Below are 55,573 nucleotides of genomic sequence, written 5' to 3'. Positions count from 1 at the left end.
TGTGGTTGTCGGAAGACTCGGGATTCGGGATTCGGGATTCGGAATGCGGAATGCGGAACTCGTGATGTGGGCGACGGGGCTCAGGGCTTGCGCCCGCTGGCCGGGGCCGCGACGTCCAGCGGCTCGGGCAGCGGGGCCTGCGGCGGGCCGGGCTCGGCCAGCCACAGCAGCCACAGCAGGTCGCTGACCTGGAAGGGCCAGGCGAAGGGCGTGTCCGGACGCAGCCAGGCTGCGCGCGCCCGCGCCACCCACTCGGCGGCGGCGCGGCCGTCACCGCTGCAGTGCGCGGCGACCGCGGCGGCCGGCCACCAGAAGCCGGCCGGATCGACATTGCGGCGCGGCCACTCCGGCCAGCGCGCCGAGACGCGCTGCCAGGCCTGGCGGCCGCGCTCGCGGGTGAGCCGGTCCTCGGGCAGGCTCCACAGCAGCGGCCAGGCCTGGGCCATCACGTCCGGATACCAGCGTCCGCTCTGCACCGGCGCGGCGCCGGCACTGGTCAGCCAGAGCCCGGCCTGCGGCTGCCACAGCACCTGCTCGATGCCGCGCCAGGTGCGCCGCTCGCGCTCGCGGCTGAGTTCGGCCACCGCCGGCTGCTTCCAGACCTCCTGCTGCAGCGCGGCCAGCGCCCGCCAGCCCGCGGCCACCTCGACCGCATCCATCAGGTAGCTGACCGGGTGATCGAGCTTGGCGTGGCTCAGCCCGTCGGGCTGCTGCAGCTGCGCCAGCGTGGTGGCGGCGCGGCGAAAGGCCCGCTCGATCACCGGATCGCGCAGCAGCGCCGGGTCGCCGCCGTGGCGCAGATAGGCCTGTGCCAGCAGGAACATCGACGCGATGGTGCTGTCGGTGGCGTCGATCTGGCGGCAGTGGCGCGGCTCGATGTCGGGCGGGCAGACCGTCATCTCGCGGCCGTCGGCGCTGATCCAGCGGTCGAACAGCACGCCGCGGTCCTGGCCGTCGACCGGCAGATGGCGGATCTGCCAGCGCAGCCAGCGCGCAGCCTCCTCGCGCAGCGTCGGGTCGATGCGCAGCGCGCCGATCAGACCGAGATTGGCCTCGTAGGCGGCGATGTGGTGCCAGGCCCGGCCCGAGGCGTCGACATGCGCCGGCGACAGCGTGCGCCGGATCGCGCCGTCGCTGATCTGGCCGGGCGCACGCACCACCAGCCGGCGCATCATCAGCACCGCCGCGTCGCGGAAGGCCGGATCGACCAGCGCGGCGGCGGCGCAGCCGCTCTCCAGCGGCGGTGCGGTCGGCGCCGCGCTGCTGCGCCCCGGCAGCGTCAGACCCAGACCCAGGCTGAAGCCCAGCGCGGCCAGGATCGGTCTCAGGCGCGCCCGCGCTGCGGATCTCCGTGCGTTTCTCATCGCGGCTCCAGCCGCCGCAGCGTGCGGGCGTTGGCCAGGCTGATCGCCCAACCGTAGATCGCGACGAAGCCGATGATCGCCACCATCACCCCGAACAGCAGATGCAGCAGCGGCATCGCCAGCAGGCCGGCGTGATGCAGCACCAGCGCGTGCAGGGCGTAGAGCAACGGCGCCAGCAGCAGCAGCCAGGCCCAGGTCAGCAGCGTGACGCCGAGCCGTGCCCACCAGCTCACCTGGAAGAACCAGAAGGTCGGCAGATGGATCCAGGGCGTCAGCAGCATCAGCACCCAGATCTGCTGCAGGCCGTTGCCGACATGCTCGCGGGCGGTGTGCGGAAAGCTCGCCGGCCACACCACGAAGAACAGCACCGCCGCGCCGTGGATGAGGGCCGCCAGCCGCAGCAGGTACATCGCCGGGCGGCCGGCGTCGGGCAGCAGCCCGGCCGCCCACCACAGCGCCACCACCCCGATCGCGTTGAAGGCCAGCGTGCGGGGCGAGGGCAGATCGACGAAGAGCTCGAGGGCCGGCGTGGCGATCAGGAAGGGCAGATCGGCCGGATGCAGCGCGGCCGGGAAGCGGCCCGACAGCTCCAGCCGCTCCAGCCACCACAGCAGCTGGCGCCCCCAGAGCTGGCCGGCCGCGTCGATCTGGCTCGCCAGCACGGCGGTCAGCAGCGTGGCCAGCAGCAGGCCCTTGAACAGACGCTGGCGCGGCAGCTGCAGGCCCCAGATCGAGCGGTGCATCGCGATGCGGCCGCCACGATGGCCATGGTGCTGCAGCTCGCCCAGCACCGAATGCTGCAGGCTGTGGCGGAAGTCGGGCCGGGCCGTGCGGCCCAGGAGCCGGCGCAGGAGCTTGCTCATCGCGGCACCGGGCCTCACATCTGCACGAACACGCCGCCGCCCAGCGTGGTGCGGCGGTAGCTCGGGTTCAGATAGCGCTCGGTGCGCAGCACCACGCCCCAGTCGGGCGCGATCCACCAGCGCCAGTCGGCGCCGATCGTGGTGCTGGAGAAGTCGACCGGCTGCACCGTGTCGCCCAGCGCCAGCCAGGCCTCGCGGCCGTGCGAGACGCGCAGCGCCAGGGTCTGCTCGCCCGGCACGCCCAGCGTCACCGCCAGCCAGGGCATGGTCGAGCTGACATTGCCCGGGCGGCTGCGGTTGAGCGTCGCGCCCAGCTCCAGCACGCCGAAGGACTGGGCGTAGTAGGTGGCCGAGATCTTCAGGCCGCTGTCGCTGCGGCCGGCGTCGAAGCGGGCGTGGTAGCCGCCCAGCGTGGTGACCCAGCGCCGCTCGGTGCCCCACTTGCGCGAGACCGAGGCATCGACGCGCGAGCGGTTCCAGTTCGGCCCGCCCCAGCCGCCGGCCAGTGCCGCGCCGGCGAACCAGTCGGCGTCGATCGTCTGCGTCACGCCGGCGGCGACGATGCCGCCATCGGCGTCGAACTTGCGCTCGCCCAGCAGCTCGGCGTTGAGCACCGTGCCGCTGCCGAGCGCCCAGCTGCCGCGCAGATGGGCGCTGCGGCCGTCGGGCAGTCCGGCGCTGTAGCGGCTGGTGCCGGCACCGATCTCCAGGGTGTCGCGGGCGGCGGCCGGCGGGGCCAGCACGGCCAGCGCGGCCGCGCCGGCCAGGGCGATCCGCGCCAGGCGCGGCACGGGGGTGTTCGGTGTCTTCATCGGGAATTCCGGGGCTGGGCTCACAGGCCGAGGTCGCGCTGCAGCACGTCGGCGATCTGCCGCGAGGTCGTGCCGTCGCCGAAGGGGTTGGTGGCGTCGCGCATGCGCTGCAGGCCGGCGCCGTCGGGCTCGGCGAGCAGGCCCGAGACGGTCGAGACGATGCGCTCGCGGTCGGTGCCGACGATCAGGCCGGCGCCGGCGTCGATCAGCTCGGGGCGCTCTGTGGTGTTGCGCAGCACCAGCACCGGGCAGGACAGCGCCGCGCCTTCCTCCTGGATGCCGCCGGAGTCGGTCAGCGCCAGCACGCTGCGGTGCAGGCACCACAGCAGCGCGGGATAGTCGAGCGGCTCGCACAGGGTGAGGCGGCCTTCCAGCGCCGGCACCTTCGCGGCCAGCTCGGCGTGGACCGCGTCGCGCACCGCCGGATTGCCGTGCACCGGCCAGACCACGGCGACGTCCGGATGCGCCTCCAGCAGCTGCGCCACCGCCTGCGCGATCGAGGCGATGCCCTCGCCCCAGTTCTCGCGCCGGTGCGCGGTCACGGTGATCAGGCGCCACTTCGCCAGCTCCAGGCCCTGGCGCAGCGGATCGAGCGCGGCCGGCAGCACCGGCGTGCCCTCGGCCAGCAGCGCGTCCACCCGCGCGGTGCCCTGCAGCGCCGCGTCCACCGCGGTGTTGCCCACGACATGCACGCCGGCGCGGATGCCCTCGCGCTCCAGGTTGCCGGCCGCGCGCGAGGTCGGCGAGAAATGCCAGCGCGACAGCCGCGCGGTCAGCTCGCGGTTCATCTCCTCGGGAAAGGGCTCGCGGTGGTTGAAGGTGCGCAGGCCCGCCTCGACATGCCCGACCGGCACGCCCTGGTAGAAGGCCGCCTGCGCCGAGGCCAGCGTGCTGGTGGTGTCGCCATGCACCAGCACCGCGGCCGGGCGGGTGCGCTCGAACACCGCGGCCAGCCCCTCGAGCAGCAGCGCGTTCAGGTGCGAGAGCTCGCCGCTGCGGCGCTCCAGCGTGACCTCGTGCTCCGGCTCGATGCCGAAGAACTCGTACAGCGGCTGCGCCATCTCGCGGTGCTGGCCGGTGTGCACCCAGGCCACCGGCAGGCCGCGGCGGCGCAGCTCGGCATGCAGCGGCGCCATCTTGATGATCTCGGGACGGGTGCCGACGGAGATGAGGATCGGGGCAGGGGAGGGGCTCGGGTTCATCGGGGACGCTCTCTCTGGGTTTTCGTGATGGATTCGGGGGGGCGGATTCAGGCGGGAACCGGGTCGACGCGCACCTTCAGCGCGCGGCCGTCGGCGGCGCGCACCCGCCACTGGGTGCCGCTGCGATCGACCTGCGCGCTGCCGCTGAGCACCACCGGCCGGTCGTAGCGCGTGGCCGGCAGCAGCCAGGTCATGCCTTCGAGCGACTCGGGGTGGCGTGCCTGCAGCTGGAGCTGGCGGCCCTCGGGGGCCAGCGACCAGACGGTGCGCAGACGCCGGTTGGCGAACTGGCTGTACTGCGTCATCGTCATCCAGCGCAGCCGGCCCGCCGTGGTCAGCTCGCCGCTGTGGCGCAGCCATTCCTGGAAGGCCTGCGGATACATCACCAGGCCGAAGGGATGGAAATAGACCAGCCGCAGCGTGCTCTGCTCGGCGCAGAAGTCGGAGACCTCGTCGAGCCAGTCGGCGATGACCTGCTCCGGCGTGCCGGCCGCACGCGCCTCCTCGAAGGAGGCATGGCGGCCGAAGCCCAGCACCGGAAAGCTCCAGATGTCCGGGCGCGGGCGCCGGCCGTCCTGGAAGCTGCGGGTCGGCGCCATGCCGGTGTCGCCGGTGAAATAGAAGGCGCGGATCTCGCGCTGGCGCAGCCAGCCGGTCACCCAGGCCGGGTGATGGCCCACCGGCGCGGAGTACTCGCGCACCGGCCGGCCGGAGAACTGCGTCAGCAGCAGCGAGTTGCGGTCGATCATCGCCTCGGCGGCCTCGCGCGCCATCGTGTCGAGATTGGCCGCGAACCAGTTGTGGATCCAGCCGCCATGGCTGCCGATCTCGTGGCCCTCGGCGGCCAGGCGGCGCACCCAGGCCTGCGCCTGCGGGTTGGCCGCCAGATCCATGCCGCGGCCGTCGCCGGGCTGGTCGACATCCGGGCCGACCGTCAGATGGATCGAATACGGCCCGAGCCCCTTGGCGAAGGCGCCCAGCTCGTCGGCGCGCTCCAGCGCCGGCAGCGCCTTGCGGTCGTCGATGTGCCAGTTCATCACCACCGCGCCGACGCCGTCCGGCACCGCGGAGAGCTGCGCCTGGCCGGCCAGATCGCGGGCGAAATGCTGCAGGAAGCCGTGCAGCAGCAGGCCGTCGGTGGCCAGCTTCAGCGGGGTCAGCGGCAGGTTGACGAACAGCACCTGGCCGCGGCCGGCCGCGCGCTCGCCGGCGATCAGGCTGCCGTCGGGCGCGCGCATCAGCACCGTGCCGTCGAAGTCGCCGCGGGTGACGAAGCTGGCATGGCGCATCCGGCCGTAGCGGTAGCCGGCCAGCACCGGCAGCGCCTCGCCGTCCGGGCCCGGGTCGGGGCGGTAGCGGCTGTAGGGCAGGTCGTCCGTGCCGCGCACCAGCTTGCCCGGCGGCAGGCCCAGGGCGGCGATCTGGCTCGGCTGCACCTGCACCTCGGTCTCGCGCAGCATGCCGGTGCCCAGCTCGCCGTAGAGCCCGTAGTCGACGCCGGCCAGATCGGACAGGCGCGAGCGCTCGGCGCGGTAGCGGCCGTCGATGTCCTGCAGGCCCGCGTCATGCACCAGCATCAGCCGGTCGCCGGCGCGCACCCGCTCGCGCAGCGTCATCGCCAGCGCGTCGCTCATGCGGCGGTGCAGGGCGTCGGGCAGGATCAGCGCATCGCCGCGGCCGTCGCCGCGCTGGCGCACCAGCTCGGAGGCGCTCATCGGCTCGAGCTTCAGGCCGAGCTCGTCGGCGGCGTTCTGCCAGGCGGCCTGCGGCGCCGGATCGGCCGCCTCGGTGTCCGGCAGCACCAGGATCAGCCGGGCGCTGCTCGCCGGGGCATCACCGTCCTGATGGAAATGCCAGTGGGTGGCCGCAGCCGCCCCGACCAGCAGCAGCACGACGCCGACACGCTGCCAGCCCGCACGGGACAGGGCAAGCAGGGACAGGCCAGCGGAGCGGGCGGTGCGGGGGGAGGGGCGTGGGTCGGTCATGGATGCGATGTGGCCGTCATGCGTGTCAGGCGGCGGCCTGGCCGGGCAGCGGCGCCAGCGGCGTGCGTTCGTCGAGCGTCTCGTCGTCGCGGCCGCCGGTGTCCAGCAGCGGCGAGGGCGCGTCGCCGCTGCTGCCGGCCCAGACGGTGCCGTGCACCACCACGCCGAGCGCGACCTCGATGCGCGGCGCGCAGACGGTGGCCGGATGCTGCGGCGAGCCGACGACGCAGCCCGGACCGAGCACCACCGCCTCCTCCGACATCACCGAGCCGGCGATATGGCTGCCCGCGCCCAGAACGATCTCGCCGGGCGAGGCCAGGGTGCCGTCGATGCGGGCACCGGCGCCGACGGCCAGATCGCCATGGGCCTTCAGGCTGCCCTGGATGCGGCTGCGTGCGCCGATCTCCAGATCACCCTGGCAGACCAGATCGCCCTGGTGATGCGAGCGCGGCGCCAGCGCGAGCGAGGCGGTGGCCAGGCCGCGCCGGGCGATGCTGTCCCAGCGCACCGGCGCGTCGTAGCCGATCGCCGCGGCTCCGGGCGGCGCGGTGTCGATGTCGATGCGGCGCTGGCCGGCCCAGACGGTGCCGTGCACCACCACGCCCTTGCCGATCTCGACCCGGGGCGCACGCACCGTCGCATGCGTGCCGGGCAGGCCGATGACGCAGCCCGCGCCCAGCACGATCGTGCTCTCGGAAATCACCGATCCCTGCACCTCGGCCCCGGCGGCGATGTAGATCTCGCCGGCCGCAGCCAGGCTGCCCGCCAGCACCGCGCCGGCGCCGACCTGGACCGCACCGGTGGCGCGCAGCCGGCCCTGGCCGTGGCAGCCCTCGCCGATCGTCACATGGCCGTCGACATCGAGGTCGCTGTCCCAGTGGCGCAGCGCGGCCACGATCAGCGCGCCCTCGACCCGCGCCGGCTGGCCCGGTGCGCCCGGGCGCAGCCCGTCGGCCCGGCCCAGCGCGGCGGGCAGGCCTTCGGGATGCGGGCGATGCGCGGCATCGACCGCACCGGCGAAGCGGATCACCGGCGCATGCAGCAGCGAGAAGCTCACCTCGCGCCCGATCAGCAGCGAGTGCTCGGCGCTGATGCGCCCGGCCAGCACGCCGCGGTCGCCGACCACCACCTGGCGGCCATGCGCCCAGCGCAGCACCCGCACCCGCTCGGGCAGCAGCAGCGCCTGGCGGGCGCGCAGCGCGCGGTAGGTGTGGCCGGCAGCAGCCTGCATCGTGCCGGCGCAGGACATCTCGGCCAGACCGTGCAGGCGCTCGGGCAGACGGCAGTCGCCGTCGCTGTGCCAGATGCGGCGGCTGCGGCCGCTGCGCACCTCGCGCTCGTCGAGCGGCCAGGGCGCGCGCACCGCCTCGGCGGGCAGATGCACCAGCGGCACGCCGCCGATCTCGATCAGGCCGCGGTCGATCGCATCGTCCAGGCGCTGGCCGAAGCGCTGCGCCATGTAGTCGGGCTCGAGCGCATCGGCCTCGTCGATCGGCAGCGGGGTGACATCGCTGGGGCGGCGCCACTCCTGCAGCGCCGGCAGCAGCGGCAGCACGATCACCAGCAGCGTCAGGCCGATCAGCAGCAGCGTGATCTTCATGGCTGCGCTCCCGGCGGGGTGCCCGGCTGGGCGGCTGCGCCCGGCGTGCGGGCCGGCGCGCTGCGGTAGCGCGCGGTCTTGTCCCACTTGAGCTGCGGCGTGCCCAGGCGGTCGAGCACCACCTGCTCGAGCACCCCGCGCGAGATCGCCATCGCGCTGACGATGAAGCCCAGCCAGTTGAAGGCCAGCAGCCGCACCCGGTTGCTCGATCGGTCCATGTGGGTGGCCGCGGCGATCTCGTAGAAGGCGGCGAAGTTGCCCAGCGCGCCGTGCGTCATGAAGGCCAGCACCACCAGGGCCGGCGCGCTCCAGGCCACCGAGACGGTGAAATACATCAGCAGGCTCACCAGCCAGCCCAGCAGCAGCACCGGCGCCATCAGGTAGACGCCCAGCAGCAGCGCGCCGTCGATGCGCTCGCGCCAGCTCAGGTCGGGCTGCGTCAGGCAGCCCACCGTGTGGCGCCACATCGCCTGGTTGTGGCCCTTGGCCCAGCGCTTGATCTGGCGGGTGCGCACCGCCCAGCTCTGCGGCACCTCCTCGTAGCATTCGGCGCGGTTCTGGTAGATGGTCTTCCAGCCGCCCAGCAGCAGCCGGTAGGTCAGGTCGGTGTCCTCGGCCAGCACGTCGTCATGCCAGCCGCCGACCGAGTGCAGCGCCGCGATCCGGATGCCGCCCACCGTGCCGCCGTACTGCGGCACCAGTCCCAGGTTCATGCGCGCCTGCTGGTCGACCTGGTAGCCGCCGGAGCGCTCCAGGTCGAGCAGCCGCGTCAGCAGGTTGGCGCCGCAGTTCTGCGGCACCACGCGGCCCATCACCGCGCCGACCTCCGGGTCGAAGAAGGGGGCCATCAGCCGCCGGATCAGGCCTTTGGAGGGCAGGTAGTCGGCATCGAAGACGATGATGAAGTCGGTGTCCACCGTCTCGGTGGCGTCCTTCAGCGCCGCGGCCTTGCCGGGCTTGCCGTCGGTGCGGTGGAAGGGGCGGATGCGGCCGGGATAGCGCTCGACCACCGCGTCGATGATCTCGCGGGTGCGGTCCTTCGAGCGGTCGTTGACCGGCACGACGATCATGCGGTCCTGCGGATAGTCGACGCCCATCAGGTTGACCAGGCAGTCCTCGATGACCGCCTCCTCGTTGTGCGCGGCCACGAAGATCGTCACCCGCGGCCAGTCGGCGCTGACCAGGCTGGCGTAGGGATGGCGCTGGCGGCCGAACATGCGGTTCAGCGTGAAGCCGTAGTGGCGCACGGTGTAGACCGCCATCAGCGCGACGATCGTGGCCATCAGCGCCAGCAGCGACCAGGCCCAGACCGGGCCGAGCAGGCTGTCGACCTCGAGCTGCCAGCCGGGCGCGGCGCTGGCGACCGCCGGGGTCGGTGCGAGCGCGAGCAGGCACAGCCGCGGGTGCCGTCGCGGGGCAGCCGGCAGGGGCTGAAACGGGGAATTCAGGGGGCGGGACATCGTCTGGGGGCGTGTCGGCATGGGAAGGATTACCTTTGCCGACTTGTTTCTCTTTGTAAGAATAACCTCAACAAGGTATCTTTTTGTGATCGATGCATGAGTCATCCCCTGCTGTTAAGGGAGTGCAAGCCGGCGTCTGACCGGATCTGCGCGGTGATTGCCTGCCATATCGCCCGATCAGCGGGCCAACTTGAACGGCTCCTGATCTGGGCGTGCCGGCTCGGTTGACACTGAAATTTCAGTAGCTGCATGCCCGCGCCGACAATCGCGGCGTGTCGATCATTTCCTCCCCTTCCTCTGCCGATTCACCGGATCCACTGGATTCGCCCGCGGGCGAGCTGTCCTTCCGTCATCCGGTGGTGGCGGGCGTGCTGGTGCTGGGTCTGCTGCTGTCGCTGGTCGCCTGGTGGGCCCTGGCCCGGCATCAGGCGCAGGAGGCCGATCACCGCTTCGAGATCCAGGTGCAGGTGCGCCAGCAGCATCTGGTGCGCCATGTCGACCATCTGCAGCGCCTGGCGCGCAGCTTCCAGGGGCTGTTCCTCGCCAGCCGGGAGGTGTCGGCCCGGGAGTTCGCGGCGCATTTCGATGTGTTGCAGGTCGCCCGCGGTCTGCCCGAAGTGCTGTCGGTGCGCTACGAGAACTGCTCCGCTGCGGCGGTCTGTGCCGGGCCGGTCTTCCTGAGCACGAACGGCCTGGGCACGGCGGGTCGCGATCTGCCGGCCAGGCCTGGCGATGCGGCGGATGCCGCAGCGGTCGACGAGGACAGCCGCGACCGCAACCTGACGGTCATGCATGCGCCGCTGCATCTGGCCGACGGCCGGGTGGCGCTGCAGATCAGCGCGCCGGTCTATCTGGGCGGCGAGGGTGACCCCGGCTCCGTCGAGAGCCGGCGCGAGAACCAGGCCGGCCACCTGCGGGTGCTGGTCGATGCGGCGCGGCTGATGCAGGTCAGCCGGGTGGGCGAGGCCGAGTTCGACGGGCTGCGGCTCCAGCTCAGCGATGTGGGCAGCGTGGCCGATGGCCGCTCGCCCCAGCCGGTCCGCACGGTCCATGCCGATCCCGGCGGGCTCGCGCCGGTGTCATCGCGCGACCGGCGCGATCTGACCTTCGAGGTCGGCGAGCGGCTCTGGCGCCTGAGTCTGGTCCGCCCGCCCTCCGAGCCGCTGCTGGGCGCGATGCCGCTGCTGGCGCTGATGTCCGGGCTGGCGCTGACGGCCGCCGCCGTTGCGCTGGTGATGCGGCTGCTGCGGCGCGCCAGCCGCAGCGAAGCCGAATGCCGCCGGCTCGACAGCATCGTTGCCGACGATGACGCTCGGCTGCGCAGCATCGCCCGCCAGGACGGGCTGACCGGTCTGCTCAACCGCGAGGCCTTTCAGGAACTGCTGGCCGAGCGGCTGCACCTGTGGGCGCTGCAGCCGGCCGCGGCCGGGCGGCTGGTGCTGGTGCAGCTCGACCTGGACCGCTTCCAGAAGATCAACGAGATGCTCGGCCACGGGGCGGGCGACCAGGTGCTGCTGGCGATCGGCGAGCGGCTGCGCGGGCTTGGCGGCCTGAACGGGGCGCCGAGCGGTCTGCCGGCCGAGCCGGTCCTGCTGGCGCGACTGGGCGGTGACGAGTTCATGCTGCTGTTCCAGGGGCCGGTGCTGGGCGACGTGGCGGTGATCGAGGCGCTGGCGCGCCAGCTCATCGATCGCCTCGGCCAGCCGCTGCAGGTCGGCAGCCACACCCTGCGTCCGGGCTGCAGCCTGGGGCTGGCCTGGATCGACGCCGGCGCGGTGGCGGACCTGAGCATCGGCGCCGACGACATCGGCCTGATGGTGCGCACCGATCGGGCGCTGCACCAGGCCAAGCGCGCCGGCCGTGCCCAGTTCCGCATCGATGCCGGGCAGGAGGTGCCGGTGCCGGTCGATCAGCTCCGCCTCGAGGCGGATCTGCATCATGCGATCGAGCGGCGTGAACTCGAGCTGTTCTTCCAGCCGCAGTTCGATGGCCGCACGCTGCAGGTGGTGGGCGCCGAGGCCCTGCTGCGCTGGCGCCATCCGCAGCTGGGCATGGTGCCGCCGGACCGTTTCATCCCGCTGGCCGAGGAGTCCGGCCTGATCGTCCCGATCGGACGCTGGGTGATCGACGAGGCCTGTCGCCAGGCGGCGCAATGGTCGGCGCTGGCGTGCCGGCCGATCGGGGTGGCGGTGAATGTGTCGGTGCGGCAGATGCTGGGCGACGACATCGCGTCGGTGGTGGCGCAGGCACTGCGGCGCCACGCGCTGCCGGCACAGCGCCTCGAGCTGGAGATCACCGAGAGCCTGGCGGTGGGCGATGTCGCCCAGGCGCGGCTGCTGCTGGCGCGGCTGGCGGATCTGGGTGTCGGCGTGGCGATCGACGACTTCGGCGTCGGCTACTCCAGCCTGGCCTATCTGCGCGACCTGCCGGTGCAGCGGGTCAAGGTCGACCGCTCCTTTCTGCGCCAGGTGCCGCAGGATGCCGGCAGCTCCCGGCTGGTCGGCGCGATGGTGTCGATGGCGCGCGCGCTGGAGATCGGCCTGGTCGCCGAAGGCGTCGAGACGGTCGAGCAGCTCGATTTCCTGTGCGAGCAGGGCTGCGACGCGATCCAGGGCTATCTGCTCGGCCGCCCCATCGCCGGCGACGACTTCCTGCATCGCCTGATGGCCGACGACTTCGGGCATCGCGGCAGAAATCCGGAAGCAAAGTCGTGATCTTTGGTCAACCCTGAAACAGGGGGTTTTTGCTGTGCAATATTCCTCTTTTGAATTGAATCATTGACCAATTCTTAAGAGTCAACCCCGTGGATGCGGGTGTTGTGGCGGTGATTTTCGAGATTTTTCTAGGTACGGTGCAGATCAGGGGAATGCGACACCCGGCCCACGCAGAAAGCAAGAAGCTCGTCCGACGAGCCTCCGCGTGTCGTCAATGCACCACCAAGAAGGTCCGACATGATCCGCACGAAGATCGCCTCCACTTCTGCCGCCACTTCTGCTGCCGCTTCCACCGCCGCCCTGCTGGCGGCGCTCCTGATCGGCGCTGCCGCACCGGCACCGGTCGCCGCCGAGACCCGCCATGCGGCGGTCATCACGCTCGATGGCAACTGGTACCTGCAGTCCGGCCAGGTCCGCAACGACTCCTCGGACGGCATCACGCTGACCGGGTTCTGGTACTCGATGGGGGCCCAGGAGGCCGGCATCGGGGTCTGGGAGCGCTACGAGGGCAGTCACCAGACGCTCGATCCGCTGACCGGCACCAGCGATCACTATTCGACCGCCTACTGGGGCGGCCTGAGCCTTGACAGCGGCCAGTCGATGCGCTTCGGCGGTCTGGACCTGGACCGCATCGCCTCGACCTCGCCGGTGCGCATCGACAGCGAGACCATCGACAGCACCGGCAGCTCGCTGCGCAATGCCTATGTCGAGGTGCTGTTCAGCGATGGTCTGCGCGGTCGGGTGGCGCTGGCGGCGCAGTCCTGGAACACCACCCAGGTGCTGACGATCCAGGTGGCGTCGCCGGTGCCCGAGCCGGCGGCCGCGGCGATGTTCGGCGCCGGTCTGCTGGGCCTGGCCGTTTTCGGCCGCCGGCGTCAGCAGGCGACCCGTTCAGGCCGCTGGGGCTGAGGCCGGCGCCGGCGCGAACTGCGTCCAGGCCTGCAGCGCCTCGGCGCAGTACATCAGCGCCGGCCCGCCGCCCATGTAGACCGCCACGCCGAGCATCTCCTCGAATTCGGCCCGCGTGGTGCCCAGGCGGACCAGGGCCTTGACATGGAAGCCGATGCAGCCGGCGCAGCGCTGGCTGACCGCGATCGCGGTGGCGATCAGCTCCTTGTGCTTTTCCGACAGCGCGCCGTCGGCCATCGAGGCCGCGGCCATCGCGCCGAAGCCCTGCATCGTGCCCTTCTGGGTCTGGCGCAGGCTGGCGAGCTCGCGGCTGATGTCGCGGGTGAGGTCGGGATAGTGGATCTCTGACATGGCGGGCAGGGCCGGCAGCGCAGGCCTGGAGTGGTTGATACCCGCTATGGTATGTTGGGCGACGGAATCGGCCTTGATGACGGTCAAGGCGGTCGAATCCGTCGCCGCCTGTGGCCTTCGGCGATCCGGCTGGCGGCGCGGGCCGGACTGCGGCGACAATGGAGGGTTTCCCCTTCGCCCCGCCAGATCTGCCGAGAGGGCCCGACCCGTGACCGCCTCCACCCTGACCGCGCCGCCCAGCCCCCCGAAGCTGCTGAACCAGTACCGTCCGTACTGGCCGAAACGCTTCGGCACCGCGCCCTTCCTGCCGATGAGCCGCGCCGAGATGGACCAGCTCGGCTGGGATTCCTGCGACGTCATCGTCGTGACGGGCGACGCCTATGTCGACCATCCGAGCTTCGGCATGGCGGTGATCGGCCGCACGCTCGAGGCGCAGGGCTTTCGCGTCGGCATCATTGCGCAGCCCGACTGGAACTCGGCCGAGCCCTTCCGGGCGCTGGGCCGACCGAACCTGTTCTTCGGCGTCGCCGCCGGGAACATGGATTCGATGATCAACCACTACACCGCCGACCGGAAGATCCGCTCGGACGACGCCTACACGCCCGGCGGCGTGGCCGGCAAGCGACCGGACCGCGCCACGCTGGTCTATACCCAGCGCTGCCGCGAGGCCTTCAAGGACGTGCCGGTGATCGCCGGCGGCATCGAGGCCAGCCTGCGCCGCATCGCGCACTACGACTACTGGCAGGACAAGGTGCGCCGCTCGATCCTGGTCGACGCCAAGGCCGACCTGCTGCTCTACGGCAATGCCGAGCGCGCCATCGTCGAGATCGCGCACCGCCTGGCCGCGCGCGAGCCGATCGAGCGCATCACCGACGTGCGCGGCACCGCCTTCCTGCGCCGCACCGACGACCCCAGCGCCGCCGGCTGGTTCGAGCTGGACTCGACCGAGGTCGACCGCCCGGGCCGCATCGACGCCTTCATCAACCCCTACCAGACCACCGAGGAGCAGGCGGCCGAGCAGGGCACGACCTGCGCGAAGGAATCCGGCGGCGCCCCGGCGGCCGACGGCGCGCAGCCGATCCGCATCGTGCCGTCGGCCCGGGCGCTGTCGGGGCGCATCCAGCTACCGCCGCGCGAGCGCACCGTGATCCGGCTGCCGTCCTACGAACAGGTCAAGTCCGACCCGGTGCTCTACGCCCACGCCAGCCGGGTGCTGCATCTGGAGACCAATCCCGGCAACGCCCGTGCGCTGGTGCAGCGCCACGGCGAGCGCGACGTCTGGATCAACCCGCCGCCGATCCCGCTGACGATGGCCGAGATGGACCAGGTCTTCGATCTGCCCTACGCGCGCAGCCCGCACCCGAGCTATGCCGACGAGACCGGCGGCCATGAGGGCGCGACCAAGATCCCGGCCTGGGAGATGATCCGCTTCTCGGTCAACATCATGCGCGGCTGCTTCGGCGGCTGCACCTTCTGCTCGATCACCGAGCACGAGGGCCGCATCATCCAGAGCCGCTCGGAAGATTCGATCATCCGCGAGGTCGAGGAGATCCGCGACAAGGTCAAGGGCTTCACCGGCGTGGTGTCCGACCTCGGCGGCCCGACGGCCAACATGTACCGGCTGGGCTGCTGGTCGCCCGAGATCGAGGCGGCCTGCCGCAAGCCGTCCTGCGTCTACCCGGACATCTGCACCAACCTGCGCACCGATCATTCGCCGCTGATCCGCATCTACAAGCGCGCGCGCAACCTCAAGGGCATCAAGAAGATCCTGATCGGCTCGGGGCTGCGCTATGACCTGGCGGTGAAGTCGCCCGAGTACATCCGCGAGCTGGTGACGCACCATGTCGGCGGCTATCTGAAGATCGCGCCCGAGCACACCGAGAGCGGGCCGCTGTCGAAGATGATGAAGCCGGGGATCGGCACCTACGACCGCTTCAAGGCGCTGTTCGAGAAGTTCAGCGAGGAGGCGGGCAAGAAGCAGTTCCTGATCCCGTACTTCATCGCCGCGCACCCCGGCACCCGTGACGAGGACATGATGAACCTCGCGCTGTGGCTGAAGGAGAACGGCTTCCGCGCCGACCAGGTGCAGACCTTCTACCCGAGCCCGATGGCCACCGCGACGGCCATGTACCACTCGGGACTGAACCCGCTCAAGGGCATCAGCCGCGACGCCGCACGCGCCGAGAAGGTCGACATCGTGCGCGGCGAGCGCCGCCGCCGGCTGCACAAGGCCTTCCTGCGCTACCACGATCCGAACAACTGGCCGCTGCTGCGCGAGGCGCTGAAGGAGATGGGCCGTGCCGACCTGATCGGCAACGGCAAGCACCACCTGATCCCGACCTTCCAGCCCGCCACCGACGGCAGCTACCAGAGCGCGCGGCGCAAGAACTCGACCCCGGTCGGCGTCAAGGCGGCGCCGAACCGGCCGGTGGCCAAGGCGGGCGCGAAGAGTGGCGCCGCGCCGTCGGGCCAGAAGATCCTCGTGCCGGGCAGCCGGGGGCAGGCCGCGCCTGCGGCCAAGGCGCCGCCGAAGCCCGGCACGATCCTGACCCAGCACACCGGCCTGCCGCCGCGCGTCACCGGCGCGGCCAAGCGCCGGCCGCGCTGAGGCGGCGCGTCTCGCCTCAGCCCTTGACCAGGCCGGTCATCGTCAGCACGTCGAAGTGGCTGCCCTTGACCGTCTTCAGCTCGGTGACCAGACGGCTGTTGTTCCAGCGCGGATCGGGGGCGCCGCTCAGGTAGAAGGCGCTGCCATGGTCGGCGACGAACATGCCGTAGGTCTTCAGCGCGGTCAGGACGGCCTTGGCCTCGTTGCTGAAGGTCGTCGGAATCACGAAGGTCGACTTCAGGCGCAGTCGTGCGCCCATCGGCGGCAGCGCGGTGCTGGTGTTGCTGGACGACCAGTGCGTTGCCGGCGGCACATAGGCCTTGCGGGTTCTCGGCACGGTGAAGCGCAGTGCGTGGCGGATGCCGCCGGCACCGCGCATCGCCTCGTCGTAGCGCACCAGGCCGGGAAAGATCGGCAGGCCGGCGGCGTCTGCGCTGGTCCAGCCCGCCTTGGCGGTCGGGCGGATCGTCAGGCTGTCGAGGTGGAAGACCGCGCCGCAGTCGGCCGACCAGCTGCCGTCGGCGTTGGGGAAGGCGCGGTAGAGTTCGTACAGGCGGTTGTTGTCGCGGTCGATGACGATCACATGGCGATCGCCCGAGCTGGCGGCGCCGCCCTCGATCGGCGCGGTGCGCGGCACCGGATAGGGGCCGGGCTCGCTCTCCGAGGCATAGGCGGTGAAGCGGATCGTCACCTTGGCCTGGCTGCCCGAGACCACCACATAGGGAATGCCGATCGGGCCGCCGTCCCAGGTGCCCGAGCCGAAGTCCGGCCGCAGGCTGGCGGTGGCGCCGATGCTGGCGATGATGGCCGCCGAGCCGGGGTCGACCGCGGCCTTCGAGATGTCGGTGTTGAAGGCCTGTCCGGCCGGAAAGGGCAGGGCGCCGTTGAGCGCGGCGTTGTTGCCCAGACTGGCGCCTTTCAGGCTGCCGTAGACCGGAGTGACGGTCTGCGCCTCGGCGCGGGCCGGCCACAGGCCGGGGGCGCTGCCCAGCGCGGCCAGCGCCACCAGCAGCTGGCGCCGCTGCGAGGCGGTGTGCGTCAGGGCTTCGACAGGGCCGATGGCGATCGGGGCATCGGTCGGGGCGACGGAGGTGGGGGCGGTGTTCTTCATCATGGACATCATTGTTCCGGTCCCCGCCGCAAGTGTCTGTGTTCATGGCATCGGGCCCGGTAAGGACCGTTTCCCGGTCGCACAATCCGCCACTGGCGCGTATCAGAGAGAACCAAGACGTGTTTTTCGTTTTTCGGGCCGTCTTCCAGGCCTTCGAGCGGCGGGTCGATCCGTTTCCTGCCGAGGAGATCGCGCCGCCGCGCCCCGGGCTGTGGCGCTTCGTCTGGGACAGCAGCGCCGGCATGCGCGGCCACATCCTGGTGATGGCGCTGTGCACCGCACTGATCGGTGCCTTCGAGGCCTGGATGTTCGGTGCGCTCGGCACGGTGGTCGACACGCTCGGGCAGGCCGATCCGGCCGGGCTCTGGCCCACCCACCGCGCCGACCTGCTGCTGCTGCTGGCCATCGTGCTGGGCAGCGTGGCGCTGGTGGCGCTGCAGACGATGCTCAAGCACCAGACGCTGGCCGGCAGCTTCCCGATGCGGCTGCGCTGGAACTTCCACCGGCTGATGCTCGGCCAGAGCCTGGCCTTCTATCAGGACGAGTTCGCCGGCCGGGTTGCCGCCAAGGTGATGCAGACCGCGCTGGCGGTGCGCGACACCACCTTCATCCTGACCGACATCCTGGTCTTCGTGACCATCTATTTCGTGACGATGACGCTGCTGGCCGGCGGGCTCGACCGCTGGCTGCTGCTGCCCTTCGTGGTCTGGCTGCTGCTGTACGCCGCCTCGGTGGCCTGGTTCGTGCCGAGGCTGGCGCGGGTCGGTCGCACGCAGGCGGATGCGCGCTCGCTGATGACCGGCCGGGTCAGCGATGCCTACACCAACATCGCCACCGTCAAGCTGTTCTCGCATGCACGGCGCGAGGCCGACTTCGCCCGCAGCGCGATGGGCGACTTCCTGGTCACGGTGCATGGCCAGATGCGGCTGGTCAGCCTGTTCGAGATCGTCAACCATCTGCTGAGCATGGGCCTGATCGCCTCCACCGCCGGCATGACGCTGTGGCTGTGGAGCCAGGGCCAGGTCGGCATCGGTGCGGTGGCGGCGGCCACCGCGATGGCGCTGCGCCTGAACGGCATGTCGCACTGGGTGATGTGGGAGATGACCGGCCTGTTCGAGCACATCGGCACGGTGCAGGACGGCCTGGCCACGCTGTCGCAGCCGCGCCGGGTGGTCGATCGGCCGGACGCGGCCACGCTGGCGGTGCCGCGCGGCGAGATCCGGCTGGAGCGGCTCACCTTCGGCTACGGCGGCGCGACCGACGAGCCGCTGATCCGCGATCTGGACCTGCACATCCGCCCGGGCGAGCGGGTCGGCCTGGTCGGGCGCTCCGGCGCGGGCAAGTCGACGCTGACCCATCTGCTGCTGCGCTTCCATGACCTGCAGGGCGGGCGCATCCTGATCGACGGTCAGGACATCGCCACCGTCACCCAGGACAGCCTGCGCGCGCAGATCGGCATGGTCACGCAGGACACCTCGCTGCTGCACCGCTCGGTGCGCGACAACATCCTGTACGGCCGCCCGGACGCGGGCGACGCCGAGATGATCGAGGCCGCGTGCCGCGCCGAGGCCGACGGCTTCATCCGCCAGCTCTCCGACCCGTCCGGGCGCAGCGGCTACGACGCGCAGGTCGGCGAGCGCGGCGTCAAGCTCTCGGGTGGCCAGCGCCAGCGCATCGCCATCGCGCGGGTGATCCTGAAGGACGCGCCGATCCTGCTGCTCGACGAGGCCACCAGCGCGCTCGACTCCGAGGTCGAGGCGGCGATCCAGACCAGCCTGGACACGCTGATGCAGGGCAAGACGGTGGTGGCGATCGCGCACCGGCTCTCGACCATCGCGGCGATGGACCGGCTGGTGGTGCTCGACCGCGGCCGCATCGTTGAGCAGGGCGACCACGCCACGCTGCTGGCGCAAGGCGGACTCTACGCCCGACTCTGGGCGCGGCAGAGTGGCGGTTTTCTGGGTGAAAATGAAACTTGATGTATCAACGTCCGGATTTATCCGGTAATTCGTCCTCAAGTTCCGGCTGATCCCGGCAGGCGGGGCGGTGGTGCGTGGGTACACTCGTTCCTGCAGGTTTCTTCATAAATCGATCACCAGACGGTACCGACTCGCTCTCCACAATGGCCGCATCTTCCCCGGCAAATCCGTCGAACGCCTTCGACCTGAAAAGCGCCTCGCTGGCGCTGGTCGCGCTGGTGCTGCGAACCACCCGTCTCGACGAGCTGGAGGCGCAGTTCGAGGCGCGCATCGCGCCGTCGGCCGACTTCTTCAATCGCGATCCGGTCGTCATCGACCTGACGCATGTGCGCGATCAGGTCGAGCCGGTCGACTTCGCCGGTCTGGCCGCGCTGCTGCGGCGCTACAGCATGGTGCCGGTGGCGGTGCGCTCGGGCTCGCCCGAGCAGCTGGAAGCCGCGCTGGAGGCGGGTCTGTGCGAGGCGCCCGATTCCGGCGCCGACCTGCCCCATGCCCGCGTCGCGCCGCCGCCGGAGCCGGTCGCAGCGCCGGAGCCTGAGCCGGTCGCGCCGGCCGATGCAGCAGCGGATGCCACCGATCCGGACGCGCTGTCCGAGGACGAACCGGCGCTGCCGGTGCCGACGCTGCTGGTGGTCGACCGGCCGCTGCGCTCGGGCCAGCAGGTCTATGCGAAGAACGCCGACCTGGTGGTGCTGGCGCTGGTCAGCCACGGCGCGGAGGTGATCGCCGACGGCAGCATCCATGTGTACGCGCCGCTGCGCGGCAAGGCGATCGCCGGCGCGACCGGCGACATCAGCGCGCGCATCTTCTCGACCTGCATGGAGCCGGAGCTGATCTCGGTGGCCGGCATCTACCAGACCACCGACCCGCCATTGCCGGTCGAGGTGCGCGGCAAGGCCGCACAGGTCCGGCTCGACGGCGACACGCTGGTCATCGAGGCCATCAAGGCCTGAAGCCCCCACAAGGGCTGCAGGCGGGACAACGACAACAGACAAAGACGAAGAAAGGACCACGACGGATGGCCAGGATCATCGTAGTGACCTCCGGCAAGGGTGGAGTCGGCAAGACCACGACCAGCGCAAGCTTCGCGTCGGGGCTGGCGATGCGGGGGCACAAGACCGCAGTGATCGACTTCGACGTCGGTCTGCGCAACCTCGACCTGATCATGGGCTGCGAGCGTCGGGTCGTGTACGACCTGATCAACGTGATCAACGGCGAGGTGAACCTCCACCAGGCGCTGATCAAGGACAAGAACTGCGAGAACCTGCATGTGCTGGCGGCCTCGCAGACCCGCGACAAGGAGGCCCTCAACAAGGAGGGCGTCGGCCGGGTCTTCCAGGAGATGGCCGAGCAGGGCTTCGAGTACATCGTCTGCGATTCGCCCGCCGGCATCGAGACCGGCGCGATGATGGCGATGCACTTCGCCGACGAGGCGCTGGTGGTGACCAATCCCGAGGTGTCGTCGGTGCGCGACTCCGACCGGATCCTGGGCATGCTCAGCTCCAAGACGCTGCGTGCGATCGAGGGCCGCGAGCCGGTCAAGGAGCATCTGCTCATCACCCGCTACAACCCGAGCCGGGTGCAGGGTGGCGAGATGCTGTCGCTGGCCGACATCAACGAGATCCTGCGCATTCCGCTGATCGGCGTGATTCCGGAGTCCGAGGTGGTGCTGCAGGCCTCCAACCAGGGCGTGCCGGTGATCCACATGAACGGCAGCGATGCCTCCGAGGCCTACAAGGATGTGGTGGCGCGCTTCCTCGGCGAGGACAAGCCGATGCGCTTCATCGATGTGGTCAAGCCGAGCTTCTTCAAGCGGCTCTTCGGCGCGAGGTGACCCGATGGGGTTTCTTTCCTTCATGCTCGGCGAGAAGCAGAAGTCCGCGACGGTGGCCAAGGAGCGGCTGCAGATCATCCTGGCCCACGAACGCAGCTCGCGCAGCTCCAGCCCCGACTACCTGCCGGCGCTGCAGCGCGAGCTGCTGGCGGTGGTGACCAAGTACGTCGCGATCCATCCGAACGATGTCAAGGTCCACCTCGAGCGGCATGACAACCTCGAGGTGCTCGAGGTCAAGATCGAGCTGCCCGAGTCGCCTCAGCGCTGAGCGCCGGCCTGGCAGCGCAGCACCGTGCCGACGCCGCGCTGCCCGCACGGCGTCCAGGCCTGCAGGTCGGGATGCGGTGTGCCCTGCAGATCGAGGTCGGCCTGCACCGTGTCCCAGTCGCGCACGCCCTGTGCGTCCACCGTCATGCGCAGCAGCCAGCCGCGGCGTGCCGGTGCGAAATCCTCGAAGCCGTCGAAGACGAAGTTGCCCAGGCTCCAGACCACCGGCCGTCCGGCCACCAGGTCGGCGCCCTGGGTGACATGCGGGTGGCCGCCGACCACCGCGTCCGCGCCGGCCTCGATCATGCGCCGCGCCAGGCGGCGCTGGCGCTCGCCCGCTTCCGGCTCGCGCTCCCAGCCCCAGTGCATGAAGGGAATCACCACGTCGGCGCCGGCCTGGCGCGCGGCGCGGATGTCGGCCACCACCTGCAGGTCGTCGCTCCAGGCCACGCCGGGCGTGGACGGGCCGGCTCGGAAGCTGCGCGGCTTGAACTCGTCGTAGGCCAGCAGCGCGATGCGCAGCCCGGCGCGCTCGATCCACAGCGGCCGGTGCGCCTCGCGCAGGTCGCGCCCGCCGCCGAAGGGCGCGATGCCGGCCGCGCGCACCCGCTCCAGCGTCTCGACGAAGGCCGCCGGACCCTGGTCGCCCGCATGGTTGTTGGCTACCGACAGCGCGTCGAAGCGGCCCTGCAGCACCCGCAGCGTCGCCGGGTCGGCACGGAAGCTGTAGATCTTGTTCGGCAGCGGCGTGCCGCTGGCGGCGACCGGGCACTCGAGGTTGCCGATGCGCACGTCTGCCTGGCGCAGCAGCGCGTCGAAGGGGGCCAGCGGATCGCCGCCCGCCGCGATCAGCCGTCCCGGCCCGTCGTCGAGCATCAGGTCGCCGGCGAAGACCAGGCGCACGCGGGCGTCGGGGTCGGTGCGCCGTGCCGGGCGCGCGGCCGGTACCGGCCGAGGCGGTGGCGGCAGTGGTGCGGCGGTACGTTCGCAGGCGTACTGCAGCTCGCCGTCGCGCAGCGGCTCGTGCACCCGCTGCCAGCCGGTGAAGCCGCCGTCGGCCGCGCGTGCCGAGCCACGCGCCGGCAGCCGGAAGCGGCCCTGATGCAGCGGCAGCGGCGACTGGTCGGCATCGCGGTCGGCATCGGTGTCGACACGCAGCTCGATCATGCGGCCGTCGCGCTGCAGCACCGCACGCCACAGGAAGTAGGATCCGACCGGCTGCGCCGGCGTGCCCAGCGCATCGGCGCGCTCGTCGAGCTCGACGACGCGGGTCTCGCCGCCGTAGTCGACATGGCAGCGCACCAGCGGCGCGGCACCGGCCGCGCCTGCCAGGGCGCTGGCGCCCAGCAGCAGGGCGGCCAGGCCGGCCGGCCGGACCATCATCGGTTTTGTCATCGGGAGGATCTTCATCATGGGCTCAGGCATCACGCAACGGGCGGCGCGCATCTTCGCATCGTCGTCGCGGTCGTTGTCGCTCCAGGCCGGGCTGGCGCTCGGGCTGGCCCTGGCGCTGTCGGGCTGCGATGCGCAGCGCGAGGCCCGGCTGCAGCCCGGCCAGGCCACCGAGCAGGAGGTGCTGCGCGAGTTCGGCACGCCGGTGACGATTCGGGTGCAGCCTGACGGCCTGCGCCGGCTGGAGTTCTCGGCCCAGCCCGAGGGATCCACCAACCATGTCGCCACGATCGGCACGGATGGCCGGCTGGTGCAGCTGCGCCAGCTGCTGCAGCCCGAGAGCTTCGCGCAGATCCGCCCCGGCATGACGGTCGAGCAGGTGCGCGAGCAACTCGGCCCGCCGGCGCTGAAGGAGGCCTATGCGCTAAAGAAGGAGGAGGTCTGGGACTGGCGCTGGCAGGACGGTCCGACGCGGCGCATCTTCCGCGTGAGCTTCGACTTCGACGGCCGGGTGCTCTCGGCTGCGGCGATGGATGATCCGCGCGATCTCTACCGCTGAGTCCGGCGGCAGCGTGCCGATGTAGCTCGGCGCGGGCTCCTCGGCCTGCTCGACATAGCGCCAGTCCTCGCCGACCGGCTGCAGTCCGGCCGGCACCGGCGGGGCCGGCGCGATGGCGCTGCCGGCCAGCGCGCTGGCCATGAAGTCCATCCAGCTCTGCCGCGCCAGCGCGACCGGGTCGAAGGCACCGGCATCGGGCGCCAGCGTGGCGGCGCGACCGATCCAGGTCACCGTGACCAGCCGCTGCTGGTAGCCGGCGAACCAGCCGTCGCCCTGGTCGGAGCGCCCGGCCCGGGCGAACAGGTCAGGGCGCTGCAGCCGGTCGAGCACCGGCGCGGCCTGGCCGGCCAGCAGGTGATCCTTCAGCAGCGTGCCCATCAGGAAGGCATTGCGGGCCGGCACCACCCGCTGGCCCGGATCATGCGGCGGCAGCGCGGGCGGGCGGTAGATCACCACGCCGGAGGCGTCGGTGATCCGGTCCACGAAGTTGGGCGCGACCGGATCGCCGCCGTCGCGCGCCAGCACGCTGTAGGCGCGGGCGAGCTGCATCGGCGTGGTGCCGGCCTGGCCGGTGGCCAGGGTCAGGTCGCTGGGCAGCCGGTCGCGGTCGAAGCCGAAGCGCTCCAGCCAGTCGCGGGTCGTGTCGATGCCCACATGCCGCAGCCGCTGCACGGCGGCATGGCGCGCGTCGATCAGCTGGGCCTGGCGCAGCGTCAGCACCCGGGCCTCGCCGGCGGGTGCCTGCGCCAGGGTCGCGCCTTCCTCGGGCAGCGGCGCGTCGCTGATCAGGCTGTCGGGCATGATCCCGCGCTCGAGCGCGGCCGAATCGATGAAGGGCTGCAGCGCCGAGCCGGCCGGCCGCCAGACCGCGGTGGCCCGGTCCAGCGGGCTGCGGTGATGGTCGAAGCCGCCGACCAGCGCGCGCACCCGGCCATCGATCGGATCGAGCGCCACCAGCGCGCCCTCGGCCTGCGGCCATTGCGCCAGGCTCCAGAAGGTGCCACCGTCCTCGCGCTGCAGGCGCTCGAGCCGGATGACCGCGCCCCGGCGCAGCGCGGGCGTGCCCGGCGGCGCCTCGTGCAGGCGCTGCAGGCCGATCGGCCCGAGGGCCACCGCCCGCCCGTCGGCCAGCCGGGCTTCCAGACCGTCGACCCGCACCGTGGTCACGACCGCCAGACGCAGATCCTCGTCATCGCGCCGGTCGCGCAGCGCCTGCGCGGCGATGCGGTCGAGCGCGCTGCCCTCGATGCCCTCGGGCAGATCCTCCTGCCCCTCCGGGCCGCGCCAGAGGCGGGTGCGCTCCTGGGCCATCAGGCTCTGGCGCAGCGCGGCATGGGCGGCGCGCTGCTCGGCCGCGGTCACGGTGGTGTAGATCCGGTAGCCCTGGGCATAGACCGATTCGCCCAGCCGCGCCGCTGCCCAGCGCCGGGCCATGTCGGCCAGATGGCCGGCCTGAACCTCGGTCTGGCTGGGCCGGCGAACCACCAGCACCTCGGCCTCGGCGCTGGCGCGCTGGGCGGCGCTGATCAGGCCGTCGCGCTCCATGCGCTGCAGCACCTGACGCTGCCGGGTGCGTGCGCGTTCCGGGTTGACCACCGGATTGGCCCAGGCCGGGTTCTGCGGCAGGCCGGCGAGCATCGCGGTCTCCGCCAGCGTCAGCGTCTGCAGCGACTTGCCGAAATAGGTCCGTGCCGCAGCGGCGAAGCCATGGCTGCGCTGGCCCAGGTCGATCTGGTTCAGGTAGAGCTCGAGAATGCGCGGCTTGTCCAGCTCGCGCTCGATGCGCAGCGCCAGCAGCGCCTCGCGCAGCTTGCGCTCGAGCGTGCGGTCCTGGTTGAGGAAGAAGTTGCGCGCCACCTGCTGGGTGATGGTCGAGCCGCCCTCGCGCAGCTCGCCGCCGAGGTTGGCCAGCACCGCGCGCGCGATGCCGATCGGGTCGATGCCGGGGTGGCGCAGGAAGCGCCGGTCCTCGACCGCGATGACCGCCTGCTGCAGCAGCGGCGGGATCTGCGCGATCGGCACGAACTCGCGGTTCTCCTCGCCGAACTGGGCGATCGGCACGCCGTCGGCGGTGAAGACCTGCAGCGGCTGCTGCGGCTGGTAGTGCAGCACCCGGTCGAGCGCGGGCAGCTGCGGCCACAGCCGGGCCACCGCGATCGCGACCGCTGCCGAGCCGGCCAGCAGCAGCAGCGTGAGCAGCACCGCCAGGGTGAGCAGGATCCGGCGGCAGGACAGGACGAGAGACTTCTTCGTCACGACAGGAGGACGGGCGGTGGCAGGTTCGGCAACAGGGTCTGGCCCCGACAGGTCGATGCTGGACCGACGGCAGCCCCGCACTGTAACCGCCTGTACCGAGTCGCGGCCCCGGCCAAGGCATGGGTTGCTATGCTGCGATCATGGCCGAAGCCCTCAGGAACCTGCTCGACGAAGTGGCCGTCGGACAGCTCGGATTTCATCTGGCACGGGTGCTGCCCGGGCTGGACCGCCACGCCTTCGAGACCGAGGCCTGTGCCGGGCTGCAGGCGCTCGAGCTCAAGGCGCGGGTGCAGCATCTGTCGGCGGTGCTCGAGCGCCATCTGCAGCGGGTGCTGGCCGACGACTTCGCGGCCGCCTGCGACGCGCTGGAGGCGGCGCTGGCGCCGCCCGGCACGGTGCCCTGGGGCGAGGCGCCGCAGGGGCCGGCCGATCCGGCCGCCGGCCTGGCGGGCTGGGTGGTGTGGCCGCTGACCGACTGGGTGGCGCGCTGCGGCCTGCATCAGCCCGATCGTGCGCTCGATGCGCTGCACGCGATGACCCAGCGCTTCACCGCCGAATGGGCGGTGCGGCCCTTCATCGAGCGCCATCCGGAGCGGACCTGGGCGCGGCTGGCCGCCTGGTGCGAGGATCCGAGCGAGCATGTGCGCCGGCTGGCGAGCGAGGGCAGCCGGCCGCGCCTGCCCTGGGGCCGGCAGCTGCAGGGGCTGATCCGCGATCCCGCGCCGACGCTGCCGCTGCTGGCGCGGCTGCAGGACGATCCGAGCGCCTATGTGCGCCGCTCGGTCGCCAATCACCTCAACGACATTTCCCGCGACCATCCCGAGCAACTGCTGCGCTGGCTGCAGGTGCATCTGCCGCAGGCACCGGCGCCGCGCCGGGCGCTGCTGCGCCACGCCAGCCGCACGCTGATCAAGGCCGGCCACGCGCAGGTGCTGGCCGCCTGGGGCCAGGGCGAGCCGCTGGCCGGCCGCGCGACGCTCACGCTGCGGCCCGGCGCGATCGCGCTGGGCGAGGCGGTGGAGCTGCGCGTCGGGCTGCAGTCGCAGGCCGGGTCGGCGCAGCCGCTGGTGATCGACTATGCGGTCCACCATGTGAAGGCGGACGGCCGCACCTCGCCGAAGGTCTTCAAGGGCTGGACCCTGACGCTGGCGCCGGGCGAGGCGCGGGTGCTGGTGCGCCGCCATGCGCTGCGCGCGATCAGCACCCGACGCCACCATCCCGGCTGGCACCGGGTCACGCTGCAGGTCAACGGGCAGACGCTGGCCGAGGCCGGCTTCGAGCTGCTGACCGGCGGTTGATGCGCCCCGGGCGGGCTCAGCGCGCCAGCCGCGCGGCGAAGTCCGCCGCGTCGAAGCCGACGCTGAATCGGCCGTCCGGCCAGCGCACCAGCGGCCGGCGGATCACGCTGGGCTGGGTCTGCATCAGTGTGATCGCGGTGGCCGCGTCGGTCACGGCGGCCCGCTCGGCCTCGTCGAGCCGGCGCCAGGTGGTGCCGCTGCGGTTGATCAGCCGCTCCCAGCCCAGCGCCTCGCTGGCGGGCCCGAGCAGGTCGGCGGGCACGCCCTGCTTCCTGAAGTCGTGGAAATGCACCTCGACGCCGGCGGCCGGTGCCTGCGCGGCCAGCCAGGCGCGTGCATTCTTCACCGTGTCGCAGTTCGGGATGCCGTGCAGCGTCAGCACGCGGGGCGCGGGGGTCTGCATCGCCGCTTCCATCACTGACGCGCGGTGCGCACGTTGGCCGGCAGCGTCGCCGGATGGCTGGTGCGCCAGGGGCTGATGTCCAGGCCGCCGCGGCGGGTGTAGCGCGCGTAGACCTGCAGCCGCACTGGCTGGCAGCGCTCCAGGATGTCCGTGAAGATGCGCTCGACGCACTGCTCGTGGAACTCGTCGTGCTCGCGGAAGCTGATCAGGTAGCGCAGCAGCCCTTCCTGGTCGATCTGCGGGCCGGTGTAGCTGATCTGCACGCTGCCCCAGTCGGGCTGGCCGGTGACCAGGCAGTTGCTCTTGAGCAGGTGCGAGGTCAGCGTCTCGGTGACCGGCTGCTCGTCGAGGGCGGCCGTCAGCAGCTCGGGCGCGGGCGGGCCGTAGCGGTCGCAGTCGATGTCCATGCGGTCGAGCAGCACGCCCGACAGCTCGTGGATCGGCTGCGCGTCGAAGGCCTCCGGCAGCACCAGCCGCACGCCCACGCGGGCGCCGGCAGCCGCGCTCAGGTCGTGCACCAGCATCTCGCGCAGCCGCTCGGGCGACTCCACCCGGGTCATGTTGAAGCTGTTGAGGTAGAGCTTGAAGGACTTGCTCTCGATGATGCAGGGCGAGTCGCAGGGCACGGTGATGGTGGCGATCGCCACCTGCGGCTTGCCGCGCGGCGTCAGCCACGACAGCTCGTAGGCGGTCCACAGGTCCGCGCCCATGAAGGGCAGGCGCCCGGCGGCGATGCGTTCTGCGCTCAGGCCGATCTCCTCGCGCTTCGGGGTGCGCGAGATCGGGTACAGCAGCTCGGGCGCGTAGGTCGCGCGGTAGCTGGCGGTCTTGCCCAGCAGCGAGCCGCTCGGATCGCGGGCCGGGGACGGGGAGGAGGGGGTGTCGCTCATGGCCGCAATGGTAGCGGGGCCGCCCGCCGGGGCGGTCAGCCCGCGGTGCGGCAGTGCTCGACCGCGTAGCGGATCAGCTCGGCCTGGCCCTCGATGCGCAGCTTGCGGCGGATGTTCTGGCGGTGGGTCTCGACGGTGCGCACGCTCAGGTCGTGCTCGGCGGCGATCTGCTTGCTCGACAGGCCGCGCGCCAGGCAGGCGAGGATCTCGGCCTCGCGCTCGGACAGGATCGGGCGCGGGCCGTCGCTGCGTGCGCTCTGGCGCGACAGGCTGGCGCTCAGGAAGGTGTCGCCGGCGGCCACCGCCCGGATCGCGTCGACGATGTCCGACGAGGGCGCGTCCTTCAGCACATAGCCGCGTGCGCCGGCCTGCATCGCCTGGTGCACATAGTCCGGGTTGTCGTACATGCTCAGCACGATCACATGGATCGCCGGCCAGCGCTCGCGGATCTGCGCGGCCAGCGCGATGCCGCTGACCTGCTTCATGCCGATGTCGGTCAGCACCAGCGCGGGCTCGAGTCGCGCGATCGCCTCGAGCGCGCTGTCGGCATCGGCCGCCTCGCCGACGACCTCCAGGCCGCTCTGGTGGTTGATCAGCGTGCGCACGCCTTCGCGCACGAGCGGGTGGTCATCGACGATCAGGATGCGCATCGGATCGGAGGGGAGCCAGGGGTTGGAGGGCGGGTACGGCCAGCCGGCGGACGGCATCGGCGCCGATCTGGGCGACGACCCGGGTCGAGCCCGGGCGCGACTGTACCCGGAACACGCCGCCGATCGCCTCGACCCGCTCGCGCATGTTGAGCAGGCCGATGCCCCGGCGCGGGTCGGACTGGATGCGCTCCGCATCGAAGCCGTGGCCGTCGTCGGCCACCGTGAGCCGCACCTCGCCGCCGAGGTAGATCAGCCGCAGGTCGACCCGGCTGGCCTGGGCATGCTTCTCGATGTTGGTCAGCGCTTCCTGGGTGATGCGGAACAGCACCGTGTTGACCGCCTCGGGCAGATCGCGCTCGCGTCCGCCGATGCGCATGAAGAAGGCCATCTGCGCATGCTCGGCGAATTCCTCGCCGAGGTGGCGCAGCGCGCTGGGCAGGCCCAGCGTGTCGAGCACCACCGGGCGCAGCCGGTGGGAGATGTCACGCACCTCGGCCAGGGCCTCCTCGATGCGGCTGCGCGCGCGCTCCAGCGCCACCGGTGCCCGGCCGTGCTCGCTGCGCAGCTGCTCCATCGTGCTGTCGAGCAGCAGCTTGATCGACACCAGCGTCTGGCCGGTGCCGTCATGCAGCTCGCGCGAGAGGTGGGCGCGCTCGTTTTCCTGCGACTGCACCACCTGGCGCGCCAGCTGCTGCAGCTGCGCGTCGGCGGCGCGGTGATCGCCCAGGTTCATCGCCAGCGTGCTGCCGCCCACCAGCGCCAGCGCCATCAGCGCGATGATCGCGATCCAGCCGGTGGTCTTGTCGATGTTGGCGCGCCCCTGGCGCTCCAGCGCGTCCAGCGTGGCCTGCACATCGTCGAGGTAGATGCCGGTGCCGACCATCCAGCCCCAGCGCTGCAGGCCGACGACATAGCCCAGCTTGGGCGCGACCTCGCGGGCACTGGGCTTGTTCCAGACATAGCGGAAATAGCCCTCGCCCTCGCGGGCCTTGGCGATCAGGGCCTGCACCACTGGCTGGCCGTCACGGTCACGGATGTCCCACAGGTTCTGGCCGACCAGCTCGGGCTGGTGCGGCAGCACCAGGCAGCGGCCGCTGTAGTCGTAGGCGAAGAAGTAGCCGTCGCCGTTGTCGTAGTCGAAGGCGTTGAGGATGCGGATCGCTTCCTGCCGGGTGGCCTCGTCGTCGCGCCCGCTGTCGTAGAGCGGGCGGATCATGTTCATCGCCATCTCGACATGGTGGCGCAGCTCGGCCTCCTTGCTGGCGAGGTAGGCGGTCTCGACCAGCGCCCGTTCCTGCAGCGCCAGATCCTGGGCCTGCGAGCGCACCGCCAGCGCGATCACCGCCACCGCCGCCAGCAGCGGCATGACGGCCAGCAGCAGGATGCGCCGGCGCAGCCGCCGCGGGCCGATCGGCTCGGACGGGGCGGCGGTCGCGGTCATGGCGGCGGCAAGGCGGGCTGGCGGACCGGTCTCAGGCCTGGGTGGCCTGCATGTAGAGCCGGGTCGCGCGGGCGCCGCTGCGGCAGAAGGCCAGGATCGGCCGCGGCAGCGTCGCCAGCAGCTCGGCGAAGCGGGCGATCTCCTCGGGGCTCTGGTAGCCGCCGGCCACCGGCAGGTGCACGTACTGCAGGCCTGCAGCCTGTGCAGCCGCCGCGATCTCGGCGCTGGTCGGCTGGTCCGGGCCGTGCTCGAAGTCCGGGCGGTTGTTGATGACGCTGCGGAAGCCCGCGGCGGCGGCCTCGGCCATCGCGGCCGGGGCCAGCTGCGGCGCCACGCAGAAGTCCGGGGCGACTTGCTGGATCGGCAGGGTGTTGCTCATCGGGAACCTCGCTGAAGCGGGAGTGGAGAAGACCGGAACGGCCTGGCCGGTCGGGACGGTCAGCCGGCCAGCGCGCGCTTGACCGCCGCCGACACCAGCGCCATGTCGGCCTTGCCGGCGAGCTGCTGCTTGACCGCGCCCATGACCTGGCCCATCGCGCCGGGGCCGGTGGCGCCCAGGCCGGCGACGATCGCCTGCACCGCGGCGTCGATCTCCTCGGCGCTCAGGCGCTGCGGCAGGTAGACCTCGAGCACCTTCAGCTCGGCCGATTCCTTGTCGGCCAGGTCGGTGCGGCCGGCGGCGGTGAACTGGCTGATCGAGTCCTTGCGCTGCTTGATGAGGCGGTCGACGACCGCGACGACTGCCGCGTCGTCCAGCGTGATCTGCTCGTCGACTTCCTTCTGCTTGACCGTGGCCAGCAGCAGGCGGATGGTGCCCAGGCGCTCGCTGTCCTTGGCGCGCATCGCGTCCTTCATGTCGGCGGTGATCTGGTCCTTGAGGCTCATGGTGGATTCCTTGGTGGTCTGAAAACGACAAAACCCGCAACGGCGTCCCGTGCGGGTTCTGGCAGTGCCTGACGGGACGGTGTCCGCCGAGGCGGCGGACCCTGCCGATCAGTACAGGCGCTTGGGCAGCTGCATCGAGCGCACGCGCTTGTAGTGGCGCTTGACGGCGGCAGCCTTCTTGCGCTTGCGCTCGGCGGTCGGCTTCTCGTAGAACTCGCGAGCACGCAGTTCGGGCAGCAGGCCCAGCTTTTCGATCGTGCGCTTGAAGCGACGCAGGGCGACGTCGAACGGCTCGTTTTCCTTGACTCGGATGGTCGTCATGAACTGAAGGATCCTTCGGTTGTGTCCTCGGTGGCCGGCGCGGGGTTTCCGGAAAACCCAGATGTCGTCGACTCGAACGGACTTCTTTGCCAGCAAAGCCGCGGATTGTAGCCCAGATTTGCAGGCAGTGGCGAATCCGCGAGTGTAGCACCGCGCCGGGCCCGATCGGGCTCAGGCGCGGCCGGCGGCCATCGCATCGGCGCAGGCCGCGGCGCTGGCCCAGGCCCACTGGAAGTTGTAGCCGCCGAGCCAGCCGGTCACGTCGACCACCTCGCCGATGAAGTACAGGCCCGGCACCTTGCGGCTCTCGAGCGACTGCGAGCTCAGCTCGCGGGTGTCGACCCCGCCGGCCATGACCTCGGCCTTCTTCCAGCCGGCGTCGCCGGCAGGCTGCAGCGACCAGGCGCGCGCGCGCTGCGCCAGCGCCTGCAGGTCGCGGTCGCGGCATTCCGGCATCGGGCGGGCGGCGTCCAGGCCGGCGCCGGCCAGCCAGGCCTCGGCCAGCCGGGCGGGCAGCAGCGTGGCGAACTCGTTGCCGAGCTGGCGGCGCGAGCCCTGCTTGGCTTCCAGAAGCCGCGCGGCCAGATCCAGCCCCGGCGTCAGGTCGATCTCGATCGGCTGGCCCGGCCGCCAGAAGCTGGAGATCTGCAGGATGCCGGGGCCGCTCAGGCCGCGGTGGGTGAAGAGCAGGTCTTCGAGGAAGGTTGTGCGCGTCTTGCCGGCGCCGCAGGAGATGCCGGCCGGCAGCGCGATGCCCGACAGCGCTGCGAACGGCGCCCAGGCCTGCGCGTCGAAGGTCAGCGGCACCAGCGCCGGCCGCGGCGCGATCACGCCCAGGCCGAACTGCTGCGCCACCTTCAGGCCGAAGTCGGTCGCGCCGATGGCCGGCACCGGCAGGCCGCCGGTGGCGATGACCAGGCGCGGCGCCGCCACCGGGCCGGCGTCGGTGTCGAGCTCGAAGCGCGGGGTCTCGCCCTCGCTGCGGCGGATGCCGCGCACGCCGCAGGGCTGGCGGCGGACCACGCCGCCGGCCTCGCCCTCGCGCAGCAGCATCGCGATGATGTCCTCGGCGCTGTGGTCGCAGAAGAGCTGGCCCTTGTGCTTCTCGTGGAAGGCGATGCGGTGGCGCTGCACCAGCGCGATGAAGTCGGCCGGCGTGTAGCGCGACAGCGCCGAGCGTGCGAAGCGCGGGTTGTCGGAGAGGTAGTTGGCGGGGCCGGCGTCGCGGTTGGTGAAGTTGCAGCGCCCGCCGCCGGAGATGCGGATCTTCTCGGCGATCCGGTCCGAGTGGTCGAGCAGCAGCACCCGCAGACCCTGCTGGCCGGCGCGTGCGGCGCAGAAAAGGCCGGCCGCGCCGGCCCCGACGATGATGGCGTCGAAGTGTTCCATCGGGCGGATTATCCGGGAGGGGCCCGGTGCCGCCCGGCCGCGCCCGGCGACCTCAGACCGGACGCCACTCCAGCCGGCCCTTGGCGAACATCGCCTTCAGCGCGCCGGAGGCGGCCAGCTCGTTGACCACACGTTGCAGCGCCTCGGCCAGGTCGGTGGCGTTCTTCTTCGTCGCCATGCCGACGGCCCAGCCGTCCTTGGGCGCGCGCGGCATCGGCATCGGGCCGATGGCGAAGCGCGGATCGCCCTGCAGCGTCGATTCCAGCTCCGAGCGCAGGCCGGCGGCGGCCACCACCTCGCCGCGCTGCAGCATCTGCGCGGCGATCACGCCGTTGTCCATCCGGGTCTGCAGCGAGTCGCGCAGCATGCCCGACTCGGCGCCGATCATCAGCCAGCCGGCCAGCGACTGGCCCGGCACCGCCACCGGCCGGCCGCGCAGCGGCTCCAGGCTGTCGAGCTCGGGCAGCTTCGAGAGGTCGCGCGCCACCACCACCCGCTCGCGCCAGTAGGGGCCGAAGATGCTGACCTGCGGGTTCTCCATCATCAGCGGGCGGTCGACCGGCACATGCAGCAGCACGTCGGCCGGGCCGTAGCCGAGGTAGTGGCCGCGCCAGACCATGTTGCGCAGGTCGTCGTTCATGTTCTCGCCGGCATTGAAGGGCAGCGGCGAGAGCTCCACCCCCAGCCCCTTGGCCAGCGCCTGCGCCAGCTCCATGTCGATGCCCTGGCCCTTGACATGGAAGGGCGGCAGGTCGTGGTAGAGGCCGACCACTAGCCGGCCACGCTCGCGCACCCGGGTGAGTGCGCTCTTCTCGTCCTGAGCCCGGGCACTGCTGCCGACGCCCAGCAGCGCGCCCAGGGCCAGCGCCGGTGCGGCGGTGATCAGGCGGCGGCGCGGCAGGTCGGTGGTCTCGTCACGATCGGTCATGGTTCTTGTCTCCGTCTCTGGGGATCTGTCCGGAGGGGGAAGTCCGGATGGAAAAAGCCGGCCGGCACCCGAGGGTGGCGGCCGGCGTCGATTGTCGGTCGTCCGCGGGGACTCAGGGCAGCGGCTTCTCGCGGCGGGTCTCCAGGTAGGCCTTGATGGCCCACATGGCTTCCTGGTTGAAGGTGCCCTCGAACGGCGGCATGTAGACCGCGCCGTTGCGCACCTTGCCGCGGCGCACGCTGGTCAGGTAGTAGTCGTCGACATCCTTGACGCAGGCCGCCTGGCGGGCCGGGGCCTTGATGTTGGCGCAGTCGTTGTCGAGCTTGCGCAGGTCCGGGGCGATGCCGCCGGAGATGGCGTCCAGGCCGTGGCAGCGCGCGCAGTTCTGCGTGTAGGCCGAGGTGCCGACCTCGATGGCCTTGTCGTTCTTGCGATAGGGGTTTTCAGCGCGCCACTCCGCACCCAGCTGCGGCAGTGCCGAGGTGTCGACCGACTGCGGCGTCACGTCGCCGTGGGCCAGCGCCTGGCCGCCGAGGGTTGCAAGGGCCGCGAGGGCTGCTGCGCGAAAGAAAGTGCCACGTGCCATTCGTGTCTCCTGGAGGGTGCTGTGGAGTGGATGCCTGCGGGCATCGGCTGCTTGTTGCAGTTGCTGGCATCGAATCTGCAATCACTGTGCCAAGCACGGAAACCGGGGCGGATCGGGCGGCAAAACCAGGGTCTGTCCTGATCTGGCGGGTGTCGGTTGCTTCCGATTTGCGCGCAATCATGGTGTTTTCCAGCGCCCTGTGACATGTGACCGGGTCATGTGTTCGATTTGATGACAACCCGGATGGCCCTGTTCGATCCCGCCGCGAACATGTCCGTCCACTGGCAGGAACGCGAGACAATGGCGTCTCGTGCTCCACCGCCCAGAGACCAGAGAAGATCAGGAGACAGCATGGCAGGTCCCTATACCCCGGCATCCGCTGGTTTGCGCATGCGCCCCGGCAGCAGCAGCGATCCGCGGCGCCCGATCGCCTCGGCGCTGCCGCTCGACAACGAGCATGTGCACAAGATCGACCAGTCGCACCAGCGCTGCGCCGCCTTCGGGCTGTCGCGCATCGAGCGGCTGGACTATTCGCCGCTGGGACGATCCGACCTGGGCGTGGTGCGCGAGCGCAACCAGCGTCTGTACGCGCATGCCGCGCCGGTGATGGAGATGCTCTACGAGCAGATCGTCAACAGCGAGTCGATGGTGCTGCTGTGCGATGCCACCGGCACGATCCTGCACTCGATCGGCGATCAGGACTTCCTGAACCGCGCCTCCAAGGTCGCGCTGCAGCCCGGCGTGAACTGGTCGGAGCAGGCCAAGGGCACCAATGCGGTCGGCACCGCGCTGATCGAGGAGTCGCCCACGCTCGTGCATGCCGACGAGCACTACATGCATGCCAACCACTTCCTGACCTGCTCGGCCGCGCCCATTCTCGATCCGCGCGGCAACATCCTGGGCGTGCTCGATGTCTCCGGCGACCAGCGCAGCTACCACCAGCACACGATGGGCCTGGTGAAGATGAGCGCACGCATGATCGAGAACCACTGGCTGACCGACGACTACCGCAATGTCATGCGGCTGCACTTCCACAGCCGGGTCGAGTTCATCGGCACGCTGATGGAGGGCATCCTGGCGGTGAGCCAGGACGGCAAGCTGGTCGGTGCCAACCGCGGCGCGCTCGAGCAGCTCGGCCTGTCGGGTGCGGCGCTGCGCATGCACACCATCTCGTCGCTGTTCGGCACCACGGTGGCGGCGCTGGTCGACCGCTTCCGCTCGCCGCTGGCCACGCCGCTGCCGGTCGAGCTCTCCAGCGGCCGGCAGTTCCATGTCTATGCACGCTTCAACTGGCCGGTCTGGCATGCGGCCTCCAGCGGCTTTGCGGCCGAGGCGACCGCGTCCGCTGCCCAGGCGGCCGGGGCTGAGGCGGGCGCCGCTGAGGCCGGCGGCGGCGGCAGCAGTGCGGGCAGCAGCAGCGGCAGCGCGGGCGGCAGCACGGCGGCCGGTGCCGCGCCGGCCACCGGCCTGGCCAGCCTGAGCCTGGGCGACACCCAGTTCGCCGCGCTGATCGACAAGATCCGCCGTGTCCTCAACCGCGACATTCCGATCCTGATCCTCGGCGAGACCGGCACCGGCAAGGAGCTGCTGGCCCGCGCGATCCACCAGGATTCCGAGCGCGCCCGCCAGCCCTTCGTCGCGGTCAACTGCGCCTCGATTCCCGAGACGCTGATCGAGGCCGAGCTGTTCGGCTACGAGGAGGGCGCCTTCACCGGCGCGCGGCGCAAGGGCGCGGTCGGCAAGATCGTGCAGGCCAACGGCGGCACGCTCTTTCTCGACGAGATCGGCGACATGCCGATCAGCCTGCAGGCGCATCTGCTGCGGGTGCTGCAGGAGCGCCAGGTCACGCCGCTGGGCAGCGCCAAGTCGGTCTCGGTCGATGTGACGCTGGTCTGCGCGACCCACCGCAACCTGCGCGAGATGATCGAGCAGAAGGCCTTCCGCGAGGATCTCTACTACCGCCTCAACGGGCTGGCGGTGCGCCTGCCGCCGCTGCGCGAGCGCTCCGACCTGATGGCGCTGGTCGAGCGCATCCTGGACCGCGAGAGCCCGGAGCGGCGCCTGCGCCTGAGTCCGGAGGTGGTGCGGCTGTTCCAGGGCTACCACTGGCCGGGCAATGTGCGCCAGCTCTTCAACGTGCTGCGCACCGCCTGCGTGATGGCCTCTGGCGAGTCGCTGATCACCCGCGATCATCTGTCGGACGACTTCATCGACGACGCGCGGCGGGTGGCGCAGCAGCGCGCCGCCAGCGCCGAGCCGGTGGTCGCGCCGGTCTTTGTCGCGCCGACCGGACCGGCACAGCAGGTCGCCGCCGTGCCGATGCCGCCTGCGGCCGCGCCGGTCGAGCCGGTGCCGCCCGCCGCGTCGATGCCGGCGCCGCAGATGCCGGCACCGGTCGCTGCACGCCTGCCCGACGAGCCGGCGATGTCGCTCGAGGACATCGAGCTGCGCACCATCCAGCAGGCGGTCGATGCGGCCGGCGGCAACATCTCGGTCGCGGCCAAGCGCCTGGGCATCAGCCGCAACACCATCTACCGCAAGCTGCGCTGGCGCAGCGACGGCCGCTGAACCGCGCGCGGGCCGCCGAGGCCCGCGCGTCGCGGTCAGTCGGGGAGGCTCAGCGCGGCGCCGTGGCGCCGAACCAGCGCGCCTCGGCCTCGCGCCAGGCATGCTGCCAGTTCAGGCCATGGCGCAGGCCGGCGGCCATCGCGGCGGCCTCGGGCGCCGGCGGCGGGTCGCTTTCCTGCGTGCCGTCTTCCATCGCCTGGTCGGCCTGGCGCTCCAGCGTCTCCAGATAGGCCAGGTGGCCGGCGGGCGCCTGCGCGCCGAGCATCTCGCCCTGTTCCGGCAGCCAGTGCAGCGGGCCGTCCGGCTGCTGCTGCAGCGCCGACAGCGCCTGCAGCGAGGTCTTCATCACCGCGATGCGCGCGTCGCGCAGGTCGGGCGCGCCGTCGCTCCACAGCAGGCCGTGCGCGGCGGCGATGCGCTGGCGTGGCAGCTGCCAGACGGTGACCGCGGTGGTGTCCGAGCGCATCAGCCGATGCCAGCGCCACGGGCCGAGCCGGCCGGTGGTGCCGCGCAGCAGCCGCTCCGGCAGCACCACCGGCTCGGCCGGCGTGCCGGCGGGCAGGTCGCGGCGCTGCGCCAGCCGCTCCACGCACTGCGGGCAGCGTTCCCGCATCGCCGCGGCGACCTCCTCATGCGCCCAGCGTCGGGCGGCCGGCAGCCCGCCCTGGCCGAGCACCAGCTCCGGCCGCGGCCAGGGTGCGATCATGTCGCTCACCCGTCGGCCGGCCTGGCGCGCGAGCTGGCAGTCCAGCGCCCGCGCGAAGCGCGCATCCGGGCCGCTGCCCAGCAGCCACAGGCGCCGGCCCTCCCGCACCGCCAGCAGATTGGAGATGCGCCCCTGGTTGATTGCGTTGCTGTCGCCGGCGCTGCCGGAGATCAGCCAGACCCCGTCGGCCAGCGCCCGGATCGGCAGCGCCGGGCCCGGGCAGGGCGCTGGCGTGGCGCTCGCAGCGCCGGTGGCCGTCAGCAGCATGGCCAGGGCGGCGATCTTCGTGTCAGGCCAAGGCATTCGGGTTGCCCCTGTGTCAGCGTGTGGGTGTGGATTGTTCCCAAATGGAGCAGTGCATGACATGTCACCGCAGGGGCTCGATCCGGGCCCGGTCCGGGCTCGGGAATGTCCCTGTCGTGTCGGTCGTGAAGCGGCGCGGGCCTGCCTCAGGCGTCGGCCGAACGACACTCCGTGTCCGGCACGCGTCTTGCACGAAACAGGCCAGCGTCCGAAACGACCTCGGACCCCATTTTTCTCATTCCATCATGACCGAACTCGAAGTGCAGCAGGCCTGCCGCATTCTTTCCCGAGGGGTCGGGCAGCCGGAGATGCCATGAAGCTGGTCGTACTCAAGGGAGGCGGCGACGCCGTGCCGTTCCAGCCGATCGCGCCGGCGCTCAACTCGACCCGTGCGCCGGGCGTGCTGGCGCTGTCCGGCGACCAGATGCGCTGGGTGCTGATCAACATGTCGCCGGCGGTGGCCGGGCAGCTCGGCACCGATGCCCGGCTGCTGCGCCACCGCGGCCTGGCCGACGCGCCGGTGCGCGCGGTGGTGCTGACCGATTCGCAGGTCGACCATGTGACCGGCCTGCTGAGCCTGCGCGATGGCGCGCCGATCCATCTCTACGCGACGCCGGCCGTCTTCGAGGAGCTGACCCACACCCTGCCGGTGCTGCCGCTGCTGCAGCATTACTGCAGCGTGCACTGGCATGTGATCCCGGTGGCGGGCGAATCGCGCGAGGCGGTGTTCCGGGTCGAGGGCCAGCCGACGCTGGAGTTCACCGCGGTGGCCACCGACGGGCCGCTGCCGCTGCATTCGGCCCGGCCGGCCGCACCGGCGGTCGGCGAGACGATCGCGCTGGCGGTGCGCGATGTGGTGACCGGCCAGCGCCTGTTCTGCGCCCGCAGCCTGCTCGAGGCCGGGCCGGAGGCGCTCGAGTGGATGCAGCAGGCCGACTGCCTGCTGCTGGGCGACGACGCGATCGATCCGCGGCTGGAGGCCGGCGAGCAGGTCGAGGCCGGCGAGCAGCTGCTGGCGCAGCTCGATCAGGTCGGCGCGCGGCGCAAGCTGCTGATGCCGGTGCCGGAGTCCGGCCTGAGCGCGGCGGTGCCCGCCGGCGTGCTGGCCCGCCACGGCATCGAGCTGACCGCCGACCGGATGGAAATCGACCTCTGACATCGACCGCTGATCCCGCCCCGGGCAATCTGCCTTGGTGAAAGCCCGGACGGGACAGCCGGGCCGGTCCTGGGTACAACCGGCCCTGTCCGAACCCTTGCGTCCGCAACCCGTGCCGTGCCTCTTCCTTCCGATTCCGATGCCATGCTGCAGATCCAGGGCCTGATCAAGCGATACGGCGAGCGCACCGCGCTGGCCGGTCTGACGCTGGCGCTGCCGGCCGGGCAGTTCGTCGCGCTGCTCGGGCCCAACGGCGCCGGCAAGTCGACGCTGTTCCAGGTGCTGACCGGCCTGTTCGCCGCCGACGAGGGCGAGGTGGAGGTGGCCGGCCAGTCGCTGCGCCGCTCGGCGGTGCGTGCGCTGGCCGACATCGGCGTGGTGTTCCAGCAGATGTCGCTCGATCTCGACCTCTCGGTCGAGCGCAATCTGCGCTTCCATGCCGACCTGCACGGCCTGCCGCGCCGGGTGGCGGGCGAGCGCCTCGCCGAGGGCTGCCGCGCGCTGGGCCTCGACAAGGATCTGGCGCGGCCGGTGCGCGAGCTTTCGGGCGGCAACCGGCGCAAGGTCGAGCTGGTGCGGGCGCTGCTGCACCGGCCGAAGGTGGTGCTGATGGACGAGCCGACCGTGGGGCTCGACCCGAAGTCGCGCCGCGATCTGCTCGCCGCCATTCGCGCCGACATCGCCGCGCGCGGCACCACCGTGCTGTGGGCGACGCATCTGGTCGAGGAGGCCGAGGCCGCCGACCGGGTCGTCGTGCTGCACAAGGGCCGGCTGCTGGCCGATGGCTCGCCGGCCGCGGTCACGGTGGCGCTGGGCGGCGAGCGGCTCGAAGAGGCCTTCATCCGCGCCACCCACACGCCCTGAAGCCCTGAACTTCAAGACTTCCAGATGAAATCGATCCAGGAGACAAGAACCATGACTGCTCGCCATCTGCTTTCGCTCGCCGCCCTGGCGGCCCTGAGTGCCGCCGCCACGCTGCCGGCCCGTGCACAGACCGCCTTCGTCTCGAGCGAGAAGGACCACAAGCTGACGGTGGTGGACCTGAAGACGCAGGCGGTGACGGGCACGATCGCCACCTGCAAGCGCCCGCGCCACATGGTGCTGATGCCGGAGGGCCGGCAGCTGCTGGTGGCCTGCGGCGACTCGGGCCAGGCCGACCTGATCGATCTGGCCACGCGCAAGTCGGTGAGGAAGATCGGGCTGGGCGAGGACCCGGAGATCTTCGACCTGACGCCGGATGGAAGGACGCTGTATGTCTCGAACGAGGAGGACGGCGTGGTCGGGGTGGTCGATGTGGCCAGCGGCAAGCGCAGCGGCGAGATTAAGGTCGGCGAGGAGCCGGAGGGCGTGCTGGTCAGCCGGGATGGCAGGACGGTGTACGTGACCTCGGAGGTGGCGAGCCTGGTGCATGTGATCGACGCGGCCAGCGGGAAGGTGACGAAGAACATCAAGGTGGGCAAGCGGCCGAGGCGCTTCGCGCTGACGCCGGACGGCAGCCAGCTGTGGGTGACGAACGAGCTGGGCGCGAGCGTGACGGTGATCGGCACGAAGGACCATGAGGTGGTGGACACGATCCGCTTCGAGGTGAAGGGCGCTCGCGCGGCGGACATCACGCCGGTGGGGCTGGCGATGACGGCGGACGGCAAGCGTGCGTTCGTGGGGCTGGGCAAGGCCAACCATGTGGCCTTCGTGGATGTGGCGAGCCGGAAGGTGACGGACCTGGTGCTGGCGGGCAAGCGGGCATGGGGGCTGGGGCTGAACAAGGCGGAGGACCGGCTGCTGGTGGCCAACGGGCTGTCGGACGATCTGACGATCATCGACGTGGGTGCGGCCAAGGCGCTGAAGACGGTGGCGGTCGGGCGGGTGCCGCACAGCGTGGTGGTGGTGGAGTGATGAAGACGATGCCGCGGCTGCAGTTCATGTCCTGGCGGGATCGGGCGATCGGCGCGGCGCTGCTCGGCGTGGCGACGCTGGCGCCGGCGGCCGCCTTCAAGGCGACGCTGCTGGTGCCGGCCGGCGACGAGCGCCTGGACCGCACCCGGGTCGAGCGGGCCTATTTCGGCCATCCGACCGGGCCGGCCTCCGACGGGGTGCAGGTGGCGCTGAAGGAGGCGCGGCTGGAGCTGGAATCGGCCGGTGCCTCGCTGGCGGTCGAGACGGTCGAGGTCGGCTCGGCCGCCGAGGCCCGTGCGGCGGCGCAGAAGGCCGAGAAGGGCGGGGCGGTGGCGCTGCTGGCCGACCTGCCGGCCGACTGGCTGCTGGCCGGCGCGGACGCGGTCAGGCTGCCGGTGCTGAACCTGGGCGCCACCGAGGACCGGCTGCGCCAGCAGGACTGCCGGGCGCGCCTGCTGCATGTCATTCCGAGCGAGCGCATGCGCGCCGATGCGCTGGCGCAGGCCCTGGTCAGCCGCAAGTGGAGCAGCGTGCTGCTGCTGACCGGCCCGTCGGCGCAGGATGCCCAGCGCGCCGCCGTCGCGCAGGCCGCGATCCGGCGCTACGGCCTGAAGCTCGCCGGCCCCAGGCCCTTCAAGCTCTCGGGCGATCCGCGCGAGCGCGATCTGGCCAATCCGCTGCTGCTGACGCAGGGCGCGCATGATGTGGTCTGGGTGGTCGACAGCGACGGCGAGTTCGCCCGGATGCTGCCCTACCGCACCGCCACGCCGCGCCCGGTGGTGGGCGACGCCGGCCTGACCGCGCTGGCCTGGCATGCGCAGTACGACCGCTTCGGCGCGCCGCAGGTCTCGCGCCGCTTCGCCAAGGGCGCGCAGCGCCCGATGTCGGCCGCCGACTGGAGCGCCTGGATGGGCGGCAAGGCGCTGGCCGCCGCGGTGGTCGCCGCGCCGAAGGGGCCGGCCGCCGCGGTGCACAAGGCGCTGCTGGAGACCGAACTGGACGGCTCCAAGGGCGTGGCGATGAGCTTCCGCCCCTGGGACGGCCAGCTGCGCCAGACGATGCTGCTGACCGATGGCCAGGGCGTCATCGGCACCGCGCCGGTCGACGGCGTGCTGCATCCGAAGAACAGCCTCGACACCCTGGGCGTGGACGCGCCCGAGAAGCTCTGCAAGGTGGCGCGCTGATGGCCGGCCCGATGCATGCCCTGCAGGCCATGCGCGCCATCGTCTGGCGCGAGGTGGCGAAGTTCTCGCGCCAGACCGGCCGGCTGGTGTCGGCGCTGGTGCGCCCGCTGCTGTGGCTGGCGGTGTTCGCCGCCGGCTTCCGCAATGTCTTCGGCATGGCGATCGCCGAGCCCTACGACACCTACATCGCCTACGACGTCTACATCGCGCCCGGCCTGATCGGCATGGTGCTGCTGTTCAACGGCATGCAGTCGAGCCTGGCGATGGTCTACGACCGCGAGATGGGGCTGATGCGCCTCTTGCTGACCGCGCCGCTGCCCCGGCCCTGGATCCTGTTCTCGAAGCTGACCGCCACCGCGGTGCTGTCGCTGCTGCAGGCGCTGGCCTTCGTGCTGATCGCCTGGGCGATCGGCACCGAGCTGCCGCTGTGGGGGCCGCAGACGCCGCAGGTGCTGCTGGCGCTGGTCAGCGCGGCGCTGATGCTCGGGGCGCTCGGCCTGCTGCTGAGCGTGCATGTGAAGCAGCTGGAGAACTTCGCCGGCACGATGAACTTCGTGATCTTCCCGATGTACTTCATGTCCACCGCGCTCTACCCGCTGTGGAAGCTGGAGGAGTCGGGCGCGGCCTGGGTGTACCAGATCGCGCGCTTCAATCCCTTCACCCACGCCGTCGAGTGGATGCGCTACGCGATGTACGGCAAGGATCCGGGCTGGGCGCCGTGGATCGTGTTGGGCACGCTGGCGCTGTGCTTCGGCCTGGCGGCCTGGGGCTATGACCCGCAGCGCGGCTTCGGCGCGCTGACGAAACGCGGTGGCGGCGGCGGCGGTCCGCCCGGCGGCGCAGGAGGCTGACATGTCCGGTTTCTGGCAATCGATGCGCGAACGCAACCGCGCAGGCACGGCCCTGCCCGCCGACTACGCGCCGCCTGGCGGGGCTGCGGGCGTGGCGGGTGCGGCCGATCTGTCCGCGCTGGCGCAGCGCCTGTTCTGGGGCTGGGCGCTGCTGGCCGGGGTGGCCTTCTTCCTGATCTGGTGGATGCAGCGCCACGGCTGGTGGGTGCGGCTGATCGAGGGCGATCCCAGCGGCATCAGCCTGCTGATCGTGCTGCTGGGCGTGGTGGTGACCGGCTGGTGCGGCCGGCGCGCCTGGCGGCTGCAGGCCGAGGCGCAGCCCGGTCTGGCGCAGGGCTGGCGCGCCCGCTATCTCGACGAGCTGCGCCGCGGCCAGCCCGAGGCGACCGCGCTGCTGTCCGAGCGCACCCACGGTCCGCACGAGACCGCCTGGTGGTTCGCGGCCGCGACGATCAAGCTCGGCCTGCTCGGCACGGTGGTGGGCTTCATCCTGATGTCGATGCAGATCGGCCAGTCGCAGGGCTTCGAGCTGGCCGAGGTGCAGAAGCTGCTGCAGCAGATGACCGGCGGCATGGCGATCGCGCTCTACACCACGCTGGCCGGGCTGGTGGTCAACCTGTGGCTGGGGCTGCAGCTGCTGCTGCTCGACCGCCTGGCCGACCGGCTGGCGGCCGACATCCTGGCCGACGCTGCGGCGACCAGCACCGTGCGCGGGGCCTGACATGGCGGTGCTGCGCCCGCGTCGCACCGACGAGATCGACCCGTTCAGCGACCTGCTGTTCAACACGCTGCTGATCTTCGTCATGCTGTTCACCGTCGCGCTGCTGGCGATGAACCCGAAGGCGAAGACCGGCGTGATCGACGCCAAGGCCGAGTTCATCGTCACCGTGACCTGGCCGGACATGAACCCGAACGACATCGACACCTGGATCGAGGATCCGGGCGGCAACCGGGTGTGGTTCCGCCAGCGCGAGGGCGGAATGATGCACCTCGACCGCGACGACCGCGGCCTGTCGAACGACTCGATCGTGGTCAACGGCCAGCAGGTGGTGAACCCGCTGAACCAGGAGGTGGTGACGATCCGCGGCTTCGCGCCGGGCGAGTATGTCGTCAACGTCTTCTACTACGACAGCAAGGACGGCCAGCCGGTGCCGGTCAATGTCTCGGTGGTCAAGGTCAATCCGCGCGCCGAGGTGGTCTTCTACGGCACCGTGAACCTCCCCCGCAAGGGCGACGAGGCGACCGCGGTGCGCTTCTCGGTGGACCGCGACGGGCGGGTCACCGGGGTCAATACGCTGGCCAAGACGCTGGTGGAAAGGATCTGAGGCGATGACGACGACCGATGGCGTGCTGTGGGCCTTTGTCGCGGTGCTGTTCGTGCTGGGGCTGGCGCTGGTGGCCTCGCGCTGGCCGGTGTGGGCCAAGGGCCTGCTGGTGACCGCGGTGACCGCGCTGTATTTCTGGAGCGACGCCGCGCTCGAGCAGGTCTGGGGCTGGCCGAGCCGCCATGCGCTGCCCGAGCGCTTCGTGCTGCTGGCGGCGGTGTTCGACGAGCCGGCCAAGGGCCGCGAGGGCGCGCTCCATGTGTGGGTCAACGAGATCCGCGACGGCAAGCCGCTGCCGCAGCCGCGCGCCTACCAGCTGCCCTACAGCAAGGATCTGCATGCGCTCCTGGGCGAGGCGATCAAGAAGACCCGCCAGGGCGTGACCCAGCTGGGCACGTCCGAGCCGAAGCGCGGACCCAAGGGCCTGAGCTGGCTGCGCCCGGGCTCGGACGAGCAGGTGGTCAAGATCCGCGACCTGCCCGCGCCCCAGCTGCCGGAGAAGTGAGATGAGCCGCCATTCCTCCCGTGCCCGGGCCGCGCTGCTGGCCGCTGCGGTGCTGGCGCTGCTGGCCGGCTGCAAGAAGCCGCCGGGCAGCTCGCTGTTTCCGCTCGAGGAGGGCCGGCGCTGGACCTACCGCCTGAGCAGCGAGTGGGAGAACGACACCCGCGAGCGCGAGACGGTGGTGCTGAGCAACCTGGGGCGCGACAGCGCGCTCGAGTCCGGCAGCGCCTGGCACCGGCGCAGCGACACCGGGCTGGACTACTGGCTGCGCGCCGACGCCACCGGCATCTACCGGGTGGCTGCCAAGAGCGATGTCGACGCCGAGCCGAAGCCCGATCCGGCGCCGCGCTTCGTGCTCAAGGCGCCGATCGCGGTGGGCACCAGCTGGCAGACCACCACCACCACCTACCTGATGCGGCGCAACTCCGAATTTCCGCCGGAGATCCGCCATGCCCACCCGTCGGTGCCGGTGGTCTGGACGATCGAGGCGCTCGACGACCGGGTCGAGGTACCGGCCGGGCGTTTCGAGCAGTGCGTGCGCGTCAAGGGGCTGGCGCTGCTGCGGCTGTTCGCCGATCCGGTCAACGGGTTCAAGGACATGCCGCTGACGACGCTGGAGTGGTATTGCCCCGGCGTCGGGCTGGTCAAGGTGGAGCGGCGCGAGCCGGCCAACTCCACCTTCCTGACCGGCGGCACGATGACGATGGAGCTGATGGAATGGCAATGAGCAAGGATCCGCACGCGCCGCATCGCCGGCAGCTGCTGCGAACGCTGGCCACCGCGGTGGCGGCCGGGCCGGTGGCGGCGCTGGCCGCACGGGCGCAGCCGGGCGGCGCGGCCTCTGGCGCCGGCGCCGAGACGCGCTTTCCGCTGCGTCCGATCACGCTGTGGGTGCCCTGGCCGGCCGGCGGCGCCACCGACCTGACGATGCGGCTGCTGGCCGAGCTGGCCGGGCGCCATCTGGGCCAGAAGGTGGTGGTGGAGAACCGCGCCGGCGCCGGGGGCACGCTGGCGATGCCGATCCTGCAGCAGGCCGCACCCGACGGCTACACCCTCGCGCAGCTGCCCTATCCGGCGCTGCGCGCGCCGCACATCCAGCGGGTGCTGTGGGATCCGATCCGCGACACCACGCCGATCCTGCAGATCTCGGGCGTGACCTTCGGCATGGTGGTGCCAGCCGGCAGCACGCTGCGCAGCGTGGCCGACGTGATCGCCTTCGCCCGCGCGCACCCGGGTGATCTGACGGTCGCCACCAACGGCGCGGGCACCACGCCGCATGCGGTGATGGACGAGCTGGCCGCGCGCCACGGCTTCAGCTACATCCATGTGCCCTACAAGGGCACCTCCGAGCAGATGCTGGCGGTGGCCTCGGGCCAGGTGATGCTGGGCATCAACTCCAACGGCTTCGCGCCGTTTGTCGACTCGGGCCGGCTGCGCCTGCTGGCGATCTTCGCCGAGCACCGCACCCGGCGCTGGCCGAACGTGCCCACGCTCAAGGAGCTGGGCCACGGCATCGTCGCCACCTCGCCCTACGGGCTGGTCGGCCCCAGCGGCATGGCGCCGGCGGTGGTGGCGACGCTGCACGAGGCCTTCCGCGCCGCGATGCACGACCCGGCCCATGTGGCCGAGCTGGCCAAGTACGACCAGGAGCCCGACTACCTCGGCCCGGCCGACTACGGCCGCAGCCTGCGCGAGAGCTACGCCGCCGAGAAGCGCGCCGCCGAGCGGCTCGGGCTCAGGCCTTCCTGACGAATTCGGACTTCAGCTGCATCGCGCCGACGCCGTCGATGCGGCAGTCGATGTCATGGTCGCCCTCGACCAGCCGGATGCCGCGCACCTTGGTGCCGACCTTGATCACCAGCGAGGAGCCGCGCACCTTCAGGTCCTTGATCAGCGTGACGCTGTCGCCGTCGGCCAGCACCTGGCCGTTGGCGTCTCGCACCACCCGCGCGGCCTCGACCTCGGGCGCGGCGTCGGCCGCCTGGGGCGACCACTCATGGGCGCATTCCGGGCAGACCAGCAGCGCGCCGTCCTCGTAGGTGTAGGTGGACTGGCACTGGGGGCAGGCGGGCAGGGTCATGGGGGAATCCGGCTTGTGTTTGGGAAGAAGAGGGAGGCGGGACTGTACGCGAGCCGATTTTTCAAACATCACGCAACACGCTGAACTCTCGGAACAGCCGCACCGGCAGCGGCTGTGCCAATTGCCAGATGATGTTCATCGGGCGGGTGCCTTCAGCGGACACCAGGTGGACCGGACCGCAGGCACGGTAAGGCGTTCCGGGGCGCGATCTGACAAACAGCTGGAACTGCCAGCTCGACGCGGCAGACGTGTCCGTGCCGAGATAGCGCCGGCCAGCGGCCGTGTCGGGTCCAGTGCTGTTCTGGCTCTGCCAGTGAAATTGCGTCGTGCTGATCGCATGGTCGCGGTAGGCGATGCGGTCGTGATAACCCTCGCTTTTGTCGAGCGTGACAAACAGCAGTTCGGTGCGGCGGTCATGCAGCGGCAACACGCCGGCCTGGAAGGGCGAACGTCGCGAAGCGCTGAGCCAGCCGACAGCGGTCAGGACCTCGCGGATGCCATACGCCGCATGCAAGCACAGTGGTGTGTCTTCCAGGCCGGGCAGCGGTTGGCTCGACAGGGTGCTGCGGGCTCGCAGCAGTGCGGTCAGTTCACCCAGCTCCTGTCGGATGTCCGGGTGAGCCGCCAGCCGTTCCGTCCAGTCCTCCGGGGTGCCGGTTTGGTGGTGCTGCCCGTCGATCTGATAGGCCAGCATCTGCACGGTCAGCGCGTCTGCTTGTTCTGGACTGTCCGGGCGTGCCAGTGCCGCCATTGCATCCAGGCGCCGTGTGTCTTCGATGTGGAGCAGATCGCCGAAGCGTCGGCTGAAATAAGCCTCTTCTGGGCCAGCTGCCGAGTTCAGCAGGCCGGCATCGCGGCGCAGTGTGGTCCAGCCGCTGGGGCTGCTGCCGGTGGCTTGGCGGTAGATGTCCTCCAGGCTCAGGAGCTGATCGCGCAAGAAGGTGCTGAGCTGTAGCGGTGCGCCTCCTGGGCGTTGCGCCGCATAGGCCAGCAGCTCGGCGCGCAGGCGTGTCCAGCGGTTGTTGGCCGCTTGACGCAGGCTGGCCAGAACGCGGTCGCGTGTCTGGCGCTGCAGTTGCACATGGCAACCCGCAGGCAGCGAGCCGAAGCCATGCTCCACGCTGTCGATCAGTTCGCGCCGGGATTGACCGGTCAGTGCTCCGAGCAGGCGATCGAAGCGGAAGTCGGCGCGGTGCTGACCGACGAAGTCCAGCACCAGACAGCTTTCCTTGTTCGGGCTGAGCCTCAGCCCGCGGCCGATCTGCTGTTGGAAGACCACGGCGCTTTGTGTCGGACGCAGCAGCAGCAGGGTGTCGACAAAGGGCAGATCCACGCCCTCGTTGTAGAGATCGACGGTGACCAGCGCACAGAGTTCGCCTTGCTCGAGCCGGCGCGGTGCGCGGCGACGCTCTTCGGGATCGGTATCGCCGACGATGCAGGCCGCCGGCAGGCCGGCTGCGTTGAAGTGGTGGGTCATCAGCTGCGCATGGGCCACCGAGACGCAGAACACCAGGGCGCGGCTGCGGCGTGCGTCGGCGGCCAGCCTGCCCCATTCGCGAATGACGGCCCGGGCGCGCGCATCGTTGCCGGAGAGCAGCCGATCGAGTTCGGCCCGCTCGCCCGAACGGTCCCAGGGGACGGCGCTCAGGTCGGTCTCGTCGTCGCAGGCGTAGTACTCGAAGGGTGCCAGCAATTGCAGGTCCAGCGCGTGCCACAGCCGCAGCTCGACCGCGGCTGAGCCGTCGCCGCGGAGGTCGAAGTAGGGCGTCAGGGGCTGGCCGTCGCCGCGCTCAGGCGTGGCAGTCAGTCCCAGCAGCACGCGTGGTCGGATCTGGCGCGCCAGCCGGTCGAAACGCTCCCCGGCGAGGCGATGGCACTCGTCGATGATGACGGTGTGCCAGTGCCCTGGGCCATGGCGGGCCAGCAGATCGCGGCTGTCGACGCTGTCGATGGTGGCAAACAGATGGTCCGGGCTGTCGGGCTCGTGGCCCCCTGCGAGCAGATCGCCGAATTCGGGGTCGCGCAGCACCTCACGGAAGGTGCGCAGGGCCTGGCGCAGGATTTCCTCTCGGTGGGCGACAAACAGCAGCCGCGGACGACCGCCGTGCTGCTGGCAGCTGCGCCGGTAGTCGAATGCCGCGACAACTGTTTTGCCGGTACCGGTGGCCGCGACAACCAAATTGCGCCATCGCCCCTGCTCGCGCTCGATGGCGAGCTGCTCGAGCATGTCCTGCTGGTAGCTCTTGGGCTGAAGATCAAAGAACCCGATGCGTGCGCCTGAGGTGAAGGTCTCGCCGGATTCGGTGCGCAGCGCACTCGTCAGTGCCTCTCGATGCACGGGGTCATCCGGGTCATAAGGCTGGAATTCGCTGTCGGACCACAGCGTTTCGAAATGCGCCCGGGCCTGCTCGAACAAGGCTTCCTGCGCACGTTGAGTCAGCTTTACCGTCCATTCCAGACCCCCGCTGAGCGCAGCACCCGACAGGTTGGCGCTGCCGATATAGGCCGAGCCGAAACCCGTGTGACGCCGGAAGATCCACGCTTTGGCGTGCAGTCGGGTGCGTCTGCCGTCCAGCGAAATGCGCACCTCGCAGCCGGGCAGTCGTGCCAGCTCATCGATTGCCTTGGCCTCGGTTGCACCGGTGTAGGTGGTGGTCAGGATGCGGATCGGTAGGCCTGGCCGGCCGTCGGCGCCCACCGCAGTGGCTTGTAGCAGCACATCACGTAGCTTGCGCACGCCCGACACGGTAATGAAGCTCACCAGGATGTCGACCTGATCTGCTGAGGCCAGTTCGCGACGCAGTTCCTGCAGCAGGGATGGCGACGCCTTGCCCGCGGTGAACAGCCAGGGTGCCATCAGACCGGTCTGGGGTGCTGAATCCGAAAGCAGGCGATGGTGTTCGATGGCCTTGAGCTGTCGCGGTGGGGCTGCTGCCAGATCCACGCCGGCGCTGTCGGAGCTGGTTGTTATCCAGGGTGCCTCACCCAGACGCTGGCGCAGCGAGATCAGCAACTCATTGACCAGCGCCAGCTGCTGATGCGCCCGGCCTTGGGGATCGCCCTGCAGGTCCTGCAGCACCTGACTGAGCTGGCGAGCGACCAGATCGATCAGCGCATCGGTGGCATCAGCCTGCAAGGGCTGACAGTGGGCTTGTGCGCCGCTGGTCTCGATCTGTCGTGACAGGGCTTCGGTGAGGATCTGGTCGTACAGACCGTGGGGCAGGAAAGACATCCCGCCAGGCTAAATCAGAAAACAAAAAAGCGGCCCTCAGGCCGCTTCTTCATGCCCCGCGATGGACCGCGGGTGAGTCGCCCTGCGCTCAGACGCGCTTGCGGTACTCGTGCGTGCGGGTGTCGATTTCGATCTTGTCGCCGTCTTCGACGAACAGCGGCACGGCGATCTCGAAACCGGTCGGGACGATGCGGGCCGGCTTCATGACCTTGCCCGAGGTGTCGCCCTTGACGCCCGGCTCGGTGTTGATCTCGCGGACCACCGAGGTCGGCATTTCGACCGAGATGGCCTTGCCGTCGTAGAAGGTCACTTCGACCTGCATCTCGTCGAGCAGGTAGTTCAGGGCGTCGCCCATGTTCTCGGCCTCGACCTCGTACTGGTTGTACTCGGTGTCCATGAACACGTACATCGGGTCGGCGAAGTAGGAGTAGGTGCACTCCTTCTTGTCGAGGATGATCTGGTCCATCTTGTCGTCGGCCTTGAAGACCACTTCGGCGCCGCCGCCGTTGAGCAGGTTCTTCATCTTCATGCGGACGGTGGCCGCGCCACGGCCGCCGCGGCTGTACTCGGTGCGCAGCACGACCATCGGGTCCTTGCCCTGCATGATGACGTTGCCGGCGCGGATTTCCTGTGCGAGTTTCATAGACGACTTTCGGTGGAAGCTGGGGCCGGGGTCTGGCGGGTGCGCCCGGCCGGGCATGGCGGTGATGGCGGTGAGCTGACATCGACCCGCCACACCGCGAAACCCGGCATTCTAGCGCGCTCGTGCGTCAGGACGTTGCCGGCGCGCCGTGCCCGCTGCGCGCGATCGCCTCGGCCAGCAGCGCGCTGCCCAGGTCGGGCTGAAGCGCCCAGCGCGCGGCGCGCTGGCGGCAGGCCGCGCCCCAGCCCTCGCGCAGCAGCGGCCAGAGCTGCGCCCACACCACCGGCAGCCGCGCCGGCGACTCCAGCCCGTTCCAGAGCCGCATCATCTCGGCCACCGGCCGCGCCAGCGGCGCGGGCATGCCCTGCAGCGCCAGATCCAGGAAGGCCTCGAGCTTGGGCGCATGCGCGCCGTCGTCCTGGCGGTAGAGCTGCCACAGCATCGGCCGGCCGGACCAGATCGCGCGCACCGCGCTGTCCTCGCCGCGCACCAGGTTGAGATCGCTCGCCCACAGCAGCCGGTCGAACTCGATCTGCGAGACATGCGGCAGGAAATGCAGCCGCAGCGCGCCGACCTCCAGCCCGGCCTCGCTGCGGTGCAGACCGCGCGTGGCCAGCCAGGCGCGCACCTGGCGCTCGCTGTGGCCGGGCGTGACCAGCAGCGTGGTGCCGATGGCGCGCGACGGCCGCGCGCTGCCGCCGTGGCCGTCGGCCAGCAGGTCCAGCCAGGCCGGCAGCAGCGGCTGGTCGTAGCCGAACAGCAGCATCAGCGCATGGTCGGCCGGATCGTCGGCGCCCAGGCGCAGGCCCAGCCGCGCCAGCGTGGCCGCGCGGTGGTGCGCGTCGCGGCGCGCCAGCAGGCCCGGCTCGCGCAGCAGCCCGCCGGTGCGCTCGGTGAAGCCGGGATAGAAGAACCACTTCGTCAGCCCGCGCCCCGGGCCGCTCCACTGCGGCGAGGCCAGCCGGTGCGAGCGCTCGACGTAGGGCTCGGCGCTCAGGTATTCGAGGTTGAACCACAGCGGCGCCGGCGCGCCGGAGGCGGCCCGCGCGGCCATGCGCGCGACGAAGGCCGCCGGCGGATCGCAGCCGAAGGCCTCGACCACCACGTCGCCGGGCACCTCGTCGTCCTGCGGATCGCGCCAGGGCAGCACCACGACGCCGGGCGCGCCCTGCGGCGCCATCCAGTTCAGCGCCGAGGCGTCGTCGATCCACAGCCGCACCTCGGCGCCGCGGCCGGCCAGGTCGCACGCCAGGCGCCAGCACACGCCCAGGTCGCCGTGGTTGTCGATGACGCGGCAGAACAGATCCCAGCGGCGCAGCGCGGCCGGAATGCACAGCAGGGGGGCAGGGCTTTCCTCGGTCATGGCGCGATTATCCCGGGCGGCACAATCGTGACCATGACGACGCCGCAGAAGAAGACGCAGACGCCCGAGACATCGCCCGGACCGGTCGCCGAACCGGTCGCCGCACCGGGGCCCGACGAGGCCGCCGCCGCCGCCGCCGCCGCGCTGACCGCCGCCGCGGCCGCCGCCCGCGAGCGGCTGCTGGCCGAGGTGGCCGCGCTGCCGCTGCTGCCCGGCGTCTACCGCTACTTTGACGCCAACGACCAGCTGCTCTACGTCGGCAAGGCCAAGCTGCTGCGCCGGCGCGTCTCGAGCTATTTCCAGCGCGACCACGGCGGCACGCGCATCGGCCACATGGTCTCGCGCATCGTGCGGCTGGAGACGACCGTGGTGCGCTCCGAGGCCGAGGCGCTGCTGCTCGAGAACAACCTGATCAAGACGCTCAACCCGCGCTACAACATCCTGTTCCGCGACGACAAGAGCTATCCCTACCTGAAGTTCGTCAGCCACGACTTCCCGCGGGTCGTCTACTACCGCGGCGCGGTCGACCGCCGCCACCGCTACTTCGGCCCCTACCCGAGCGCCTGGGCGGTGAAGGAGGGCATCCAGCTGATGCAGAAGGTCTTCCGGCTGCGGACCTGCGAGGACAGCGTCTTCGCCAACCGAAGCCGGCCCTGCCTGCTGTTCCAGATCCGGCGCTGCTCCGGCCCCTGCGTCGACCTGATCAGCCGCGAGGACTATGCGCACGACGTGCGCGAGGCCGCGCGCTTCCTGGGCGGCGAGACCGAGCAGGTGCTCGCCGGCCTGCAGCAGCGCATGATGGACGCGGCCGAGCGGCTGGAATACGAGCGCGCCGGCGAGATCCGCGACCAGATCGCCACGCTCTCCAAGGTGCTGCAGCAGCAGGCGGTCTTCAACCTGGACGACCGCGACGTCGACATCCTGGCGGTGAAGGTGCAGGGCGGACGCGCCTGCGTGAACCTGGCGATGGTGCGCGGCGGCCGTCACCTCGGCGACCGGGCGCATTTCCCGGCGCATGTCGAGGACGCGATGGCGCTGCAGTTCGACGAGGTCGAGGAGGGCGCCGCCACCGCCGCCGAGGCGGTCCCCGGTGCCGCGCCGCCGGTCGAGCTGCGGGTGCTGGAGGCCTTCATCGCCCAGCACTACCTGGGCACCGACTGCCCGCCGCTGCTGGTGACCAGCCACGCGGTCTCGCGCGAGCTGCTGGCGGCGCTGTCGGAGCAGGCCGGGCGCAAGGTGGCGGCGCAGCACCAGCCGCGCGAGCAGCGCCGCGCCTGGCTGGACATGGCGATCAAGGGCGCCGAGCTGGCGCTGGCGCGGCTGCTGGCCGAGGAGGGCTCGCAGCAGGCGCGCACCCGCGCGCTGGTCGAGGCGCTCGATCTGGCGCCCGAGGGGCTCGACGGCGGGCTGGAGTCGCTGCGCATCGAGTGCTTCGACATCAGCCACACCGCCGGCGAGGCCACCCGCGCCTCCTGCGTGGTCTTCGAGGGCCACCGCATGCAGCCCGCGCAGTACCGGCGCTTCGACATCACCGGCATCACCGGCGGCGACGACTACGCGGCGATGCGCCAGGCGCTGGAGCGCCGCTACGCCAAACTGGCCGAGGCCGCGCGCGAGGACGGCGGCGCCGCGCCGCCGCGGCGCAGCGGCCAGGCGCGGCTGCCGGATCTGGTGCTGATCGACGGCGGTCGCGGTCAGGTCGCGGTCGCGCGCGAGGTCTTCGAGCGGCTGGGGCTGGACCTCTCGCTGATCGTCGGCGTCGAGAAGGGCGAGGGCCGCAAGGTCGGCCTGGAGGAGCTGGTCTTCGCCGACGGCCGCGAGAAGGTGTACCTGGGGCGCGATTCGGCCGCGCTGATGCTGGTGGCGCAGATCCGCGACGAGGCGCACCGCCACGCCATCACCGGCATGCGCGCCCGGCGCGCCTCGGTGCGCACCGGCGCGGGCTCGAGCCGGCTCGAGGAGATCGCCGGCGTGGGCCCGAAGAAGCGCGCGCGGCTGCTGCAGCGCTTCGGCGGCGTGCGCGGCGTGGCCGCGGCCAGCGTCGAGGAGCTGGCCTCGGTCGAGGGCATCTCGCAGGATCTGGCCGAGGCGATCTACCAGGCGCTGCGCTGAATCCGCGGTACCGCGTGTCAGCGGCACCACACGGCCTGCAGGCACAATGCGTGCATGTTCTGGACCCTGCCTACGCTGCTGACCTGGGCGCGCATCGTCGCCATCCCCCTGATCGTCGGGATCTACTACCTGCCCGTCGAGATGGCGCAGCGCAACCTGATGGCCACCGTGCTGTTCATCGTCGTGGCGCTGACCGACTGGCTCGACGGCTGGCTGGCGCGCCGGCTCAACCAGACCTCGTCCTTCGGCGCCTTCCTCGATCCGGTGGCCGACAAGTTCCTGGTCTGCGCGGCGCTGCTGGTGCTGCTGCAGCTCGACCGGGTCAACGCGCTGGTGGCGCTGGTCATCATCGGCCGCGAGATCGCGATCTCGGCGCTGCGCGAGTGGATGGCGCAGATCGGCGCCTCGCGCAGCGTGGCGGTGCACATGATCGGCAAGCTCAAGACCGGCGCGCAGATGGTGGCCATTCCCTTCCTGCTCTACGACGGCCGGCTGTTCGGGGTGGTCGACACCCGGCTGTGGGGCACGGTGGCGATCCTGGGGGCGTCGGTGCTGACCATCTGGTCGATGGTCTACTACCTGCAGAAGGCGCTGCCCGAGATCCGCGCCAAGGCGCGCTGAGGCTGATCTGATACAGTCACGGTCCTGCCGGAAGTCGGGTCGCACCGGGTGCTTAGCTCAGTTGGTAGAGCGGCGCCCTTACAAGGCGTAGGTCGGGGGTTCGAGCCCCTCAGCACCCACCAGCATCTTCCCGGTGCCCGCGGTGGCGCCCGACGATCGCGGCAGCATCATCAAAGGCGAACCCCGGTTCGCCTTTTTCATGTCGCAAGGAAGCGCCGATGTTCGATTTCGTCCGCCGCCACACGCGGATCCTGCAGTTCATCCTGCTGCTGCTGATCGTCCCGTCCTTCGTGGTGTTCGGCATCCAGGGCTATGACCAGTTCTCCGAGGGCCGCGACAGCGTCGCGCGCGTCGACGGCCAGGACATCAGCCGCTCGGAGTGGGACAACGCCCATCGCAACCAGATCGAGCGCATGCGTGCGCAGATGCCCGGCATCGACGTGAAGATGCTCGACACGCCCGAGGTGCGCCAGCGCGTGCTCGAGCAGCTGGTCGACGAGCGGGTGATCTTCGCCGCCGCACGCGACCTGCACCTGACCCCGACCGAGCAGCGCCTGGAGCGCCTGTTCAAGACCGACGCGCAGTTCGAGCAGCTGCGCAATCCCGACGGCAGCGTGCGCAAGGAGCTGCTGGCCGCGCAGGGCATGACCTCGGCGATGTTCGCGCAGCGCCTGTCGCAGGACATCGCGATGAGCCAGGTCACCTCGGCGATCGCGCTCTCGGCCTTCGCGCCGGAGACGGTCGCGCGTGCCGCGGTCGATGCCTTCTACCAGCGCCGCGAGGTGCGGGTGGTGCGCTTCGACGCCCGCGAGCAGCTCGGCAAGGTCCAGGTCACGGACGCCGACCTGCAGGCCTACTACGACGATGCGGCCAACGCCCGCCGCTTCCAGTCGCCCGAGTCGGTCACGATGGAGTACCTGGTGCTGGATCTGCCCTCGGTCGAGCGCGGCATCAGCATCGCCGAGGACGACCTGCGC

48 protein-coding genes, 1 tRNA gene and 1 pseudogene are annotated in these 55,573 nt (G+C 71.1%); 24 read left to right on the top strand and 26 right to left on the bottom strand.

Translation table 11 applies throughout. The annotated features are described in order from the left end of the window. Positions 1-80: 80 nt before the first annotated feature. From HZU84_RS02440 to HZU84_RS02410, 7 genes are read right to left on the bottom strand one after another with little or no spacing between them, the layout of a single operon-like run. Entirely contained in the window at positions 81-1,364 is a 1,284-nt protein-coding gene (locus HZU84_RS02440; RefSeq protein ID WP_149503123.1) for a hypothetical protein, read from the bottom strand. Next, positions 1,361-2,227, bottom strand: a complete 867-nt coding sequence (locus HZU84_RS02435) for a hypothetical protein (RefSeq protein ID WP_149503124.1) — start codon at positions 2,225-2,227, stop codon at positions 1,361-1,363. The genes HZU84_RS02440 and HZU84_RS02435 overlap by 4 nt, the downstream gene beginning before the upstream one ends. A gap of 14 nt (positions 2,228-2,241) precedes the next feature. Beyond that, positions 2,242-3,039, bottom strand: a complete 798-nt coding sequence (locus tag HZU84_RS02430; protein ID WP_149503125.1) for a YaiO family outer membrane beta-barrel protein — start codon at positions 3,037-3,039, stop codon at positions 2,242-2,244. A 20-nt stretch (positions 3,040-3,059) separates the two neighbouring features. After that, positions 3,060-4,241: a non-hydrolyzing UDP-N-acetylglucosamine 2-epimerase gene (gene wecB, locus HZU84_RS02425; RefSeq protein ID WP_149503126.1), complete on the bottom strand. Its 1,182-nt coding sequence runs from the start codon at positions 4,239-4,241 to the stop codon at positions 3,060-3,062. 47 nt (positions 4,242-4,288) lie between these two features. Then, positions 4,289-6,226 carry a polysaccharide deacetylase family protein gene (locus HZU84_RS02420; RefSeq protein WP_149503127.1) on the bottom strand — a complete coding sequence of 646 codons (1,938 nt, stop codon included), beginning with the start codon at positions 6,224-6,226 and terminating at the stop codon, positions 4,289-4,291. A 25-nt stretch (positions 6,227-6,251) separates the two neighbouring features. Further along, complete coding sequence (locus HZU84_RS02415; protein WP_149503128.1) at positions 6,252-7,826, bottom strand: polymer-forming cytoskeletal protein; 1,575 nt, start codon at positions 7,824-7,826, stop codon at positions 6,252-6,254. Further along, on the bottom strand, positions 7,823-9,286 hold the full coding sequence (locus tag HZU84_RS02410; protein ID WP_149503129.1) for a glycosyltransferase family 2 protein: 1,464 nt from the start codon (positions 9,284-9,286) through the stop codon (positions 7,823-7,825). Before HZU84_RS02410 ends, HZU84_RS02415 begins: the two co-directional genes overlap by 4 nt. Before the next feature lie 272 nt (positions 9,287-9,558). Between HZU84_RS02410 and HZU84_RS20855 the strand changes: the two genes are divergently transcribed. After that, on the top strand, positions 9,559-12,000 hold the full coding sequence (locus HZU84_RS20855; RefSeq protein ID WP_149503130.1) for a putative bifunctional diguanylate cyclase/phosphodiesterase: 2,442 nt from the start codon (positions 9,559-9,561) through the stop codon (positions 11,998-12,000). Positions 12,001-12,237: 237 nt separating this feature from the next. Continuing rightward, the gene (locus HZU84_RS02400) at positions 12,238-12,909 is read left to right on the top strand and encodes a PEP-CTERM sorting domain-containing protein (RefSeq protein ID WP_149503131.1); all 672 of its coding nucleotides are present in this window, start codon (positions 12,238-12,240) and stop codon (positions 12,907-12,909) included. On the opposite strand, the gene HZU84_RS02395 is transcribed toward HZU84_RS02400, so the two are convergent. Further along, a complete protein-coding gene (locus HZU84_RS02395) occupies positions 12,892-13,260 on the bottom strand; it encodes a carboxymuconolactone decarboxylase family protein (protein WP_149503132.1) in 369 nt (122 codons plus the stop codon). The two genes, HZU84_RS02400 and HZU84_RS02395, sit on opposite strands and share 18 nt — an antisense overlap. 208 nt (positions 13,261-13,468) lie before the next feature. Between HZU84_RS02395 and HZU84_RS02390 the strand changes: the two genes are divergently transcribed. Beyond that, a complete protein-coding gene (locus tag HZU84_RS02390; RefSeq protein ID WP_149503133.1) occupies positions 13,469-15,868 on the top strand; it encodes a YgiQ family radical SAM protein in 2,400 nt (799 codons plus the stop codon). A gap of 16 nt (positions 15,869-15,884) precedes the next feature. Here HZU84_RS02390 and HZU84_RS20390 read toward each other — a convergent pair whose 3' ends face one another. After that, positions 15,885-16,979, bottom strand: coding sequence for a hypothetical protein (locus HZU84_RS20390; protein ID WP_246607103.1), 1,095 nt, complete (start codon positions 16,977-16,979; stop codon positions 15,885-15,887). 119 nt (positions 16,980-17,098) lie between these two features. Here HZU84_RS20390 and HZU84_RS02380 point away from each other — a divergent pair, with 119 nt between their 5' ends. The 4 genes from HZU84_RS02380 to minE all read left to right on the top strand — a co-directional run bounded on the left by HZU84_RS02380 (position 17,099) and on the right by minE (position 21,060). Then, positions 17,099-18,958, top strand: a complete 1,860-nt coding sequence (locus HZU84_RS02380) for an ABC transporter ATP-binding protein (RefSeq protein ID WP_244954448.1) — start codon at positions 17,099-17,101, stop codon at positions 18,956-18,958. A 143-nt stretch (positions 18,959-19,101) separates the two neighbouring features. Beyond that, positions 19,102-19,911, top strand: a complete 810-nt coding sequence (minC, locus tag HZU84_RS02375; protein WP_149503135.1) for a septum site-determining protein MinC — start codon at positions 19,102-19,104, stop codon at positions 19,909-19,911. Positions 19,912-19,976: 65 nt separating this feature from the next. Continuing rightward, on the top strand, positions 19,977-20,792 hold the full coding sequence (minD, locus tag HZU84_RS02370; RefSeq protein ID WP_149503136.1) for a septum site-determining protein MinD: 816 nt from the start codon (positions 19,977-19,979) through the stop codon (positions 20,790-20,792). 4 nt (positions 20,793-20,796) lie between these two features. Then, a complete protein-coding gene (gene minE, locus HZU84_RS02365; protein ID WP_037482075.1) occupies positions 20,797-21,060 on the top strand; it encodes a cell division topological specificity factor MinE in 264 nt (87 codons plus the stop codon). Here minE and HZU84_RS02360 read toward each other — a convergent pair. Further along, on the bottom strand, positions 21,051-22,454 hold the full coding sequence (locus tag HZU84_RS02360; RefSeq protein WP_244954449.1) for a CapA family protein: 1,404 nt from the start codon (positions 22,452-22,454) through the stop codon (positions 21,051-21,053). The two genes, minE and HZU84_RS02360, sit on opposite strands and share 10 nt — an antisense overlap. A gap of 16 nt (positions 22,455-22,470) precedes the next feature. Here HZU84_RS02360 and bamE point away from each other — a divergent pair, with 16 nt between their 5' ends. Then, positions 22,471-23,010 (top strand): outer membrane protein assembly factor BamE domain-containing protein, encoded by a 540-nt coding sequence (gene bamE, locus HZU84_RS20385; protein WP_149503137.1) that lies wholly within the window; start codon positions 22,471-22,473, stop codon positions 23,008-23,010. A 366-nt stretch (positions 23,011-23,376) separates the two neighbouring features. Here bamE and HZU84_RS02355 read toward each other — a convergent pair. Next, a pseudogene (locus HZU84_RS02355) lies at positions 23,377-25,071 on the bottom strand (transglycosylase domain-containing protein); the annotation flags it as partial. A gap of 335 nt (positions 25,072-25,406) precedes the next feature. Here HZU84_RS02355 and HZU84_RS02350 point away from each other — a divergent pair. Beyond that, positions 25,407-26,564: a DNA alkylation repair protein gene (locus HZU84_RS02350; protein WP_149503139.1), complete on the top strand. Its 1,158-nt coding sequence runs from the start codon at positions 25,407-25,409 to the stop codon at positions 26,562-26,564. 16 nt (positions 26,565-26,580) lie between these two features. Here the strand turns inward: HZU84_RS02350 and HZU84_RS02345 are convergent, their stop codons facing one another. The 10 genes from HZU84_RS02345 to pedF form a co-directional block, all read right to left on the bottom strand. Then, on the bottom strand, positions 26,581-26,967 hold the full coding sequence (locus tag HZU84_RS02345; RefSeq protein WP_244954450.1) for an ArsC/Spx/MgsR family protein: 387 nt from the start codon (positions 26,965-26,967) through the stop codon (positions 26,581-26,583). Positions 26,968-26,978: 11 nt separating this feature from the next. Next, entirely contained in the window at positions 26,979-27,857 is an 879-nt protein-coding gene (queF, locus tag HZU84_RS02340; protein WP_149503141.1) for an NADPH-dependent 7-cyano-7-deazaguanine reductase QueF, read from the bottom strand. A 35-nt stretch (positions 27,858-27,892) separates the two neighbouring features. Further along, the gene (locus tag HZU84_RS02335) at positions 27,893-28,507 is read right to left on the bottom strand and encodes a response regulator transcription factor (protein WP_149503142.1); all 615 of its coding nucleotides are present in this window, start codon (positions 28,505-28,507) and stop codon (positions 27,893-27,895) included. Next, entirely contained in the window at positions 28,485-29,948 is a 1,464-nt protein-coding gene (locus HZU84_RS02330) for a cache domain-containing protein (RefSeq protein WP_149503143.1), read from the bottom strand. The genes HZU84_RS02335 and HZU84_RS02330 overlap by 23 nt, the downstream gene beginning before the upstream one ends. 31 nt (positions 29,949-29,979) lie before the next feature. Next, on the bottom strand, positions 29,980-30,327 hold the full coding sequence (locus tag HZU84_RS02325; protein ID WP_149503144.1) for a protein tyrosine phosphatase family protein: 348 nt from the start codon (positions 30,325-30,327) through the stop codon (positions 29,980-29,982). 59 nt (positions 30,328-30,386) lie between these two features. Then, positions 30,387-30,833 (bottom strand): GatB/YqeY domain-containing protein, encoded by a 447-nt coding sequence (locus HZU84_RS02320; RefSeq protein WP_149503145.1) that lies wholly within the window; start codon positions 30,831-30,833, stop codon positions 30,387-30,389. 108 nt (positions 30,834-30,941) lie between these two features. After that, positions 30,942-31,154, bottom strand: coding sequence for a 30S ribosomal protein S21 (gene rpsU / locus HZU84_RS02315; protein ID WP_037482088.1), 213 nt, complete (start codon positions 31,152-31,154; stop codon positions 30,942-30,944). A gap of 171 nt (positions 31,155-31,325) precedes the next feature. Further along, the gene (locus HZU84_RS02310; protein WP_149503146.1) at positions 31,326-32,543 is read right to left on the bottom strand and encodes a BaiN/RdsA family NAD(P)/FAD-dependent oxidoreductase; all 1,218 of its coding nucleotides are present in this window, start codon (positions 32,541-32,543) and stop codon (positions 31,326-31,328) included. A 52-nt stretch (positions 32,544-32,595) separates the two neighbouring features. After that, the gene (locus tag HZU84_RS02305) at positions 32,596-33,471 is read right to left on the bottom strand and encodes a substrate-binding periplasmic protein (protein WP_149503147.1); all 876 of its coding nucleotides are present in this window, start codon (positions 33,469-33,471) and stop codon (positions 32,596-32,598) included. 112 nt (positions 33,472-33,583) lie between these two features. Then, positions 33,584-34,057, bottom strand: coding sequence for a cytochrome c-550 PedF (gene pedF / locus HZU84_RS02300; RefSeq protein WP_149503148.1), 474 nt, complete (start codon positions 34,055-34,057; stop codon positions 33,584-33,586). Between the two features lie 351 nt (positions 34,058-34,408). On the opposite strand from pedF, the gene HZU84_RS02295 reads away from it, so the two are divergent. Beyond that, positions 34,409-36,625 carry a sigma-54-dependent Fis family transcriptional regulator gene (locus tag HZU84_RS02295; protein ID WP_149503149.1) on the top strand — a complete coding sequence of 739 codons (2,217 nt, stop codon included), beginning with the start codon at positions 34,409-34,411 and terminating at the stop codon, positions 36,623-36,625. 49 nt (positions 36,626-36,674) lie between these two features. Here HZU84_RS02295 and HZU84_RS02290 read toward each other — a convergent pair whose 3' ends face one another. Then, positions 36,675-37,634: a phage virion morphogenesis protein gene (locus HZU84_RS02290; protein ID WP_180692760.1), complete on the bottom strand. Its 960-nt coding sequence runs from the start codon at positions 37,632-37,634 to the stop codon at positions 36,675-36,677. A gap of 313 nt (positions 37,635-37,947) precedes the next feature. Here HZU84_RS02290 and HZU84_RS02285 point away from each other — a divergent pair, with 313 nt between their 5' ends. The 10 genes from HZU84_RS02285 to HZU84_RS02240 all read left to right on the top strand — a co-directional run bounded on the left by HZU84_RS02285 (position 37,948) and on the right by HZU84_RS02240 (position 46,294). Beyond that, positions 37,948-38,790, top strand: coding sequence for an MBL fold metallo-hydrolase (locus HZU84_RS02285; RefSeq protein WP_180692759.1), 843 nt, complete (start codon positions 37,948-37,950; stop codon positions 38,788-38,790). Positions 38,791-38,934: 144 nt separating this feature from the next. Then, complete coding sequence (locus HZU84_RS02280; protein ID WP_149503152.1) at positions 38,935-39,654, top strand: ATP-binding cassette domain-containing protein; 720 nt, start codon at positions 38,935-38,937, stop codon at positions 39,652-39,654. Positions 39,655-39,705: 51 nt separating this feature from the next. Next, entirely contained in the window at positions 39,706-40,683 is a 978-nt protein-coding gene (locus HZU84_RS02275) for a PQQ-dependent catabolism-associated beta-propeller protein (RefSeq protein WP_149503153.1), read from the top strand. 8 nt (positions 40,684-40,691) lie between these two features. Continuing rightward, a complete protein-coding gene (locus tag HZU84_RS02270) occupies positions 40,692-41,867 on the top strand; it encodes a type 1 periplasmic-binding domain-containing protein (protein WP_375139015.1) in 1,176 nt (391 codons plus the stop codon). After that, positions 41,867-42,718, top strand: a complete 852-nt coding sequence (locus HZU84_RS02265; protein WP_149503154.1) for an ABC transporter permease — start codon at positions 41,867-41,869, stop codon at positions 42,716-42,718. Before HZU84_RS02270 ends, HZU84_RS02265 begins: the two co-directional genes overlap by 1 nt. Before the next feature lies 1 nt (position 42,719). Then, positions 42,720-43,439: a MotA/TolQ/ExbB proton channel family protein gene (locus HZU84_RS02260; protein ID WP_149503155.1), complete on the top strand. Its 720-nt coding sequence runs from the start codon at positions 42,720-42,722 to the stop codon at positions 43,437-43,439. Between the two features lies 1 nt (position 43,440). Next, complete coding sequence (locus HZU84_RS02255) at positions 43,441-44,043, top strand: hypothetical protein (RefSeq protein WP_149503156.1); 603 nt, start codon at positions 43,441-43,443, stop codon at positions 44,041-44,043. Positions 44,044-44,047: 4 nt separating this feature from the next. Further along, positions 44,048-44,548, top strand: coding sequence for a hypothetical protein (locus HZU84_RS02250; RefSeq protein WP_149503157.1), 501 nt, complete (start codon positions 44,048-44,050; stop codon positions 44,546-44,548). A 1-nt stretch (position 44,549) separates the two neighbouring features. Beyond that, complete coding sequence (locus tag HZU84_RS02245; RefSeq protein WP_149503158.1) at positions 44,550-45,272, top strand: hypothetical protein; 723 nt, start codon at positions 44,550-44,552, stop codon at positions 45,270-45,272. Continuing rightward, the gene (locus tag HZU84_RS02240; RefSeq protein WP_149505185.1) at positions 45,269-46,294 is read left to right on the top strand and encodes a tripartite tricarboxylate transporter substrate binding protein; all 1,026 of its coding nucleotides are present in this window, start codon (positions 45,269-45,271) and stop codon (positions 46,292-46,294) included. Before HZU84_RS02245 ends, HZU84_RS02240 begins: the two co-directional genes overlap by 4 nt. Here HZU84_RS02240 and HZU84_RS02235 read toward each other — a convergent pair. The 4 genes from HZU84_RS02235 to earP all read right to left on the bottom strand — a co-directional run bounded on the left by HZU84_RS02235 (position 46,281) and on the right by earP (position 51,863). Next, complete coding sequence (locus tag HZU84_RS02235; protein ID WP_149503159.1) at positions 46,281-46,625, bottom strand: zinc ribbon domain-containing protein YjdM; 345 nt, start codon at positions 46,623-46,625, stop codon at positions 46,281-46,283. The two genes, HZU84_RS02240 and HZU84_RS02235, sit on opposite strands and share 14 nt — an antisense overlap. A gap of 61 nt (positions 46,626-46,686) precedes the next feature. Next, positions 46,687-49,857, bottom strand: coding sequence for a DEAD/DEAH box helicase (locus HZU84_RS02230; protein ID WP_149503160.1), 3,171 nt, complete (start codon positions 49,855-49,857; stop codon positions 46,687-46,689). Between the two features lie 88 nt (positions 49,858-49,945). After that, positions 49,946-50,500: an elongation factor P gene (efp, locus tag HZU84_RS02225; RefSeq protein ID WP_037481222.1), complete on the bottom strand. Its 555-nt coding sequence runs from the start codon at positions 50,498-50,500 to the stop codon at positions 49,946-49,948. A 127-nt stretch (positions 50,501-50,627) separates the two neighbouring features. Next, positions 50,628-51,863 carry an elongation factor P maturation arginine rhamnosyltransferase EarP gene (gene earP, locus HZU84_RS02220; RefSeq protein ID WP_149503161.1) on the bottom strand — a complete coding sequence of 412 codons (1,236 nt, stop codon included), beginning with the start codon at positions 51,861-51,863 and terminating at the stop codon, positions 50,628-50,630. Between the two features lie 33 nt (positions 51,864-51,896). On the opposite strand from earP, the gene uvrC reads away from it, so the two are divergent. The 4 genes from uvrC to HZU84_RS02200 all read left to right on the top strand — a co-directional run. Then, complete coding sequence (uvrC, locus tag HZU84_RS02215) at positions 51,897-53,975, top strand: excinuclease ABC subunit UvrC (RefSeq protein WP_180692758.1); 2,079 nt, start codon at positions 51,897-51,899, stop codon at positions 53,973-53,975. Between the two features lie 54 nt (positions 53,976-54,029). Then, the gene (gene pgsA, locus HZU84_RS02210) at positions 54,030-54,596 is read left to right on the top strand and encodes a CDP-diacylglycerol--glycerol-3-phosphate 3-phosphatidyltransferase (RefSeq protein WP_149503163.1); all 567 of its coding nucleotides are present in this window, start codon (positions 54,030-54,032) and stop codon (positions 54,594-54,596) included. Between the two features lie 46 nt (positions 54,597-54,642). Beyond that, positions 54,643-54,718, top strand: a tRNA-Val gene (locus HZU84_RS02205). Between the two features lie 96 nt (positions 54,719-54,814). Then, on the top strand, positions 54,815-55,573 hold a 759-nt coding region (locus HZU84_RS02200), incomplete at its 3' end, for a SurA N-terminal domain-containing protein (protein ID WP_180692757.1).

Source organism: Sphaerotilus sulfidivorans (genome assembly GCF_013426975.1).
Lineage (GTDB): Bacteria > Pseudomonadota > Gammaproteobacteria > Burkholderiales > Burkholderiaceae_C > Sphaerotilus > Sphaerotilus sulfidivorans.
The sequence above is the reverse complement of the archived record's forward strand: the minus strand, read 5'-3'. Positions and strand labels throughout refer to the sequence as shown.

What these genes read in the sequence shown, in the direction of transcription:
- HZU84_RS02440 (WP_149503123.1), bottom strand. Translation starts at nt 1,364, where the DNA reads ATGAGAAACGCACGGAGATCCGCAGCGCGGGCGCGCCTGAGACCGATC.
- HZU84_RS02435 (WP_149503124.1), bottom strand. Translation starts at nt 2,227, where the DNA reads ATGAGCAAGCTCCTGCGCCGGCTCCTGGGCCGCACGGCCCGGCCCGAC.
- HZU84_RS02430 (WP_149503125.1), bottom strand. Translation starts at nt 3,039, where the DNA reads ATGAAGACACCGAACACCCCCGTGCCGCGCCTGGCGCGGATCGCCCTG.
- wecB (WP_149503126.1), bottom strand. Translation starts at nt 4,241, where the DNA reads ATGAACCCGAGCCCCTCCCCTGCCCCGATCCTCATCTCCGTCGGCACC.
- HZU84_RS02420 (WP_149503127.1), bottom strand. Translation starts at nt 6,226, where the DNA reads ATGACCGACCCACGCCCCTCCCCCCGCACCGCCCGCTCCGCTGGCCTG.
- HZU84_RS02415 (WP_149503128.1), bottom strand. Translation starts at nt 7,826, where the DNA reads ATGAAGATCACGCTGCTGCTGATCGGCCTGACGCTGCTGGTGATCGTG.
- HZU84_RS02410 (WP_149503129.1), bottom strand. Translation starts at nt 9,286, where the DNA reads ATGTCCCGCCCCCTGAATTCCCCGTTTCAGCCCCTGCCGGCTGCCCCG.
- HZU84_RS02400 (WP_149503131.1), top strand. Translation starts at nt 12,238, where the DNA reads ATGATCCGCACGAAGATCGCCTCCACTTCTGCCGCCACTTCTGCTGCC.
- HZU84_RS02395 (WP_149503132.1), bottom strand. Translation starts at nt 13,260, where the DNA reads ATGTCAGAGATCCACTATCCCGACCTCACCCGCGACATCAGCCGCGAG.
- HZU84_RS20390 (WP_246607103.1), bottom strand. Translation starts at nt 16,979, where the DNA reads ATGAAGAACACCGCCCCCACCTCCGTCGCCCCGACCGATGCCCCGATC.
- minC (WP_149503135.1), top strand. Translation starts at nt 19,102, where the DNA reads ATGGCCGCATCTTCCCCGGCAAATCCGTCGAACGCCTTCGACCTGAAA.
- minD (WP_149503136.1), top strand. Translation starts at nt 19,977, where the DNA reads ATGGCCAGGATCATCGTAGTGACCTCCGGCAAGGGTGGAGTCGGCAAG.
- minE (WP_037482075.1), top strand. Translation starts at nt 20,797, where the DNA reads ATGGGGTTTCTTTCCTTCATGCTCGGCGAGAAGCAGAAGTCCGCGACG.
- HZU84_RS02360 (WP_244954449.1), bottom strand. Translation starts at nt 22,454, where the DNA reads ATGACAAAACCGATGATGGTCCGGCCGGCCGGCCTGGCCGCCCTGCTG.
- bamE (WP_149503137.1), top strand. Translation starts at nt 22,471, where the DNA reads ATGGGCTCAGGCATCACGCAACGGGCGGCGCGCATCTTCGCATCGTCG.
- HZU84_RS02350 (WP_149503139.1), top strand. Translation starts at nt 25,407, where the DNA reads ATGGCCGAAGCCCTCAGGAACCTGCTCGACGAAGTGGCCGTCGGACAG.
- HZU84_RS02345 (WP_244954450.1), bottom strand. Translation starts at nt 26,967, where the DNA reads ATGCAGACCCCCGCGCCCCGCGTGCTGACGCTGCACGGCATCCCGAAC.
- queF (WP_149503141.1), bottom strand. Translation starts at nt 27,857, where the DNA reads ATGAGCGACACCCCCTCCTCCCCGTCCCCGGCCCGCGATCCGAGCGGC.
- HZU84_RS02335 (WP_149503142.1), bottom strand. Translation starts at nt 28,507, where the DNA reads ATGCGCATCCTGATCGTCGATGACCACCCGCTCGTGCGCGAAGGCGTG.
- HZU84_RS02330 (WP_149503143.1), bottom strand. Translation starts at nt 29,948, where the DNA reads ATGACCGCGACCGCCGCCCCGTCCGAGCCGATCGGCCCGCGGCGGCTG.
- HZU84_RS02325 (WP_149503144.1), bottom strand. Translation starts at nt 30,327, where the DNA reads ATGAGCAACACCCTGCCGATCCAGCAAGTCGCCCCGGACTTCTGCGTG.
- HZU84_RS02320 (WP_149503145.1), bottom strand. Translation starts at nt 30,833, where the DNA reads ATGAGCCTCAAGGACCAGATCACCGCCGACATGAAGGACGCGATGCGC.
- rpsU (WP_037482088.1), bottom strand. Translation starts at nt 31,154, where the DNA reads ATGACGACCATCCGAGTCAAGGAAAACGAGCCGTTCGACGTCGCCCTG.
- HZU84_RS02310 (WP_149503146.1), bottom strand. Translation starts at nt 32,543, where the DNA reads ATGGAACACTTCGACGCCATCATCGTCGGGGCCGGCGCGGCCGGCCTT.
- HZU84_RS02305 (WP_149503147.1), bottom strand. Translation starts at nt 33,471, where the DNA reads ATGACCGATCGTGACGAGACCACCGACCTGCCGCGCCGCCGCCTGATC.
- pedF (WP_149503148.1), bottom strand. Translation starts at nt 34,057, where the DNA reads ATGGCACGTGGCACTTTCTTTCGCGCAGCAGCCCTCGCGGCCCTTGCA.
- HZU84_RS02295 (WP_149503149.1), top strand. Translation starts at nt 34,409, where the DNA reads ATGGCAGGTCCCTATACCCCGGCATCCGCTGGTTTGCGCATGCGCCCC.
- HZU84_RS02290 (WP_180692760.1), bottom strand. Translation starts at nt 37,634, where the DNA reads ATGCCTTGGCCTGACACGAAGATCGCCGCCCTGGCCATGCTGCTGACG.
- HZU84_RS02285 (WP_180692759.1), top strand. Translation starts at nt 37,948, where the DNA reads ATGAAGCTGGTCGTACTCAAGGGAGGCGGCGACGCCGTGCCGTTCCAG.
- HZU84_RS02280 (WP_149503152.1), top strand. Translation starts at nt 38,935, where the DNA reads ATGCTGCAGATCCAGGGCCTGATCAAGCGATACGGCGAGCGCACCGCG.
- HZU84_RS02275 (WP_149503153.1), top strand. Translation starts at nt 39,706, where the DNA reads ATGACTGCTCGCCATCTGCTTTCGCTCGCCGCCCTGGCGGCCCTGAGT.
- HZU84_RS02270 (WP_375139015.1), top strand. Translation starts at nt 40,692, where the DNA reads ATGCCGCGGCTGCAGTTCATGTCCTGGCGGGATCGGGCGATCGGCGCG.
- HZU84_RS02265 (WP_149503154.1), top strand. Translation starts at nt 41,867, where the DNA reads ATGGCCGGCCCGATGCATGCCCTGCAGGCCATGCGCGCCATCGTCTGG.
- HZU84_RS02260 (WP_149503155.1), top strand. Translation starts at nt 42,720, where the DNA reads ATGTCCGGTTTCTGGCAATCGATGCGCGAACGCAACCGCGCAGGCACG.
- HZU84_RS02255 (WP_149503156.1), top strand. Translation starts at nt 43,441, where the DNA reads ATGGCGGTGCTGCGCCCGCGTCGCACCGACGAGATCGACCCGTTCAGC.
- HZU84_RS02250 (WP_149503157.1), top strand. Translation starts at nt 44,048, where the DNA reads ATGACGACGACCGATGGCGTGCTGTGGGCCTTTGTCGCGGTGCTGTTC.
- HZU84_RS02245 (WP_149503158.1), top strand. Translation starts at nt 44,550, where the DNA reads ATGAGCCGCCATTCCTCCCGTGCCCGGGCCGCGCTGCTGGCCGCTGCG.
- HZU84_RS02240 (WP_149505185.1), top strand. Translation starts at nt 45,269, where the DNA reads ATGAGCAAGGATCCGCACGCGCCGCATCGCCGGCAGCTGCTGCGAACG.
- HZU84_RS02235 (WP_149503159.1), bottom strand. Translation starts at nt 46,625, where the DNA reads ATGACCCTGCCCGCCTGCCCCCAGTGCCAGTCCACCTACACCTACGAG.
- HZU84_RS02230 (WP_149503160.1), bottom strand. Translation starts at nt 49,857, where the DNA reads ATGTCTTTCCTGCCCCACGGTCTGTACGACCAGATCCTCACCGAAGCC.
- efp (WP_037481222.1), bottom strand. Translation starts at nt 50,500, where the DNA reads ATGAAACTCGCACAGGAAATCCGCGCCGGCAACGTCATCATGCAGGGC.
- earP (WP_149503161.1), bottom strand. Translation starts at nt 51,863, where the DNA reads ATGACCGAGGAAAGCCCTGCCCCCCTGCTGTGCATTCCGGCCGCGCTG.
- uvrC (WP_180692758.1), top strand. Translation starts at nt 51,897, where the DNA reads ATGACGACGCCGCAGAAGAAGACGCAGACGCCCGAGACATCGCCCGGA.
- pgsA (WP_149503163.1), top strand. Translation starts at nt 54,030, where the DNA reads ATGTTCTGGACCCTGCCTACGCTGCTGACCTGGGCGCGCATCGTCGCC.